Source organism: Streptomyces sp. CB02009 (genome assembly GCF_001905825.1).
Taxonomy (GTDB): domain Bacteria; phylum Actinomycetota; class Actinomycetes; order Streptomycetales; family Streptomycetaceae; genus Streptomyces.
In genome coordinates, this window is record NZ_LIVV01000012.1 from 1 (window position 1) to 57,671 (window position 57,671).

General features: G+C 67.0%; 41 protein-coding genes and 2 pseudogenes. 24 read left to right on the forward strand and 19 right to left on the reverse strand.

Going from position 1 to position 57,671, the window contains the following annotated elements:
* Positions 1–401: 401 nt before the first annotated feature.
* The 4 genes from AMK27_RS36380 to AMK27_RS36390 all read right to left on the reverse strand — a co-directional run bounded on the left by AMK27_RS36380 (position 402) and on the right by AMK27_RS36390 (position 4,122).
* Complete coding sequence (locus tag AMK27_RS36380; RefSeq protein WP_158076943.1) at positions 402–1,049, reverse strand: VOC family protein; 648 nt, start codon at positions 1,047–1,049, stop codon at positions 402–404.
* Positions 1,027–1,545, reverse strand: coding sequence for a hypothetical protein (locus AMK27_RS42785; RefSeq protein WP_158076944.1), 519 nt, complete (start codon positions 1,543–1,545; stop codon positions 1,027–1,029). Before AMK27_RS42785 ends, AMK27_RS36380 begins: the two co-directional genes overlap by 23 nt.
* Before the next feature lie 161 nt (positions 1,546–1,706).
* Complete coding sequence (locus AMK27_RS36385) at positions 1,707–1,958, reverse strand: hypothetical protein (protein ID WP_143204899.1); 252 nt, start codon at positions 1,956–1,958, stop codon at positions 1,707–1,709.
* Between the two features lie 388 nt (positions 1,959–2,346).
* Positions 2,347–4,122 carry a hypothetical protein gene (locus AMK27_RS36390; RefSeq protein WP_143204900.1) on the reverse strand — a complete coding sequence of 592 codons (1,776 nt, stop codon included), beginning with the start codon at positions 4,120–4,122 and terminating at the stop codon, positions 2,347–2,349.
* Positions 4,123–4,252: 130 nt separating this feature from the next.
* Here AMK27_RS36390 and AMK27_RS36395 point away from each other — a divergent pair, with 130 nt between their 5' ends.
* Positions 4,253–4,705 carry a M15 family metallopeptidase gene (locus tag AMK27_RS36395; protein ID WP_143204901.1) on the forward strand — a complete coding sequence of 151 codons (453 nt, stop codon included), beginning with the start codon at positions 4,253–4,255 and terminating at the stop codon, positions 4,703–4,705.
* 289 nt (positions 4,706–4,994) lie between these two features.
* On the opposite strand, the gene AMK27_RS36400 is transcribed toward AMK27_RS36395, so the two are convergent.
* A complete protein-coding gene (locus tag AMK27_RS36400; protein ID WP_073917980.1) occupies positions 4,995–10,961 on the reverse strand; it encodes an FG-GAP-like repeat-containing protein in 5,967 nt (1,988 codons plus the stop codon).
* Between the two features lie 7 nt (positions 10,962–10,968).
* Here AMK27_RS36400 and AMK27_RS42790 point away from each other — a divergent pair, with 7 nt between their 5' ends.
* Positions 10,969–11,199, forward strand: a complete 231-nt coding sequence (locus tag AMK27_RS42790) for a hypothetical protein (protein ID WP_158076945.1) — start codon at positions 10,969–10,971, stop codon at positions 11,197–11,199.
* 140 nt (positions 11,200–11,339) lie between these two features.
* Here AMK27_RS42790 and AMK27_RS36405 read toward each other — a convergent pair whose 3' ends face one another.
* A complete protein-coding gene (locus tag AMK27_RS36405) occupies positions 11,340–11,756 on the reverse strand; it encodes a hypothetical protein (RefSeq protein WP_073917982.1) in 417 nt (138 codons plus the stop codon).
* Positions 11,757–12,234: 478 nt separating this feature from the next.
* Between AMK27_RS36405 and AMK27_RS36410 the strand changes: the two genes are divergently transcribed.
* On the forward strand, positions 12,235–12,477 hold the full coding sequence (locus tag AMK27_RS36410; protein ID WP_241847713.1) for a hypothetical protein: 243 nt from the start codon (positions 12,235–12,237) through the stop codon (positions 12,475–12,477).
* On the opposite strand, the pseudogene AMK27_RS36415 reads toward AMK27_RS36410, so the two are convergent.
* Positions 12,472–13,313, reverse strand: a pseudogene (locus AMK27_RS36415) (IS5 family transposase). The gene AMK27_RS36410 and the pseudogene AMK27_RS36415 sit on opposite strands and share 6 nt — an antisense overlap.
* Before the next feature lie 460 nt (positions 13,314–13,773).
* Here AMK27_RS36415 and AMK27_RS36420 point away from each other — a divergent pair.
* Positions 13,774–14,637, forward strand: coding sequence for an IS5 family transposase (locus tag AMK27_RS36420; RefSeq protein WP_079188714.1), 864 nt, complete (start codon positions 13,774–13,776; stop codon positions 14,635–14,637).
* Positions 14,638–14,706: 69 nt separating this feature from the next.
* Here the strand turns inward: AMK27_RS36420 and AMK27_RS36425 are convergent, their stop codons facing one another.
* Positions 14,707–15,336: a TetR/AcrR family transcriptional regulator gene (locus AMK27_RS36425; protein WP_143204902.1), complete on the reverse strand. Its 630-nt coding sequence runs from the start codon at positions 15,334–15,336 to the stop codon at positions 14,707–14,709.
* Between the two features lie 418 nt (positions 15,337–15,754).
* Here AMK27_RS36425 and AMK27_RS36430 point away from each other — a divergent pair, with 418 nt between their 5' ends.
* From AMK27_RS36430 to AMK27_RS36440, 3 genes are all read left to right on the forward strand, one after another.
* Positions 15,755–17,119: a cytochrome P450 gene (locus tag AMK27_RS36430; RefSeq protein WP_198956002.1), complete on the forward strand. Its 1,365-nt coding sequence runs from the start codon at positions 15,755–15,757 to the stop codon at positions 17,117–17,119.
* 110 nt (positions 17,120–17,229) lie between these two features.
* Positions 17,230–17,619 carry a VOC family protein gene (locus AMK27_RS36435; protein WP_073917988.1) on the forward strand — a complete coding sequence of 130 codons (390 nt, stop codon included), beginning with the start codon at positions 17,230–17,232 and terminating at the stop codon, positions 17,617–17,619.
* 87 nt (positions 17,620–17,706) lie between these two features.
* Entirely contained in the window at positions 17,707–19,446 is a 1,740-nt protein-coding gene (locus AMK27_RS36440) for a serine/threonine-protein kinase (RefSeq protein ID WP_073917990.1), read from the forward strand.
* Between the two features lie 75 nt (positions 19,447–19,521).
* On the opposite strand, the gene AMK27_RS36445 is transcribed toward AMK27_RS36440, so the two are convergent.
* Complete coding sequence (locus AMK27_RS36445; protein ID WP_073917992.1) at positions 19,522–19,923, reverse strand: GntR family transcriptional regulator; 402 nt, start codon at positions 19,921–19,923, stop codon at positions 19,522–19,524.
* On the reverse strand, positions 19,920–20,708 hold the full coding sequence (locus tag AMK27_RS36450; RefSeq protein WP_143204903.1) for a hypothetical protein: 789 nt from the start codon (positions 20,706–20,708) through the stop codon (positions 19,920–19,922). The genes AMK27_RS36445 and AMK27_RS36450 overlap by 4 nt, the downstream gene beginning before the upstream one ends.
* A 511-nt stretch (positions 20,709–21,219) precedes the next feature.
* Here AMK27_RS36450 and AMK27_RS36455 point away from each other — a divergent pair.
* Complete coding sequence (locus AMK27_RS36455) at positions 21,220–21,612, forward strand: hypothetical protein (protein WP_073917996.1); 393 nt, start codon at positions 21,220–21,222, stop codon at positions 21,610–21,612.
* Between the two features lie 730 nt (positions 21,613–22,342).
* On the opposite strand, the gene AMK27_RS36460 is transcribed toward AMK27_RS36455, so the two are convergent.
* The 3 genes from AMK27_RS36460 to AMK27_RS36470 form a co-directional block, all read right to left on the reverse strand.
* Positions 22,343–23,974 carry a peptide ABC transporter substrate-binding protein gene (locus AMK27_RS36460; protein WP_073917998.1) on the reverse strand — a complete coding sequence of 544 codons (1,632 nt, stop codon included), beginning with the start codon at positions 23,972–23,974 and terminating at the stop codon, positions 22,343–22,345.
* 316 nt (positions 23,975–24,290) lie between these two features.
* Entirely contained in the window at positions 24,291–24,866 is a 576-nt protein-coding gene (locus AMK27_RS36465) for a hypothetical protein (protein WP_073918000.1), read from the reverse strand.
* Positions 24,867–25,087: 221 nt separating this feature from the next.
* On the reverse strand, positions 25,088–25,588 hold the full coding sequence (locus tag AMK27_RS36470) for a GNAT family N-acetyltransferase (protein WP_073918002.1): 501 nt from the start codon (positions 25,586–25,588) through the stop codon (positions 25,088–25,090).
* A gap of 192 nt (positions 25,589–25,780) precedes the next feature.
* Between AMK27_RS36470 and AMK27_RS36475 the strand changes: the two genes are divergently transcribed.
* The gene (locus tag AMK27_RS36475; RefSeq protein ID WP_073918004.1) at positions 25,781–26,350 is read left to right on the forward strand and encodes a TetR/AcrR family transcriptional regulator; all 570 of its coding nucleotides are present in this window, start codon (positions 25,781–25,783) and stop codon (positions 26,348–26,350) included.
* Between the two features lie 291 nt (positions 26,351–26,641).
* Here AMK27_RS36475 and AMK27_RS36480 read toward each other — a convergent pair whose 3' ends face one another.
* Positions 26,642–27,019, reverse strand: a complete 378-nt coding sequence (locus AMK27_RS36480) for a hypothetical protein (RefSeq protein ID WP_073918006.1) — start codon at positions 27,017–27,019, stop codon at positions 26,642–26,644.
* Between the two features lie 600 nt (positions 27,020–27,619).
* On the opposite strand from AMK27_RS36480, the gene AMK27_RS36485 reads away from it, so the two are divergent.
* The 8 genes from AMK27_RS36485 to AMK27_RS36520 all read left to right on the forward strand — a co-directional run bounded on the left by AMK27_RS36485 (position 27,620) and on the right by AMK27_RS36520 (position 36,187).
* Positions 27,620–28,252: a hypothetical protein gene (locus AMK27_RS36485; RefSeq protein ID WP_143204904.1), complete on the forward strand. Its 633-nt coding sequence runs from the start codon at positions 27,620–27,622 to the stop codon at positions 28,250–28,252.
* A 76-nt stretch (positions 28,253–28,328) separates the two neighbouring features.
* Complete coding sequence (locus AMK27_RS36490; protein ID WP_073918010.1) at positions 28,329–28,835, forward strand: SigE family RNA polymerase sigma factor; 507 nt, start codon at positions 28,329–28,331, stop codon at positions 28,833–28,835.
* Positions 28,832–29,518, forward strand: a complete 687-nt coding sequence (locus AMK27_RS42485; protein WP_073918012.1) for a hypothetical protein — start codon at positions 28,832–28,834, stop codon at positions 29,516–29,518. Before AMK27_RS36490 ends, AMK27_RS42485 begins: the two co-directional genes overlap by 4 nt.
* Positions 29,519–29,841: 323 nt before the next feature.
* Positions 29,842–30,471 carry an RNA polymerase sigma factor gene (locus tag AMK27_RS36500; protein ID WP_073918014.1) on the forward strand — a complete coding sequence of 210 codons (630 nt, stop codon included), beginning with the start codon at positions 29,842–29,844 and terminating at the stop codon, positions 30,469–30,471.
* An 8-nt stretch (positions 30,472–30,479) separates the two neighbouring features.
* Positions 30,480–31,487: a CU044_5270 family protein gene (locus tag AMK27_RS36505; RefSeq protein ID WP_073918269.1), complete on the forward strand. Its 1,008-nt coding sequence runs from the start codon at positions 30,480–30,482 to the stop codon at positions 31,485–31,487.
* Positions 31,488–32,330: 843 nt separating this feature from the next.
* A complete protein-coding gene (locus AMK27_RS36510; protein ID WP_073918016.1) occupies positions 32,331–33,479 on the forward strand; it encodes a ParA family protein in 1,149 nt (382 codons plus the stop codon).
* Positions 33,476–34,588 carry a ParB/RepB/Spo0J family partition protein gene (locus AMK27_RS36515; protein ID WP_073918018.1) on the forward strand — a complete coding sequence of 371 codons (1,113 nt, stop codon included), beginning with the start codon at positions 33,476–33,478 and terminating at the stop codon, positions 34,586–34,588. The genes AMK27_RS36510 and AMK27_RS36515 overlap by 4 nt, the downstream gene beginning before the upstream one ends.
* Positions 34,589–34,714: 126 nt before the next feature.
* Entirely contained in the window at positions 34,715–36,187 is a 1,473-nt protein-coding gene (locus AMK27_RS36520) for a DUF2637 domain-containing protein (RefSeq protein ID WP_073918020.1), read from the forward strand.
* Positions 36,188–37,193: 1,006 nt separating this feature from the next.
* On the opposite strand, the pseudogene AMK27_RS36525 reads toward AMK27_RS36520, so the two are convergent.
* Positions 37,194–37,538, reverse strand: a pseudogene (locus AMK27_RS36525) (transposase); the annotation flags it as partial.
* A 603-nt stretch (positions 37,539–38,141) separates the two neighbouring features.
* On the opposite strand from AMK27_RS36525, the gene AMK27_RS36530 reads away from it, so the two are divergent.
* The 3 genes from AMK27_RS36530 to AMK27_RS36540 are packed head-to-tail and all read left to right on the forward strand — an operon-like array spanning position 38,142 to position 41,169.
* Positions 38,142–39,248, forward strand: coding sequence for a bifunctional DNA primase/polymerase (locus tag AMK27_RS36530; RefSeq protein ID WP_079188717.1), 1,107 nt, complete (start codon positions 38,142–38,144; stop codon positions 39,246–39,248).
* Between the two features lie 26 nt (positions 39,249–39,274).
* Complete coding sequence (locus tag AMK27_RS36535) at positions 39,275–40,771, forward strand: DNA primase family protein (protein WP_073918024.1); 1,497 nt, start codon at positions 39,275–39,277, stop codon at positions 40,769–40,771.
* Positions 40,768–41,169 (forward strand): DUF6009 family protein, encoded by a 402-nt coding sequence (locus AMK27_RS36540; protein ID WP_073918026.1) that lies wholly within the window; start codon positions 40,768–40,770, stop codon positions 41,167–41,169. Before AMK27_RS36535 ends, AMK27_RS36540 begins: the two co-directional genes overlap by 4 nt.
* Before the next feature lie 158 nt (positions 41,170–41,327).
* Here AMK27_RS36540 and AMK27_RS36545 read toward each other — a convergent pair whose 3' ends face one another.
* Positions 41,328–42,776, reverse strand: coding sequence for a DNA primase family protein (locus AMK27_RS36545; protein ID WP_073918275.1), 1,449 nt, complete (start codon positions 42,774–42,776; stop codon positions 41,328–41,330).
* A 1,944-nt stretch (positions 42,777–44,720) separates the two neighbouring features.
* Here AMK27_RS36545 and AMK27_RS36550 point away from each other — a divergent pair.
* Both AMK27_RS36550 and AMK27_RS36555 read left to right on the forward strand, forming a co-directional pair.
* On the forward strand, positions 44,721–47,549 hold the full coding sequence (locus AMK27_RS36550) for a LuxR C-terminal-related transcriptional regulator (protein WP_143204905.1): 2,829 nt from the start codon (positions 44,721–44,723) through the stop codon (positions 47,547–47,549).
* A gap of 120 nt (positions 47,550–47,669) precedes the next feature.
* Positions 47,670–50,528, forward strand: a complete 2,859-nt coding sequence (locus AMK27_RS36555) for a helix-turn-helix transcriptional regulator (RefSeq protein WP_073918030.1) — start codon at positions 47,670–47,672, stop codon at positions 50,526–50,528.
* A 37-nt stretch (positions 50,529–50,565) separates the two neighbouring features.
* On the opposite strand, the gene AMK27_RS36560 is transcribed toward AMK27_RS36555, so the two are convergent.
* Positions 50,566–51,450, reverse strand: a complete 885-nt coding sequence (locus AMK27_RS36560; RefSeq protein WP_073918032.1) for a hypothetical protein — start codon at positions 51,448–51,450, stop codon at positions 50,566–50,568.
* Positions 51,451–51,949: 499 nt separating this feature from the next.
* Positions 51,950–52,561, reverse strand: a complete 612-nt coding sequence (locus tag AMK27_RS36565; RefSeq protein ID WP_143204906.1) for a TetR/AcrR family transcriptional regulator — start codon at positions 52,559–52,561, stop codon at positions 51,950–51,952.
* Between the two features lie 235 nt (positions 52,562–52,796).
* Here AMK27_RS36565 and AMK27_RS36570 point away from each other — a divergent pair, with 235 nt between their 5' ends.
* Together AMK27_RS36570 and AMK27_RS36575 are read left to right on the forward strand one after the other, a co-directional pair.
* The gene (locus AMK27_RS36570; protein WP_073918036.1) at positions 52,797–53,252 is read left to right on the forward strand and encodes an SRPBCC family protein; all 456 of its coding nucleotides are present in this window, start codon (positions 52,797–52,799) and stop codon (positions 53,250–53,252) included.
* Entirely contained in the window at positions 53,249–55,828 is a 2,580-nt protein-coding gene (locus tag AMK27_RS36575) for a sulfatase-like hydrolase/transferase (RefSeq protein ID WP_073918038.1), read from the forward strand. Before AMK27_RS36570 ends, AMK27_RS36575 begins: the two co-directional genes overlap by 4 nt.
* 281 nt (positions 55,829–56,109) lie before the next feature.
* Here AMK27_RS36575 and AMK27_RS36580 read toward each other — a convergent pair whose 3' ends face one another.
* Positions 56,110–57,345 (reverse strand): MFS transporter, encoded by a 1,236-nt coding sequence (locus tag AMK27_RS36580; protein WP_073918040.1) that lies wholly within the window; start codon positions 57,343–57,345, stop codon positions 56,110–56,112.
* Positions 57,346–57,671: the final 326 nt, after the last annotated feature.

The following is a 57,671-nucleotide window of genomic DNA, read 5'->3' on the forward strand; positions in this document are numbered from 1 at the left end:
GCGCGCCAGCGGCGCCATCGGTTTGATGAGTCATTCCGGACGATCGGTAGTCGCAGGCGAGGAGAGGACCCGCGGCTGTGCGGCACGGCATGAGTGAGGCCTGGTGACAGGTGTGCGGGGGTCCGCATCTGCACCGTTCAGAGCAATGCCCCAGCCCGCCGACATCAACTTCCGTGCCAGGTCTTCAACCTGGCCGGCGACGGTGGCCAGGAGTGCATCCACGTCATCGACTCGTACGATCCCCGACTCTTCGCGACCTGGCACGGATGGCCGACCCCACCGGCCCCGGCCGGAACACCAGCGCAGTCAGCAGCGTCGACGACTCAAGTCCGAGAAGGGACTCCGCTCAGCCTTGCCCGTAACGCCCGAGGCCACCAGGAGCAGCGTCAGCGGACGCTCGGTCATAGCAGGACCTCGTAGGGCCCGGCAAGATCGTCTGCGGTATTCCACGACGCGTGCCGAAACCCGGAGAAGACTGCCCCCTCCTTCTCGCATTCGTCCTGCAAAGACCGCGCATAGAACTTGACGTGTGTGTAATCCGGGAACATCACATACGCAGGTGTGCAGGTCCGGCTCTGGAACTGCATCCCCGTGAGCACGTCCATGTGCTGGTCAACGAAGGACTGCAGGTCCCCGACGACGAATCCCAGATGCTCGAGCCCCATCGCGTAGACCCTCTGGTGGAACGGTGGGATCAGCTCAATAAGATCCAGAGTTCTCTCCCCCAGCATGAGCGGCTCTGCCAGCACGATCTTCGAGATCGGCCGCCCGTTCCACACGTTCTCGAAGTTCGCCGTGGCCGCAGCCTCCAGGCCATGCCGGGTCTCAAGATAGTCGCGCCACGTCGGGGCCCTCACTGCCACGTGGCTGAGCGAGAAGCCGCCCGCATCAATGCCCAGCCCTGCCAGGCGGTCGACTTGCCTCCCATAGAACTCCTGCGCGGCAGCGGCCAACACGCCGCTATCGGACAGCTCCCGGTTCCAGGACACAACAATCCCTCCAGATCTCATAGCCGTCCCCGGCTCCCTAGTCGGCAGTGCGCTGCTCATCCAGATCGACCCAGCAGTCGTCGTCCCACCAGCAGAAACTGAGGGGTTGTTTGAATCCGTGCCCTGCGGAGCGTAGTGCCGCGTCCATCGCCACGAAAAGATCGCGCTGCTCTCGATAACAATGCTCGATATCATGCTGGGTTCCACAGGCCGCGAGCTTGTTACCAGTGGAAGGGAACAAGAAACCGGCGCCATAGTTCCAGCCGTACAAGCGGTAGACAGTCACTCCGTCGGCATCCACGCCGTTCGCAATCTCAAGATTGTTTTCTTCGTCCGCCATGAAATCTGCGAGCCCGCTTTTGCCAATGACGGATTGAAGCTGATCAAGCTCGACGGGACTGAGATCGCTTAGAGACCGGGGATGACGCTGCTGGGTTATCGACAGACTCAGATCCACCTCGGGCTTGTAGGAAGATTCTCGCGAACGACCACAAATGATCTCCGCAACGAGATCGCCGTAGATCTCACCCGCACCAGGCTCGACTTCCTTCTGCATCTGGACCAGAGGGCCGCATCGGTTTACAAAGCACCCCGGAGCCTCTGCACAGCGAGGCTGCCCTTCTTGGGCGGTCCACCAAACGACGTCACGTTGCCGGAGACAGGTCGCGAGAACAAGAGCATGATCTACTCATCTCGGGGCTGGAGGGCGACAGTGGACTACGGCCCTGTCTGCGTGACAGCCAGTCGCATCTCACCGAAGTACGCCAGGTCCCGAGCTGCGACGCGGGTAGTGCCGGGCCTGCATCTGAGTGATTCAGCGTCAGCGAGCGCTTCCCACAGCCATCGGTCGTCGACCGCACCGTTGATGTAGTATAGGGCGTAATCGGCTTCGGGGCCGAAGCCTTCCACCGGCCTGTCAAGAAGCACGGAGAACGCCGCCGTCAGGTCCTGCTCCCACGAATTCGTCACTTCGATCATCGTAGTCGAGCAGCTCGGGTACCTCAGGTGGCCGTCTGACACCGCCTCGCACCGTTCTCGGCCGAGGGACTCTTCGCCAGCCTTGTCACGTCGACCGGACCGGCGGCGTTCCGCGTGTGTACGTGCAGGGCCCCGACGGGGACTCCGTAGGCGCCTGATCGAGTCACGTTGTGCGCTGTCGGCCCATCAGGAGGTGCTGGAGCCGGCGAGGGTTCGTACGGTCGTCTTGGTCACCTCACTACAGGACGGGTGCCACCTGGCTGGTGCCGGTCCCGTCGCTTCCCCGAGCACGACAGGACCGGCACCTCCTTCGGCGTCTACATGGGCTCGCGGTAGGGGTAGCCCTCCCTTCGAAACCCGAGTGACCGTCTCATGAGGTTCAGGGGGTCAGCGTGTAAGCGCTGATGACGCTCTGGTTCATGGTGTTGCCGCGTGTGTCGCTCAGTGCGGTCCTGAGCGAGACGGTCTTGGCCCCCTTGGGATGGTGCAGGGTGACGGAGCGTCCGCTCTTGGCCATGTCGACGGGGGCAGTCGTCCAGGTGATGCCGTCATCGTAGGAGACCCAGACAGCCAGGGACTTCACGCCGAGATCGACAGCTGGACCGTCGATGGCCAGGGGGACGGTCAACGGCTTTCCGGCCTTTGCGGTGCTGGCGGCGCTGAGCAGTGGGTCGAAGCGCACGGTGGAGAGGGGCAGGCGGACCCGCCGTCCGTCACCGGGGTCGGCGGAGGTGAAACTCCAGCGTGTGGTCACTCGAGTGCTGACCGCGGCCACGCCCTGGTCCCGTGAGAAGTCCGTGGTCAGCGTGTATCGGGTGGGAGCAGCGGGCAGATCTGTGGCGGTCGCGTAGGGCGCCATGCTCAGATCGAACGGCGACTGGTCGGTTTCCATCAGTGTTGTGTCGTTGGCGGTCAGGGTGACACGGGTCTTGCTGGTGCGTGAGGTGCCGAGGTGTCCGGCCCCGTCGGAGAACGGCGCTACGGACATGCTCAGCACGTCACCGTGCCGCCATGCCCCCGATTCCCCGAAGACCCGGGGGGCGAATACGCCGGTACCGAAGGTGGTGTGGTACGTCGCACCGGCCTGATAGGTGCGCTCGGGGGCGCGCAGTACGGCTTCGGGGTTCTGCTCGCCGTCGGTCTGCCACAATTCCACGCGCCAGCTCAAGTCTCCGGTGGCCAGCAGATGCTGCTTGATCGTGGTCGGAAGCGTGTCGAGTTCGGTGCCCCGTCCTCCGAAGCCCTGCAGGGCGGGGGTGTTCCAGGTCGCGCTGAGCAGACCACGGCGGCCTGGTGCTGATGCGCCGGCCGAGATCTTCAGCGTGGCAAGCTCTCCGGCACGGACGTGGTGGGTGAAACCCGTGTAGTAGGAACCATGCCGCGTCCAGGCCGCGCTGAAGCGGTCGCTGGGAGTGGTCCAGGAACCACCGAGGAAGGCAGAGAATCGTCCCGGCGGTGCCGAGGGCCCGACCTGTCCCACGGACAGCGTCGAGTAGTCACTGAACTCCCAGACGCTGCTTGTTCCGTCGGTGGACTGGGGCAGCGACCAGCCGATGGAAGCGGTCTCGGCCGCCGCCCGATCGTCGGGCATGCTGATCTCGATCGTTTCGGCCGTGCGGGCGTCCACGGTCATGTCGGTGTCTTCGGTCAGCTGAAGGTGGGGTGCCACCATCAGGACACGTCGACGATCGTCCGGTCCAGAGGCTGAGAACAGGGTTTCCAGGACGTACTCGCCCTTGGGCAGTCGCGTGGTCGTGGTGCCGTCCCCGTCGTTGTCGTCCAGTGAAGTGCCCCAGCCGGGTCGGGCGACCACCGAGGAACTCGGCGTGGCTGGTACCCCCTGATGGTCCCGATAGCGGACGGTCAGGGTGTGGGACTCCTCTTCCCGCTGTACGGCCAGGGCGGTACGTATCTGCTGGCCGTCACCGGCGGCCACCAGGACGCCGGTCTTCGTTCCGTCCGTCGTTCCCAGGCGCGTATCCGCCGTGACGTCGGCCTCTGCCGTACCTCCGGCCGGCACCGTCAGACGGCGCGGTGACGCGGTGAACATGCCCGGCGGGACGGTACCGCCCTGACCGGTGGTCTCGACGGCGAGGTCGAGCGTGACCGGGGTCGTTCCCAGGTTGCGGTAGGTGACGTACCGGGTGACCGGCACGTCGTCCGTGTGGGGCCACTGCTGCATCCCGAAGTTGACTCCCGCCCGCTCACCGACCACCTGTTGTGTGATGACCCGCGCTACGTCTACGTGACCCACGCCCTGACGGTCGTTCGGCGAGGGCTGCCCGGTGGGACAAGCCGATCTCCGTTACGTGCAGGTCAACTACTGGGGCTTCAACGGGTACCGCTACCGCGGCGACAACGTCACGCACGAGTCAATCGCCCGAAGCACGGCAGACGTTTTCACGGACCTGTACCGGCTCCGCCATCCGATACGGCAGATGCGGCTGGTGGACGACTTCGGGAAGGACGCCGTCAAGGGGGCGAACGACTACGCGGCCATGGCGGCGGACAACACCAGTGCTTTCAACTGTCGCTACGTCGACGGCAAGGAAGCCCAGCGCGTGCTCTCGCCGCACTCCTGGGGGCTCGCGGTGGACATCAACACCTTGGAGAACCCGTTCCGGGCGAGGACGGGCGTCTTCCCGGGTCCGGCCTACCTGGACCGGGATCTTCATCACCCGGCCCTGTTCTCAGGGCCCGAGGACCCAGCGGTGAAGCGTTCGAGAGCCGAGGGCTGACGTGGAGAGGGTGGTGGGACGAGGAGAACTACCACCACTTCGAGGCGCCCCCGACGAAGCGGCCGGAGACGAATTGACATCGCTCGGTGCTCCGGGTTACGCCTGCCGGCCGGGTCGGCCCGATGCCGGTCTGCCCTGCGGACAGCGGCTGGACTGCCGCCTGAACGCCGACGTTTCCTGCTCGGTGCTCGATCAGTCAGGCGGACGGCCGCGTTACGGCCGTCCGCCTGTGCAGTGGTGACACGGCGCGGGGCTGCCGGCCTGCCGACAGCCCCGCCCCTGGGATCGATCAGTCGTCGTTCGGCCCGTTCTGAGGCACCGAGTAGCGTTCCATGACGTTCTCCTCCACAGACTGCTCAGGGAAGCTGTAGTCCGATGTGGGGTCCAGCGTCTCCGTGATCGTGTCGATCGCCGACTCAACGAGGTCGTCCGCCACCATGTCCGACCCTGGGATGGCGTCCAGAGCGTTTTCCACGGGACCAGGGAGGCCTATGACTTCGATGCCCGCCTTGACAGCGCCGGCCAGCACCTGGGCATCGGAGGGCGAGTTGAACGTCTGCGTCGTCGAGGACGTCGGGGCGTTCGCGGTGCCGCACTGGCCGAAGCACAGGATGCCTACCACGGTGTCCGCGAACTCCTGGACGAGCATGTCTGTCACCTCGTCGAGGATCTCGCCGATGGGATCGTTGATCTGGTCCGGCGGGGCGAGATCACTGCGGTTGGGGGTGTGGCAGCCACCCGGGCAGTCACCGTTTGGGGCCTTGTAGCCGTTGGATCCGGAGTAGCCGCCCGCTGCGGGCGATCCGTCGTTGCCGCCCCATCCTCCGCCGCTGCCGGACCCGTTGCCGGTACCGGTGCCGTACCCCATCGACGTGAGCCAGTGCTCCATACTGGTTCCAGGGTCATTGAGAGGATCCCCTTCCTCCGGATAGCAGGTGATATTACCGCCTTCCCCGTTAGTCGTGATCTTGACGCAGAACATGAATCCGCTGGGATCGGTGTTGTTGAGCGGACTGTTCTTGACGTAGCTGTACGGGTTCCAGGACTGGCTGGACCCGGGGCTCGACACGATCGGGTCCGGCGTCAGGAAGGTCTTGTCGGCGGAGTCGTAGATGCGCCCCTTCATGTTGATCGTGCCCAGGTCGTCGTCGTGCTCGTGTCCGGTGAAGCCCCGGGTGAGGTCACCGGTCGTTCCGGTGTAGGGGGCGCGGTCGGCGTTGATGCGAGCGCCGAACGGGTCGTAGAAGTACTGCTGCTGCCCCTGGCCGATGGCCGTGGTCTTCACACTGCCGATGGCGTCGGTGATGTGGTACTGCATCGTGGTGCTGGTTCCGTCGAACACAGCCTGTCCGATGAGACCGTCAGAGCCCTTCACGTGGAACACGTGCTTAGTGCTGGAGCCGGCCGTGCGCTTCTCGTACAGACCGGGGACGGTGAAGGTGGTGCCGTCCGGGCTGGACTCCTTCACACGCGATCCGAAAGCATCGTAGGAGTACGTGGTGGTCTTCCCAGCCTTGGTGACGGTCTTGGGCAGGTTGAACGGGGTGTAGGTGGTCTGGCGACCGGAGCCTTCGGTCTGGCGGCCCTTGGCGTCCACGGTCGCCTGTCGTGCGGACTGGCCGGCAGGAGTGACAGAAGTCAGCGTGTGCGGCTGGCTGCCGTCCGCCTTCCCGAACCCGTGGGTCTCGGTGACCGTCCCGTTCTTCTTGACCGTGGTCATGTTGCCGATGTTGTCATAGCCGTAGGAGATCGTGCCGGCGTCGCCCAGGGTCCAGTCGGTCAGGCGGTTGAGCTTGTCGTAGGTGTACATCTCGTTGCGGTTGGACACGGCGTCGTACTGACGCTTGACCATGCCGGTCGGGTAGTAGTCGTAGTGGAGGTCGGTGAGCTTGGTTCCGGGACCGTCGGCCCGCACGTTGTCGATGTCGGTCAGCTGGCCGGTGGTCGGGTCGTAAGTGTTGTCCAGCACGATGCCCGAGGTGCCGGTGCCCATGATGGCCGTGTCCAGAGCATCGTTGGCTGTGCGCGCGGTGGTCTGCCAGTACGGCTGGTTGGGCTGGTTCGGCGTGACGTCGGTGACCTTCGTCAGGTAGCCGATCGTGTTGTAGTCGTACCGCAGGGTGAATCGATCCCGTCCCGGGGCGGAGGGGTAGCTCGCAGTCGCGATCTTGCCCGTCGTCGGGTCGAAGGTACGATCGGACGCGTAGCTCGCGGTCCCGTCGATGTACTCCATCCCGGTCTGCCGGCCCTCGGCGTCGTAGGTGTACTGGGTACGGATGCCGTCGGCACTGGTGGTGGCAGCGATCTGTCCGACGCCGTGGGCACTGGTGTCCCAGACGAAGCTGTTCGCTCCGGTGTTGGTGGTACGAGTGATGCCCCGGCCGAGGTCGTCGTAGGTGATCTCAGAGAACTCGCCGGTGGCGGTGTGCGTTTCACGGCGGAGGTCGCCGGTTCCGTAGAACGTCGCCTCAGTCGTGCCGCTGTCGGGGTCGGCCAGGCTGGTGCGCCGTCCGAGCGTGTCGTAGCCCATCGTGGTGACGTTCGCGGCGTCGTCGGTGACCTTGAGGAGGGTGTCGAAGGGGCCCCACTTGTACTGCGTCGACACGTTCTTGCCGGCAGGGTCGTTCACCGAGGTGATGAGGCGACCGTTCTTGTCCCGGGTCTCCTCCACGACGTTCCCGGCTCGGTCCGTGGTCGTCGCGAACAGACCGGTGTGCGTGGTGGAAACCGTGCTGGCGTTGGGCAGTACCGTCTCCACCAGGCGGTCGAGACTGTCGTAGGTGTACCGCGTCACTCCCGCGGGAGTGCTGCCCCGGTAGGGATTGGTGACCGAGCTGGCTCGGTGCAGGGAGTCGTAGGCGACATCCACCGTGGAGACCTGACCGTTGAAACCCTGGCTGGTAGCGGAGACCCGGTAGCCATCGGAGTCCGTGACCTCCGTGGAGATCTGGCCACCCTGCGTGGTCGTAGCGACCAGGCCGTTCGTGCCGCCGGTGACCGGTCGGCCGGAGTAGGCGTGCGTGACGGTCCGCTGACCCGGCCGCGCCACCGCCAGGGGGCGGCCGAAGCCGTCGTAGGTGGTGGTGGTCTGCACGCCGTTGACGTCCATGATAGCCACAGGCTGTCCTGAGGCGGGGTGCACGGCCGTCCACGCACTGGGCCGGTACTGCTCAAGTGCGTGCTCGGACCAGATCTGGCTGGCGAAGATATGCTCGTCCGGGGCGCCGGGGTAGCCCGCCTCGTACTCCGTGTGAGCAGTGCGTGAGGGCACTCCGGGCGCGCTGGTGGTGGTGCTGCTGGGCAGACCGTAAGCGTTGTACCTGGTGGTGACGGTCGACTGGAGAGAGGTGTCGGTCGCGTTCTTCTCCACCTCGGTCTTCTCGGGCCGTCCGAGCGTGTCGTTGGTGTAGGTGACGTTCCTGGTGACCGCCGGTATCGCGGGGTCGGCCTCCTTGCGGGTCTCGGTCGTGCCGGTGCGCAGGCCGATCAGCCAGTCCGCGGTTCGGTTGTCCCAGGTGGTGGTGGTCTCCTGGGTGACGCCGTCCGTGGTCGCGTTCTTGGCGTAGGTCTGGTTGCCGTAGGTGTCGTAGTCGTATGTTCCGGTGACCACGCTGGGCGGGTTCGTGGGCGTGGCGATGCCGCTGATCTTCTGGAAGGGCCAGTTGCCCCAGTCGATGTTCACCGACTCTTCCCAGGTCTTCGTCGAGGACGAGGTGACCGGCGTGGTGTAGTTGTAGCCTCCCCGGACCTCACGCGTGTACGTGGTCTCCTGGACGCGTGCCGTGGCGGTGGCCGGCTTGGACGTGCCCACGGGCGAGTTCATGATCGGGGTGGCGACGGTGACTTTCGCGGGGGTGAAGGCGTAGGGGTATCGCTCTCCCAGCAGGGGGAAGGGCATCGTGACCCGTGTCTCGTTGTTGAAGGTGAGGATGGTCTCCGAGGGTCGCGCCGGGTCGAGGATGCGCATCTTCCCGAAGCCCAGGAATCCGCGTCCTCGCAGATCGCTGACCGGGTCCATGAAGGCGTAGTGCTGCGTCCCCTGAGGTGAGTCCACCTGCTTGGCAACGACCATGCCCGTACGGATGCACCGCAGCGGGTAGGCGCACGAGTGGTTGTCGCCGATCGGGTAGGAGTCGTCGCTGTTCCACTGGGAGGAGTAGTAGACCGAGTACTGGGGGTTGGGGGCTCCCTGGTCGGTGATCCGGGTGAGGCGGTCGGTGACGAGGGCCGCCTGCTCGAGTTCGACCATCTGGTTGCCCTCGGTGATGTACAGGAAGTCCTTGCGTCCGTCGCCGTTGAAGTCACCCACCCTGGTGGGTCCGCCGAGGAGGTCGTCGTAGGCGGAGGACTGCGGCGTCATGGGCAAGGGCTCGGCGAAGGTGCCGTCCCCGTTGGAGTAGGCCACCGACGGACCGACGGCGGAGTCACTGCCACGGGTGTAGCCACGGAGCAGGATGTCGTCCCGGCCGTCCTGGTTCATGTCTCCCGAGCCCACGATATAGGGATCGAGCACGCCGAGAACGGTGCTGGCGGTCTCGACGACGGAGCGCTTCGCGCCGAGACCGGTGTTCCAGAACAGCGAGGTGACGGTGGAAACGGGATCGGTGTAGACCCAGTCGACGAGACCGTCTCCGTTGAAGTCGCCGGTCGTCTTCGGGGTGGTGAAGAAGGCGTGGCCCGCGCCGTTGGGGCTGCTTGACCGGCCCATGACCTCCCCGTCGGCCGACTGACCGATCGCGTAACCGCCGTCCGGCGTCGCCCCGTCCTGGTGAACCATGATCTTGCTGCGCCCGTCACCAAAGACGTCGCCCGCGTAGGTGAGGGTGTCGGCCTGGCTGATCTGCTGGTTGGAGGTCTCGGGCGCGGCAAGTGTGCCGTTCTCGTTGCGCCGGACCTTCAGCCGGGCGTAGCTGCTGCTGGGGATCGGTTCGACGTAGACGAGGTCGAGCCGGCCGTCTCCGTCGAGATCGACCCAGGTGTCCTCACCGCAGTCGACGCTGTTCGCCTCGGCTCGGCATTCGACGCTGCCCGACATTCCAGTCCCGGCGAAGGCATGGGTTGTCTCGTTCCACTGGCGGAGCTGGGCGCGCCACTTGCCGGTGCCTGTGTCCTTGATCGGAATCCAGATCTCGTCCTTGCCGTCGCCGCTGAGGTCGACGGGACGGGCCTGGTTGCCGGCGGCCTCGGCGCCCCACGCATTGCTCCACTGCCGACTCAGCGGAACAGGGTTCCCGTCCTCGTCCCGCGCTCCCAGGAACGTCTTGCCCGGAACGGAGAAGGCGCCGTAGACGGCGTCGTCCAGGCCGTCACCGTTGACGTCCATCACGTGGAGGTACCGCTCGTTCCCGCTCACCGTCGAGGGAACCGTTCCCACGTTCCGCACCGTGAACGGCGACGAGGCGCTGTCGACGTTCCAGCCGAAGTTCTTGCTGTACTTGCAGCCGCCGGCCGCAGCGCACTGCTTGACCGACGTGAGCAGGCTCTTGCCTGTCCGCCCGCTCGGCGCGTAGGTCAGGTCGTACTGCCAGACCTTCGCCGTCGTGGACGGGTTCGGCGCGTACATCGCGATGGTCTTGATACGCCGCGTCTGCTTGAACGGCACGCCGGACTTCCAGGAAGATTGCTTGTCTGGCCTTGCTTCCAGCTGGAATTCGACATAACGGTGGGCCGCCTCGGATCCGTGTGACGTGTACCGGATGCGGTGGGGGGCTATCTCCAGGCCGTCCGCGTCGACCAGGTTCTGGTACTCGTACGTGATCCCGTTGCCGGACCTGTCCTTCTCGCTCGTCAGCACCCACAAGACGTTCGGCGAACCGGCCAGGACCTGGGAGTTGGTCCACGTTCCCCCATCCGACTTGGAGACCCGGTTCACGTACCGGCCAGCGGAGACGGCAGAGTATTCGAGGACCCTGCCAGCCTTGGTGTACGCCACGAACTTCCCGTTCGCGCCCGCGGCGTTCTGGGACACGACCTTGGTGAACGTATCCTTCTCGGTGCGGTACTCAGAACCGTCCGCGCCATACGTACCGCTGGTACCGACAAGGCGCTGGCCGTCCAGACAGAACTTGTCCGCGCTGCCGAACGTCACACCCCTGGCCTGACCATCGGTCGCCTTGGACGAACCACACCGTGTGATCTGCGACGTGCCGGACAGGGACCACCCATGGCCGACCAGACTCGACTTCGCGCTACTGGAGTAAGAGAGCGAGAGCGTCGGTTCCATGTCGGCCCGGCCATCGGGAACCTCGAGTGGCATCGAGGCCGTGAAGTCGCCCGACGGACTCACCTTCGATGTGATCGGGAGGTATCCGACCGAACTCGCCGCAGTCACCGGCGATGGGGGGACTGTCAGCGGAGTGGGTGGTGTCGGCGGCGTCGTTGCAGCTGACGCCTGCGGAATGAGGGTTGGCAGGGTCAAGGAGAGCATGACGGATCCCACCGTCGCTCTCGTCCAGAATCCAGGTCTCATGTGGATCTCTCTTGTGTTGACTTGATGTGCTCTCGGACGCAAGGACGCAGAGTAGAGAGAGTCCACGCGGTCGTTGAGCGGCGGTAGAGCAGTTGCTGCTCTTGCTCTTCCCCGACCATGGCCGGGGAAGAGGCTTCTCACGAGCCTCGTCCACGAGGCCCACGCCTACTTGGGGCAGTCCTGCGCTTCAGAGGCCATCAGCGCGGATCCAGCCGTGCGAAGGGAATCCGACTGCATGGTCTCGACCTGCGCCGTCGTGAGACGTGCGGTGTCGTAGTTCGCCTGCGCCAGGTTCCGCACTGCGGCCGTGACACCGTCTTTGTAGTCCTCGGCGGTGTCGGAGAGGCCGTTGGGCGCTTCGCTCGCCACCACGTCCGCGTGGCGCTGCAGCGATTCGTAGTACTCCCGCCCTGCGTCTGCGGGTGCGGGTTTCAGGAGCTCGTGCAGGTGCGTGCAGTACGCCTCGCTCGCAACGTTCTCGCTCTCCTCGCGCACGAGCTGGACCATGACGATGCCTCCGATCGCCATGACGATCAGCAGGACAGCCGCCGATATCTTCCCCCCGGGAACTGTTATGGCCACGGGCACTCCTTGGGCTCACCCTCGCACCTTGAAAGGCGTGTAGCTGGAACGACGCCTGATCAGAGCTTCCCGGCGCCGCAGTGGCGTCGGCAGAGCATCAGGTACTCAACACGCTCCCGGAGCGATGTGCAGTTCTGGCGGTCTGGTCGGACGGCTACGGCCAGATGTTCCAGGTGCACGTCGAAGCCCGGGCATCGGCCGGGTGAGTACACCGACGCGGGTGCCTGGGACTAAAAGGGCGTTTGTCCTGGTCAGGGCGTTTGATAACTGGCGCGATGTTGGCCGCTTGGGGTCGCCAGTGCTGGCGTGTGAGGGTCCGCCTGTGGAGTGTGATGTGTGCGGGCGGTCGATGTGGCGGTGGCCGGTGCCGCCGACGGTCTGGGAAGAAGAGATCTGGTCCTGCTTGTAGTGCCATGCGGCCACCCATGTGGGCGGCGAGTGGTTCGAGATTTCGCGACCGCCGTATCTGCCCCTGAGGATGCGTTGGGAGAAGGCCGCCGCGGACGGCCTTGCCCCTGGTGTCTCCCACGCGTTCGGCATCTTCGACAAGACGCTGTGCGGCATCCAGGAAGCCGGCATGTCACCGTCCGACTACTCGTGGCTGCCGGAACGGGAAGACGCCTGCGGCGCCTGTCGGGAAGCGGCGAGTCTCATCGATAGCCGCTGGCCGCGGTCGATGAGGAGTGAGGATGCGCGGGTCAGCGTGGCCCGGCGGCTATGAGTCCTTCCAGTTCGGAGTCGACTCTCGGGTGAGCCTGCGGCTCATCAGGTCGATCATCGCGAGGTGGATCATCGCTTCGGAGCGATGGGGGTGGGTTCGTAGTCGCGGGTGAGGCGGCGGTGGTGCATGAGCCATCCGAAGGTCCGCTCGACGACCCAGCGTCGCGGCATCACCTTGAAGCCCTTGTGAGCGGGGTCGCGGCGGGTGACTTCGACGTCGATGCCGAGGCGGGCGCCGTGGTCGACGACCTTGGTGCGGTAGCCCGTGTCGGCCCACGCCTTCGTGACACGCGGATGGTCTGCGGCGATGCTCGAGAGAACCTGAATGCCGCCGGCGTTGTCGGAAACGTTGGCGGCTGTGACCAGCACGGCCAGGAGGAGGCCGAGCGTATCGACGCCGATGTGCCGTTTGCGGCCCGCGATCTTCTTGCCCGCGTCGATGCCCTGGCCAGCCGCAGGCACATTGGCCGAGGTCTTGATGCTCTGGGCGTCCAGGACGCAGGCGCTGGGTTCGGCGTCGCGGCCTTCGGCCTCCCGGACCAGGCGTCGCAGGAGACCGTTGAGCTGGCCGAAGACCTCGCCCTTCTGCCAGGCGGCGAAGTTCCCGTAAACCGTCTCCCATGGAGGAGAGTCGTGCGGCAGGTACCGCCACGGGATCCCGGTCCGGTCGACATAGAGGATGGCGTCCATGATCCGGCGCAGATCGTGCTCGGGCGGTCGGCCGATGTCCAGGCCCTTTCCTCTTCGCTCGGCCCGCCAGGCCGTCAGAGTTGGTTCCAGCAGGTCCCAACGGGCATCGGACAGGTCACTCGGATACGGCCGCTGTCTGCGAGGCATGTTTCGGTAGTACCGATGGCCGCCGTCCCGCCACAGGGCGCAAACCGGCGTGACCGGGGGCGTGTTGGGATCAGACAGGAGTGAAGAGCCCAAAACGGGCCCTTGAAGGCCGTCATCCGCCTCACCTGTCACAAGACAGGTCTACTGCCCCAGCCGGCCCGAAGCGGTCCGCTACCTAAAGTGCGATGAAGCGCCCCTGTTGGGATAAAACGCTCACGCTCTTTAAGAGGTTGTTTTCACCCGCAATGCCTGCTTATCAGCCAGTTCTTGAGGTGTTGGACGGTGGTGCGGGTGAGGCCGTGGAAATCGTCGGTATCTGCGGGGCTGGTGGGGTTGCGGGTGGGGCGGAAGACGACGTAATCCTGTTTCATCCCAGGGTGCCCAGCCTTCGTAGTCGTGTGCTTCCACTGCCGCTGCCGTGCGCCTGGGCACATTCGGCTCGTGGCGGTACGCCGGAAGCATGCCGAAGCGATGTCCGTATCCGAGTGACCTGTCCGATGCCCGCTGGGAGTTGATCGAGCCGGTCCTCGCTGCCTGGCGGCTCGAGCGCCGCAGCAAGGCCCTGCACTTCGGCCGGCCACCCGAACATGACCTGCGCGACATCATGGACGCGATCTTGTACGTGGACCGCACCGGGGTCCAGTGGCGCTATCTCCCGCATGACTTCCCGCACTGGAACACGGTCTACGGCTACGTCGCCAAATGGGCCGACGAGGGCGTGTTTGCCCAGCTCAACGGCTTACTGCGGCAGCTGCTGAGGGAGAAAGAAGGCAGGGACGGTGAACCATCGGCGTGTGTGATCGACGCCCAGAGCGTCAAGACCTCCACCAGCGTTCCGGCCTCGAGCCAGGGCATCGATGCCGGCAAGAAGATCGTCGGCAGGAAGCGGAGCATCGTCACCGACACGCTCGGCCTCCTCCTCGCTGTTGTGGTGACTGCGGCCAGCGTGCAGGACTCCGTCGCCGGCACCCACCTCCTGGACCAGGTCGCTGCCGACCACCCGGGCATCCGCAAGGTCTGGGTCGACGGCGGTTACCGCCAGCACCTCGTCGAGCACGCCGCGACCCTCGGCATCGACATGGAGATCACCGCCCGCAAGTCCGGGACCAGGGGCTTCACCCCGATCCCGAAACGATGGGCGGTGGAACGGACCTACGGCTGGCTCATGCTGAACCGCCGCCTGGCCCGCGACTACGAAGCCCTGCCCACCCGCTCCGAAGCCCTGATCCACATCGCCATGACCAGCCTCATGACCCGCCGCCTCACCAGTGAGAACACCATCTCCTGGCGCGACCCGAAGAAAGTCACAGAGCATCCCATCTAGGGATGAAACATTGGACGAAAACGACCTCTAAGGTGACGGGCAACTGCAGGGCATGGGAGTCTCGGTCGTCTACAAGGTGCTCAGGATCGCTTGTCGGACGGCGCGGAGCAGTCGTGCGGGATCGGGTTGACGAGCGGCCAGGCCGAGGCCGGCACAGAGAATGCGTAGGGCCAGGTCGCGGGTCACGGTCTCGTGCTCTGTCTGCGCTGAGACGCACGCGGGGAAGCCTCGGACGACAGCCTGGAGCAGTGGGTCGGACTCGTTCTGTGCGGTCCCTGTGAGCACAGCCGGAACAGCGGGGTGGTTCCGGGTCAAGAGCATCACGTGCTCAATAAGACGGTCGAGCATGCCTTCGGGCGTCAGAGGGCCTGGCTCCGTCCTGATCCGAGACGCTAGACCCATCGTGTGCTGGAGCTGAGCGGCGAGACGCCGCGACACCTCCTCGACGACGGCCTCCTTTGAAGGAAAGTACTGGTAGAGACTTCCCGGGGAGATGCCAGCGCGACGCGCGATGGCGTTCATACTGAGGGGCTGCACCCCGAGCTCAGCCATGAGGTGCTCTGCCGCATCCAGGATCTGGCCGATCCGACGCTCGCCTCTGGCCTGGCGCTTGCGCTGTCCATGGGCGGGCTCGTCGGCTGCTGTTCCGTCAGACCGGGGCATGTCGATCCGCCGCCTGTTTCCGTAGAAGAAGATCAAGCGACCAGTGCGCCCGGAGAAAAGTACTGCGGGCAGCCACAGGATCGCTGAGCATTCCCTACTCCATCCAGATACTTCTCCCTGCACCTGAGGGCGCTGCCCCGGCTCCGGAACGCAACACGGCCCGGCGCGCCGACAACGGGGAGAGGGGGCGGTACGTATGTGTTGGCCAGGCCTAACGAACAGGCCACCCCAGGTAAGGTTTCAGTCATCTGGAGTACTTCTCGCGGCTTCGCGGTGAGCAATGACCACTCACCGGGGTGGCTCTCCTCACACCATGCCGGATCGACCTGTCATGATCCACGCACCCCTTGACGCCCCGTAGAGCAGCACACGCCCGGGGCGGGCGGCTCAGAATCTGGGCACTCCTGTCCTGGCCGGCCGAGCTGGCCCATCTTCTCCAAGAGGAACTCGTTCGGTGACGCGACTCGAGATGCTGCCCGTCCAACCGCTGCTCACCCGGGACTACGAGATTCGACGGACGCGCATCCATGAAGAACTGCGCAATCGCTATGGTCCGGTGGCACCGGTAGATCTGCTCGGCACGCCTGTTTGGCTGGTCCTCGGTTTCGAGGAGTCACTCACGGTTCTCCGTGACGACGGCCAGTGGAAGAAGAGCCTGAACTACTGGCTGTCCTACATGGAGGGCAGGATCCCTGCGGACTGGCCCCTCTTGCCCGCACTCGAGTGCGACATGATGATCTTCTTCGACGATACGCGGCACCGGAAGGCGCGGGCAGCGTTCGAGTCCGCGGTCAGACCGTTCCAAGACCTCTCTCTGCCTCACGCCCGGCAGCTCAGGAGCATGATCACGAAGTACGCGGATGAGCTCATCACGCTGTTGTCCGCGGATGGCGGCCGAAGCGGGACCGCCGACTTGTGCGGGCAGTACACCCGGCCTCTGCCGCTGATGGTCACCACGCGCCTCCTTGGATTCTCGGACTCCTTGGGAGACCAGGTGACCATGGACGTCTGGAGGGTCCTCGACGCGGGGCCGGACGCGCCTGCCTCGCTCGAGAGGCTGATGGCCGCATTGCACGGGTTGGTCCTGGCGAAGCAGGCTTCACCCGGCGACGACATCCCGTCGTACATGCTCGCCTCGGATCCGTCCGCAAGCACCGAGGAACTGGCCTGGGCGCTGTACCTGGTGCTGTGTACCTCGACGGACATGGTGGGGGCCCTGCTGAGCAACACCATCGTGGAGATCCTTGTGGGAAGCACCGGAGCGCGAGCCAGTCTGTCGGCCGGGATGGTCGGCGAGGCAGTGAACCGTGCAGCGCTCGCCAATCCGCCCCTGCACAACTTCACGTTCCGCTTTCCTGTCGCCCCCACCCGTCTCGGTCGATTCGTCATCGCCGCGGGGGATCCCGTCATGGTTTCGCCGGCAGCAGCCCACGCCGACCCGCTGTTCGGTCAAGCCGAAGCCGCCGAGGCGATCGTCAGCTCCCGTGCCCACCTGGCCTGGGGTGCAGGACCCCACCAGTGTCCCAGCCGGGACCTGGCCAGCAGTATCGTGGCGATCGGCGTACAGCGTCTGTTTAAGCGTTTCACCGACGTCCAGCTCATGCTGCCCAGCGATCAACTCCCCTGGCGCATCTCACCGCTGGTGAGCGGACTTCGGTCGCTTCCAGTGCGGTACATCCTGTCGGACGTACCGGCGCAGAACGTTCCGTCCGCGCCGATGGCACCGGAGACACCGGGCGCCGCATCCCGCACTCCTTCGGAACCGGCGCGCTCGGCGTTCCGGCGGATGCTGGCAAGCCTCCGCCGTCGACCTGACTGATGGTGGAGCTGTCCGGTTGCGTTGGGGATGTGCGGAGGCTGCGCCCTGCACCGATACACACCGGCGGGGTCCTATCATCTGCTCAGAATTCTCTTAGATCAGGGGTTGACATGTTCTTGGGCCTTCGGACGGTGATGTATCCCGCGCCCAACCTCGCTGCCGAGAAAGCATGGTGGGAGTCCGCCCTCGGAATCGAGCCTTACTTCGACGAGCCGTTCTACGTCGGCTTCAACGTCGGCGGTTACGAGTTGGCCCTCGACCCGCACGCCGATCCTGCCGAGGGACCCATGACCTACTGGGGCGTTCCAGATGTCGACAAGGCGGTGACGATGCTGATCCAAGCCGGTGCGACCGCGCGTGGGACAGTCCAGGAGGTGGGCGGGTCGATCCGCGTCGCATCCGTTGTCTCCCCTTCCGGATCGGTCATCGGATTGATCGAGAACCCGCACTTCGCGCTCCCTGACCCTCCACCGCACGTCGGCGAAGGGCCGGGCCGCTAGTGATCCGCAGTCTCCGGGCCTTCTGGCCGGTGGTGTTGCAGTCACCCGCCCAGGTCCGTGTCCTCGGGATCTCGTAGGCTCCCGGCCATGAACGAGACGGAGTCCAGCCGGCGGGTGATCGATGGGCGCTTCGAGTTGGAGGCGCGGCTCGGTGGCGGCGGCATGGGCATGGTGTGGCGCGCCCGGGACCTGGTCCTCGACCGGGCGGTCGCGCTGAAGGAGGTGCGGCCGCCGGATCCGGGGTTCGCCGAATACGATCCGCAGGGTGCTGCGGTGCTGCGGGCCCGGGTGCTGCGCGAGGCGCGGGCGCTCGCCCGTGCCGACCATCCCAATGTAGTGACCATCCATCATGTCGTGGACGGTGGGGAGGACGGCTACCCGTGGCTCGTCATGGAGTTGGTCACGGGCGGATCGCTGCAAGATCGCCTTGACAGGGGACCACTCGCGCCCGTCGAGGCGGCTCAGGTCGGTCGTGAAGTGTTGGCCGCTCTTCGTACCGCGCATGCCGTCGGCATTCAGCACCGCGATGTGAAGCCCGCGAACGTGCTGATGAGACCCGATGGACGTCCCGTCCTGACGGACTTCGGCATCGCGGCGATCAGGGAGTCGACCGCCTTGACCGTGACGGGCTCCGTGATCGGTACCCCCGACTACATGGCGCCCGAACGCATCTCCGGTGGCGAGGGCGGTCCCGGCTCCGACCTGTGGTCGCTGGCGATGATGCTGTACGTCGCGGTCGAGGGACACCATCCGCTGCGCAAGGGATCGACTCTCGCGACACTGGCCGCCCTCTTGAGCGAGGAGCTTCCGCCGCCCCTTCAGGCAGGCCCGCTCTCCGCCTTCCTGAACGCCGTGCTGGTCAAGGATCCGGCCGGCCGGGCGGACGTGGAGACCGCCGACCAACTGCTCGCGGCTGCGGCCGAGGGCCGGGGCGCGGCTCCGGGCACTCCCCTGGGGACGCCCGGGACCACGTCGTACCGGCTGGCCTCTCCCCCGCCGACACCCGTCCCCTCGGCACCTGCCGGGTCCGGACAATCTTCGGGTTTCGGCCCGCCCACCGGATTCGGACAGCCGTCCGTACACGACGCCGTACCGGGCCCTTTCCCTACGCCCGGGCCCTTCTCCGTGGGGCCTCCAAGGCAGACGCCGGCTCGCCCTGGCGGCCGTGCGAAGAGCCGGCTCATGATCGCCCTTTCCGTCCTGGGGACGGTGCTGGCAGGCGTCCTGATGTGGACCCTGCTGCCAGATGGCGGCGATCAGGGCCGCAAGTCGGCGGCCGATTCGCACCCTTCGTCGTCCACTCCGGCAAAGGACGCGAGTACCCCACTGCCGAGGGTCTCCCGGTCCGAGTCGGTGCAGGAAGCCGACGCGAGGAACGACCTGCTCACCCCGGAGGGCATACGCACGGCGGTGGAGGAGATCAAGGCGGCGACGGGCACGGACCGCGCGTGCGACTTCACGGTCTACGCGGACTACGTGTCCGCGGAGATCATGGTCAAGGGCAGCGACACCAAGTACGACAGCTACACCTACCGCCCGGGCCAGGGTGTCGAGAAGGGCATCATCAGCAGTACCCTCATCGGCGGCGAACGCCCCTTCGACCTGGACGCCTTCGACTGGGGCGTTCTTCCTCCGCTGCTGGAGCGAGCGGAGAGGGAACTGAACGTGAAGCAACCCACGATGCGCTATGTCATGGTCCGTCCTACCGACACCACGTTCGGCACTCCCATGGGGCTTGCCGTCTATCTCGCCGACGACTACGTCACCGGCTATCTGGACGCCGACCTGGAGGGCAAGGTCACCCGCGTCATGCCCGCCACGGACTGACCCGGCCCCCTCACAGCCTTGCTGCCGTCGGTCGTCCGCTCTCGCTCTGGCCAGTCCTGAACCAGCCGGCCATGGTCATGGCCTATCCTCCGAAACGGGTGAGGGGGGTGTGAGAGCAGTACGGAGGGCGCTTGTGAGCTGCTCGTCGTCCGCTCCGAGGCGACGCCCGGCAGCAACGTACGCCTGTGCCGCTTGGAGGAGCTGTGCTTCCGTGGTGGGAGTGGGGCCAGGAGGCCGTGTGACGCGCGTGCCTGCGCCGCGGCGGCTGTGCACGAGCCCTGCGTTCTCCAGCTCGCGGTAGGCGCGGGCCAAGGTTCCTGCGGCCAGGCCGAGGTCGGCGGCGAGTTGCCGCACTGACGGCAGTCGCTCGCCCAGGGGCAGCTGCCCGCTGAGGATGAGTGCGGCCAGCTGAGTGCGTACCTGTTCGTAGGGCGGTACGGGACTTCTGGTGTCCACCAGCAACGTCAAAGGGCTCATTGCGCTACTACCCGTGGGCTGCACGCGCGGGCCAGGGTGATCAGGAAGTAGATCAAGGCCGCAGTCGACATGTAGGAGAAGACCTGCATCACGTTGCCGAGTATCAGGGTGTGGGAACTCTGACAGGTGAAAGAAAAGGCGTTGCTCATGAAGTAGGCGCATGCCGCAGAGGAGGAAGTCAGCAAGACACCGCAAGCTTGGACCACGGCGCCGGCCGATGATTCACGCTGCCGTTCGTCGGCATCCTGCAGTGTGGGGTCGGAGTCGTAGGGAGGCCGAGTGGCGATGCGCCGCAAGGCGAATAGGGAGAGCCCCAGCCCGACCGCCGCTACGGAGAGTATCCACGGTATGTTCGTGATCCCCCAGAAGTCAGCGTCCTCGGGCAGGCCTGAGGGGCAGAGGAAGACGAACTCGGGGGGAGTCGGCCCCCAGTCGCCCCGCACTTCGTCTGACGGAATCCGGGGGGCGATGTTCAGGAAAGCTGCGGTGGTACCGACCATGAGCAAGAGGAAGCCTATGGTCAGAGCCGTCAGCAGAAGCGTCTGCGTCCGGGAGACGTAGTCGCGGATGCGTCGCTGCTTGAGCCGTGCACTTCGCAGACTCCCTGTCGGCGTGGCGATCAGCAACTCACTGATCAGGATCGCTGCCACTACACACGCGCCCAGCAGTGGGCCGATGAGAAGAAAGGCCGTCTTCCCAGCACCGGTCTGGAAGGCGTTTGTAAGGAAGAGCAGGGTGGCAACCGCGAAGCCAACTGCCATGCCACCGCGTCGCCACTTGTACACACGCCGCACTCTCCGCAGCTGCGCGGGAGTTGAGGCGAGCGACTCGGGCTGGCGGGCAGGGTTCAAGATCTCGGCAGCGGTGAAGACCACGGCGACAGCGAGACCGAAGAGCTGTCCGGTAACTCCGGCCCCCGAGTCAGCCACAACGCCCGCCAGGATCAGACCCCCTATCAGGGCAGCAAGCCTCCAAGTCGCGATGGCTCGAGCTCGTTCTCTTCTCTCTGGGGTCAGGAGGGCGTACTGGTCTGGCGTGGAGGAATGAGGAGGAGCAACAAGCCGACCGCCAGTGCAAACAGAAACAGCAGGCTGAACATGCCCGCGCCTCGCTTCCTGTAGGTGTCCCGAGGATGTCGGTAACGTACGGCCTCAAGACGCATTGTGTCAAACAGTCGATACATTGCGCTTTTGGAGAGCGGGGCGGCAAAGCAGGCTCCCGACCACAGGTGACAGTTCCCACAAACGAGGCGCAGGGGGTCATAGGCCGACATGACCCCATGGCAAAATCCGTCACATGAGCGAGTGGGAGATTGCCCTGATCGCCGCCGGGGCGGCCATCCTGGGCAGTATCACGACGGGCTTCTTCACATGGAGGGCCAGCCATCGACAGACGAGCGCTCTGATATCGACCGTCCAGGCAACCTTCCTCGAGCAGCGTCGGGTTCGTACAGAAGAGCGGCGGCGGGCCGTCTACGGCGACCTGCTGACTGCTGGGCAGGCGTGGGAGCTTGGCGCCACCGATGGAGAGGCCAGGACGTTGAGAGCATTTCACCTGGTCGAACTGGAAGGACCCGACTTCGTCGCGTCGGCCGCGCTTGACTATGCCAGCGCCGACCCCGGGGACGAGTCCGCCCCTGCTCGAGAGAAGTACCTCAAGGCCGTGCGCCGCGCCCTCAACGAGACCTGACGCGCGCTGTACGGGGTGGCCTTGCCTGTCCGACTTCAGACCGTCGCACCCGTCGACCTGTGTCCTCATTGGATTCCGGCGGCGCCGTGAGACTGGGGCAGCCCTGGCGAAGAGCCTGGCCGGCCTCCTGCCCGGGCAACCCGTGGCACAAGTCGAGAGTTGGGTGGTCCACGGCCCATCGGTGGCAGCTGTGTGATGCCCCAGGTGGTGCGTGTGGTGCGAGTTCTTGCCAGCCGGTTCACTGCGGGCCGTCTGAAGGCGACGGCCATCCCCTTCCCCGTCCGGAGCCGCTCTTGCCGGACCCGGCGGCGCGGCAGGACTCGGAGTTGGTCGCGAAGAGATGGACCGCCTCGGTCATTGCTGCGGGGTGAAACGGAGCGGGCTGGCGCTGGTCCGCGAGCGCGTCGGCCTCTGCGGGGATCGGCGACACCGGCTGAAGGGGTTGGGACGGCCCGACGGTACTGCCCCCGGGGTGTGCCCCTGGGCGCCGGGCCTCACCCGCGCACGCCATATCGGCACGGGCTACGCCGACCCTACAAGATCGGCACGGCTCCGACGTCAGCCGGAGCGCGACCGCCGGAACCGGGCAACACCCCTACCCGGCGCGAGGGTGCAGCAGTTCGTGTCACGGGACAGGGACCAACCTGCCGGATCTCGCTCATTCATCGCCGAAATGGCCTCCCCGGAAGCCTTCACAGGCCGTTCCGGGAAAGCCATTTCGTCCCACCAGCTACTTCTTGACCTCGACGCCGGTCAGGATCGGGTCGCCGTCCTGGCCGTACGCCACGCCCGAAACATTCTCGGAGTAGCCCGCGTTGACCTTGTAGTACCAGAGCGGGATCGACGGCATGTAGTTGACCAGGTCCTTCTCGATGGCCTGGTAGGCCTTGACCGACTCGTCGAGAGTCGCTGCACCGTCAGCGGCCTCGATCTTCGCGTCCAGTTCGTCGTTGCTGAAGCCGCCCTGGTTGCCGGCGGCGCCGGTGCGGAAGAGGTCGCTGATGAAGTTGGAGTTGAGCGGGTAGTCGAGCAACCAGCCGGAGCGGTAGAACGACTTGACCTGCTTGCTCTTGCGAGCGGTCAGGTCGGCCTGGAAGTCCGGCTTGCTGTCGCCGACGCACTGGACGTCGGTGGCCTGCTGGATGGAGTTGCAGACAGCGTCCACCCACTCCTTGTGGCCACCGTCGGCGTTGAGCTGGATGAAGATCTTGTTGTTCGGGACGCCGCCGCCGGCCTTGATGAGCTCTTTGGCCTTCGCCGGGTTGTACGTGGTCACGGCGCCGGCAGCGTTTGCCTGGTAGCCGAGGACGCCCTTGGCGACCCAGCCGGTCGCGGGCTCACGCGTACCCTGCAGCACCGTCTTGGTGATGGTCTCGCGGTCGATCGCCATCGACAGACCCTGGATGACCTTCGGGTTGACCTTCGGCTTCTTCCACTGGTCGGCGTAGAAGGCGACGGCGATGGACTGGATCGCGGAGTACGGCTGGTCCACGGCGCGGTCGCCGAGGTCCTGGCGGTAGACCGGGAGGTCCTTGGGCGCGATCTGACGGAGCACGTCGACGTTGCCGGACTTCAGGTCCTCGTACGCGGCCTCGAGGGTGGTGTAGTTCTTGAAGATCACACCGCCGTTCTTCGCCTTGTTCGGGCCCTTGTAGCCGTCGAATCGAGTGATCTCGATCTTCTTCTTGTGGTCCCAGCTCTTGAACTTGTAGGGACCGTTGCCGACCGGCTTCTGGCCACCGGCGGCGGGGTCCTTGTAGAAGGACTCAGCCATCGGGGCGAAGGCGATGTAGGCGAGCTTGTGGCCGAAGGCCGGTGTGGCCTTGGTCAGCTCGATGGTGAACGTCGAGTCGTCGACGATCTTCAAGCCGTCCATCTTGTCGGCGGGCGTGGCGCCCTCGGCCTCGGGGTGGACCTTGTCGTAGCCCTTGATGTCCGCGAACCAGGAGGACAGACCCTGGGCGTTCTTGACGTTGGCGTTCCAGTTCCACGCGTCCACGTAGGACTTGGAGGTCACCGGGGTGCCGTCGTGGAAGGTCCAGCCCGGCTTCAGCTTGACGGTCCACGTCTTCGAGTCCGTCGTGGTGACCGACTCGGCGTTGATCATCTCCAGGGAGCCGTCAGCCTTGTAGTCGACCAGGGTCGAGAACAGGCCGGCCATCACGGCGGAGCCGTTGGACTCCATCGTGTCACCGGTGAGCAGGGGCTTCTCAGGCTCGCCCAGCTCGATGGAGAAGATTCCGTTCGGGTCAACAGCGCCCTTGGCGTCGTCGCTGTCGCTCTTACCCCCGCCACAGGCGGTCGCAGCGAGGGCGACGATGATCGCGCCCGTTACCCACTTGGCGCTCTTGGCACCGCGCATGGGCTTCTCCTTCGAGGAATGGTTCGGCCTTGTGGATGGGCCGCATGGCGAATCTGAGGAAGCAGTGTGGGCCAGTACCTGAGACTTCTTTGAGGGCCTCGGATGTCAATCCGTCTGGCCTGCACCGCAATGAAATGATTCAAACCTTGCGAGGAATCGTCCTGGTGAGTAATCGGTACTCAAGATGGGATCGCGGCGGAACATCCCAGGTCAGGGCATGGGACCGTCGCGGCAAGCCGGGACTGGCACCGCATGCTCCAGGGGGTCACCGCTTGTCGCGGCTCGTCAACGGCACCACTCCCCTGGCCGGTCCGGTTCATGGCCGACGGAAGCGAACGAAGTCGCATTCGTCAGCGTCAGTGGCAAACTCCACCCTCCAGTTGCCGGCCCCCAGCGTGATGACGCCCACCCCGTCATCCGCTGCTATCTGAGCCGGGTCCACCGCCCCTGCGGCTGCCGAATCGAACATGTAGAGGCGGCCGTCGGTCAGCGAGATGACGTCGACTCCCACCGAACGCCAGCTGCCTGGGAAAACCTTCTCAGGGTCGCCATCCGCTTCGTCGATCGCGGAGCGCACCAGCGACCCGCCTTCGGCACCCGCCTCGAACCAGGTGAGGATCTCGCCGTCCAAGATCAGAACCGGTGTTTCCTGGACACCGACCCACCCGAAGCCGCCGTGCGGCGTCGGCTCGTAGACCCCTGGAGAGCACGCCCGGTCGTAGTCGCACTCAGGGCCGCTCGAACCACCCCACGTCCACCCTGCAGGAACCTCAACACCTACAGGAGGCAACGTGCCCCGCCAGTGCCCGGCAATCTCCGCCGGGATCACGATGACCGGTCCGCCGCCCGAAAGGGTCCACGGCCGCCCGCTCGCATCGACGTTGAGCTCCACTGGCACCTCCACTTGACCGACTCGGGGCGCAGCCGGCCCCGGCGCGATGTTCCCATGCAGACAACCAGCGCGAACGAGTCAGCATCACTCATGTCATGGAATCAGCGTGCCGGGTCCTGAACCGGGCCTGTCGACATCAGGACTGCCGGCACCCGAGACCAGCGACTAAAGCGACCGGACTTCCAGCACCCCCGCTCGGCCCGGTTGAGTGATTCGAGGGGTCAGGTCAACATCTTCTGCAGCACGATGACAGGCCTGCCGTGTTCGTTGGTCGCGCCACGACGGACTTCCTGCCATCCCAGTGTTGTCCAGAACGCCAGAGAGGACGGCATGCTCTCGAACACGCACAGCCTGAGGTTGTCCCGGCCCGCTGCACGAAAACGGTCCTCGGCCAAGTCGGCCAGTCGACGGCCCAGTCCGCGTCGCTGCATTGCGCCGTGCACGATCAGCATCGCGATCCATGGGTGACCGTCCCCCGGATGTTGATGCAGCAGGGAGATCAGCCCGATGACTGAGTTCTCCTGGTCTCTCGCAAGCAGTACTTCGCAGCCGTCGGTGGTGACTTCCGCCCGCAGATCTGATGCGACCTGCTCGTGCTGGACGTCGTCGGGGTCGTACTCGCCAGCGGCGCGACAGTACTCGGGGTTGCTCGCGTAGAGCTCAACGACCGCGGTGATCTCCTGCGCAGAGAAGCCAAGCGGAGACAGGTGGAGCCTGGACATGCGGGCCAGAGTAGTCAGCCTTGCATGCGGCCGCCACATACGAGAGGACTCGACGAGATCCCCTTCTCGTCCCACTGACAGATGGCATGTTCAGTCCACTTCCAGCAGTTGCGGTCGTTTCTTTATGAGAGGGGCGCACATGCAGAAATGATGACGCCCTGGAAACGATGGCTTCTCTTTACGATTGGGCGTATGAGCACTACCCGAAAGATCCACCCCAAGGAACGGTTGCTGAACACCGCGTCCCGCCTCTTCTACACAGAGGGCGTCCACACCGTGGGCGTCGAGCGTCTCGTCACCGAGGCGCAGGTGACGCGTGCCACCTTCTACCGCCACTTCCCCAGCAAGGACCACCTCGTCGCTTCCTACCTCACCGCCACGGCCGCCGGGATCCGGGAGTCCGTCGCGAAGGTCAGGGAAGGCAAGTCCCCGCGCGAGGCGATCCGCGCGGTCATGTCTCTCCTCGGTGACTCGACACTGGAGGACGGCTACCGCGGCTGCCACTTCCTCAACGCCGCTGCCGAGTTCTCTGATCGTGACCATCCCGTGCGCACGGTGATCGACCAGCAGCGGTCCTGGCTGTTCAGCGTCCTGCGCGAGCTCTCGGCCGACACGGGGCACCCCGACCCCGACCACGCCGCTCAAGTCCTCATCATCCTCCACGACGGCGCTTTCCAGGCCGCCGAACTCGACAACCCAAAGGCCGTCCGTGAAACGCTGCGGCGTGCCGTCGATGAGGTCTTCATCGTCAAGGATTCCTGACAACCCCGCCGGGGCGCCCGCGGCGGCACCACGCCGTCCACCCAAGTGGGAGGGCCGGCACGGTGTGCGGCGGACCCACTCCTCAGCCTCGCGTGTGCGGGGGCTGCGACGGAGCCGACGCGGCACTCAGCCGACGCCCGTGAGGTGGTCCTGGTCTGGGGCGAGCGCACCGCCCGACGGCCGCGGCCGAGGTTCTCCTCGCCGAGCCCCTCAAGCCTGCGGTAGGACAGCCTTGAGGACCAGCGGTACAGCCATTGACGCCAAGAGGTCGCGCGGATGGGCAGCGTCGTTTCAGTTCTCCCAGCGGAGATACCAAGTCGGCTTGGTCACTGTGTGTGCTGCGAACCCGCTGCGGGCGGTTTCCGGCTCGGTGGCACCGACGTGGTGCAGCCAGCCGATCTGCCAGCGGAGTTCCTCTTGGTCCGCCGCGTCCGGATCGTTGAGGCCACCATGGGCGTGGACCGCCCGGGCGACGTCGTCCCTCGCGAAGTCCGCGGCGGCCCCGGCGTCCCTGGGATCGCCCGAGAGCGCGACTATGAGCGCGTGCTTGGTGGCAGCGATCACACCGAAGGGAAGGGCAATGCTCTGCTTGGGAATGTCGCAGTAGTCCCCCGACTCCCGATCGAGGGTTTCTGCCAGACGAGCGACGGTCCCGTCGGGAACGGCCACGCCGGAGGCCCGGTCCCATGCGGTCGTGATCGCTTCCCAGACATCGCCTGGGTGGCACAGTCCATGTACAGGTCGAATACCCGCTCGGTAACACCTGCGGCAAAAGCTGCGCGCTGTTCATGGGACATCGCGAGGAGAACGGCGAATTCTGGCTCCGGCAGCATGCTTTCGCCTCTTTCGGCAGTCAGCTGGTTCAGCGAAACGGTAGTCGCCAAGATTCAGGGCAGGCACGTCGTCACGGGCGAAGGTGGGGGCGCGTGTCCAACTGCTCGCCGTCGTGGCGCCGGTCGATGACACTACCGACGGCAGATGCGCAGCAGCTCACCTTCCAGGAGTATCCGCGACGAGGACATCGCCGGCTGTCCCCGCTCAAGCACCGCAACCTCAGCGTCCTGGGCCGCGACAGCTTCACCGCCTCCACCCCGACGGCCGCGACCTCCGGTCTACGTCTCACCTGCCGTTGCTGTCAGCCGCCCCTGCACGCGTGTCCTAAGAAAATCTGGGCCGGGTGTCAACGTGATGGGCGATGAACGGCGTATGAGGGGGTGGAGAGGCGCCGCTCCGTCCTGTTGTTTCATCGTCGCAAGGAGTGTTCGACTCATGACACGTCTGAAGAAGTATGCGCTCGCCGCGTCCGTAGTGGCTGCTCTGGCGGGGGTACCGACCGCAGCCTTCGCGTTTCCTTCCTCATCTTCGCCTTCCCCCGTGACCGAGCGGCCGACCGAGGTCGACCAGCAGCCGACCGAGGTCGACCAGCAGCCCACTGACATGGCTGGAGTAAAGGCGAAGGGAGCTGTACGCATGGTGGACCCGGGTGAGCAGGTGTCGGCGGGGGCGGGGGTGGAGCTGTGGCTGACGAAGCAGGGCAAGCACTGGTCGACTCCGGAAGGCGGCACGCAGTTCCGCAGCGTGCGTGACGGCAATGCGGCCAACCCGGGCCTGGGTGTGCAGCAGGAAGGCGTGAACGGGCGAGTGTTCCTGTCCGGCACCTTCAGGGGCACGGGCATGCCCGGCCGAGTTGAAGTGCGTACCGCGGACAAGGTGATCCAGGGCACCGTGGTGACGCTCGCGGGCGAGCCCGGCTGGGGCGCATGGTACGCCGACGGCGGCACAGGCAAGACCGAGACCCTCACCCCGAGCCACCCCCAGCCCGACAGCTTCTACGAGAGCATCACCGTCTACGACACCACCGGCAAGATCATCGCCCAGTTCAACAACCGCACAGCGGGCTGAGTGAACGGTGCGGGGGCCGGGACACCGCGCCCCCGCACGTGCCGCAGTCTCTTCCTTTGATGAGTGAGTTAAGTTTGTGAAGCCCGAAAGTGACAGTGACTTCTCCGCGTTCGTTGCGGCACGCTGGCCCCGGCTGGTCCGTATCGCCTACATGCTGACCGGAGACTTCCATGAGGCGGAGGACTTGGTGCAGACCACATTGGTCAAGGTCGGCGCACAGTGGCGTCGCGTCCACCCGGGCGAAGTGGACGTCTATGTGCGTCGCGCCCTGGTCAACAACAACCGCAGCCGCCTGCGGAAGAAGCGCGTCACGCACATACTCGTTCCGTTTCTGCCGGAACCGGAACCCGTCGGCCACCTGGAGACCAACGACTATCGGGTCGCGATACTCCAAGCGCTCAGCGCTCTGTCCACCCGCCAACGGACAGTCCTGATCCTGCGGTACTGGGAAGACATGAGCGAGAACGAAGTCGCCAAGATCTTGAACTGCGCTCCTGGCACCGTCAAAACGCACGCACATCGCGGCCTGACCGCGCTGCGGGCCCACCCCGCCCTCACCTCCTTCACCGGAGCCGCTCAATGACATCTCTGCCTGCCAACGACGCGCTGCGCCATGCTCTGGACGACATCGCCTGCGCGATCACACCTTCCCCGGCTCCCTTCCAGGACATCCAGCACGCGACGCGCAAGCTCCGCCACCGCCGCCGCGCTGCCGCAGTAGCAGCGGGCTGTGGACTGCTCCTCGCCCCTCTCGCGGTGTACGCAAACCACTACCTCAAAGCGGACTCCACCGCTGCACCAACCGCAAGCCGGTCCTTCCAGCCCGGCACCGCCCGGGTCGTGATGCCCGGTGAGCGGGTATCGGCGGGGCCGGGGGTGGAGCTGTGGCTGACGAAGCAGGGCAAGCACTGGTCGACTCCGCAGGCCGGCACACAGTTCCGCAGCGTGCGCGACGGCAGCACGGCCAACCCGGGCCTGGGTGTGCAGCAGGAAGGCGTGAACGGGCGATTGTTGCTGTCCGGCACCTTCAGGGGCAAGGGCACGCCCGCCCGGGTCGAGGTACGCACCCGTGACAAGGTGATCCAGGGCACCGTGGTCACGCTTGCCGGTGAGCCAGGCTGGGGCGCATGGTACGCCGACGGCGGCACAGGCAAGACCGAGACCCTCACCCCGAGCCACCCCCAGCCCGACGGCTTCTACGAGAGCATCACCGTCTACGACACCACCGGCAAGATCATCGCCCAGCTCAAAGGCCCCGCCAGCTGACGTCACTGTGCACCGATGATTGTCGCGCATCGCACGGTCGATTCGATTTTCACACATGGTCATCTGTGAGAGTTCCGCTGCGTCCCTGCCTTCCGGTGCTGCAGCAGTGAATGCGTACGACTCCCCCGGCGTCTCACGCACCTGCGGCGACTTCGCCGGGAAGATGCCCCGGGCTCGATTTGAGTAGCGCTCTCTCTCGAAGCCGCCAGCGCGAGTGTGTCTCATGAACTCGCAGACCGACACCGGGTGAGCAAGCTCGTGCTTCCACCTGACGTGATCGGCCTCACAGGGAACTGCTGGGCCGGCAGGTGGCGGAGAAAGTCATGGATCCAGATTTTCGCGCCCGTATACGGGCCGGTGACGAAAGCGCCTTCGGGGTGCTGTTCCATGAGCACGGGAAAGCGGTGTACAACCATTGCTTTCGGCTTACGGGAGAGTGGGGCGCGGCAGAGGACTGCACGTCACTGGTGTTCTTGGAGGCGTGGCGGCTGCGGGCGAAGGCGGAGCCGCACGGGGGCAGTCTGCTGCCGTGGCTGCTGGCCCTTTCCACGTTCGTGGTGTACCGGCGCCGACGGGTGGCAAGACGGCACCACGCGCTGATGGAGCGGCTGCCTGCTCCCGGGCCGCTGCCGGACTTCGCCGACGAGCTGGTGGGACGGCTGGACGACCAGAAGCGGCTCGTCGCCGTTCGGCAGGTGATCCGCCGGCTCTCGCGTGCCGACCAGAACGTGCTGGCGCTGTGTGTGTGGGCCGGGTTGGACTACGCCGCCGCCGCTCAGGCCCTGGATGTGCCGGTGGGCACGGTCCGTTCACGTCTGTCCCGGGCTCGCCGTCGTCTGGAGAAGCTCGTGGAGAAGAACCTTGGCCTTGACGTGGAACCCCACTCCGCAGAGTGGCGGATATCAGGTGACTGCACCGATGCGGTCCGGCCGAAGGGGGAGACGGAGAAGTGAACCGCGACATGGACGACGACCTGCAGGCGCTGCGGCGGATGCTGCCGATGCCTGCCGAACGTGACATCCCTGCCGGTCGACGCCACCAGCGTGAGGACCACCTGATGACCAGTTGGCTGAGGATGAACAGGACGTCGACGGCAGGACGGACCCGCCGATCGCGGCGTCTGGCTCTGATCGCGATACCGACCGCGATGGGCGCCCTGGCGGCCTCATACGGCATGGGATTGCTGCCTGGGCTGGAGCAGGCCCCCGATCCCGTCGCGGCGCCTCCGGCCATCGCCCAGGCCGGAACGGGATCGACCGGTGGGGCGGTCCAGCTTCTGGATCGTATCGCCACGGTCGCTGCCACCAAGCCCGCACCGGCCGTGCGGGACGACCAGTACACCTACGCCGAATCGCTGGGCTCGTCATGGGTGACGCTGCAGGACAGCGCCACCCCTCGGAGTTACCTGGACAAGCCCCACAAGCGGCAGATCTGGCGGTCGGCGGACGGCTCGCGCCCCGGACGCCTGGACGCGAAGGGCGACTCGGACGAGCTGCTCCCTCATGGCACGGGTTCCCTTAACGGCCCGACCTACCGCTACCTGGAGTCTCTGCCCACTGACCCGGACGTCCTGTTGGAGAAGATCTATGCCGATACCCGTGGCGCGGGTCCCGGCCCGGACGAAGAGGCGTTTGTCACCATCGGCGATGCACTGCGTGAACAGGTCGCACCGCCACAGGTCAGCGCGGCTCTCTACAAGGCCGCCGCGAAGATTCCCGGTGTGAGCGTGGTACCGGACGCTGTCGATGCTGTCGGCAGGCACGGCATCGCGGTGGCCTTCCTCCGGGCCGACGGCGAGCGCACCGAGTGGATCTTCGACAAGAAGACTCTGGACTTTCTCGGCGAGCGGAGCGTCGTGGTCAAGGACACGGACTGGGCCAAGAAGGGCCAGGTCACCAGCACGGATGCCCTCCTCCGAAGGGGCATCGTCGACAAGCCCGGTCAGCTTCCCGGCACGCACGTCGGCTGAATCGTCTTCCGACTGGTCCAGGCCTCGTTCCGGCCTGGCCACGACGAGCACTTCGCTTGCAGTCCTCGCGTTCGGGTGGGACCTCGGCCGCACGTCATGCGAGGGACTCCGGACGGCCGGCTGGCCCCGCTGTGGCGAGAGCGGAGGTGCGCTGCTCTCCAAGTCGGCCTGACGCATCCGATTCGCTGCGAACGATGCAAAACGATGCATCTCAAGAGAAAAGCGACCCGCAGGAAAGGGGCTCAGACCGCCGTTGAGGCGAGTGTCGGTATGAAGAGGCCTACGGGTCACTGACAAGCCCTCAGCGGCCCGTACAGGGCGTTCGGGTCCTCATGGCCGGGCTCGTTCCACCCGAGCGGGCGACGAATCGCCTCTCCCCTGCCGGTACGGCGGCCCCTCGGCAACGCCGTTGAGGTCTCGGGCCTGTGAAATGCGCTGAGGCCATCGGGGTCGGGAAGCACATCGCCGGTGCGGCGTTCGACAGGTCGCGAGTTCGGCTTCCTCGCCCTGGGGCCGGCCCCTCCCGCTGGCCCGCTACTCCACGCGATGAAGAGGATCGGCTCATGTGCCGCGTGGTGCCGGGGACTTCCCGCGACGACGAGGGCAGGCCTCACGGTGCCATGGCCCTCCTCGACGCTCTTGGAGCTCGGTGGTGATAACGGCGTTATCACCACCGACCGACCACTCGCTCGCCCTGCCGGGACTTCGCCAGCACATGAGAGGCGCAGGGAGGCACATACGCCAGACACCATCGAGTGACTCGGTATGCCTGATTTGCCCGTCTGACACGCAGAATGACTGGCCGTCACACACTTTCGGAGATGAAGTTAGTAAGCTGACCTCATGGTCACTCCTAGCCCCAGTGGAGACAGAGAGAAGGTCGTCTCCAAACTGCCGTCCTGGCTTCGTCAGGACCTGAAGGTTCGCGCTGCCGAACTCGGTGTCGACATCCAGGACGCCACGTCCCAAGGCATCACCGCCTGGCGTGCGGCGGATGCCGACTACTCCCCCATCGACACCGCAGGCGCCGCGTCGTTCTCGACGTGGCTGCCGCCGGGACAGTGGGACGAGTTCAAGGACAGCTGCAACGAGCGCGGCATCCCGTTCGTCCAGGGTCTGGCCCAGTCCATCCAACTGTGGCTGAACACCCACCCTTCCCCCAGGCATCGCCCGGTCACCGGCGTCTCCCAGCGGAAGATCGTCATCAACCAGAAGGGCGGTGTCGGCAAGACCGCTGTCGCTGCGGGCCTCGCCCAAGCCCTCGCCGAGGACGGCATGTCCGTCCTTCTCGTCGACTACGACCCTCAGGGCCACCTCAGCGATCAGCTGGGAGTAGGGCAGATCTCGCCTGGAACGGACAGCCTCGTGCTGCACATGTGCGGCGAAGGCAAGGGAAACCTCCGAGACCTCGTGGTCACCATCGAGGAACCCCGTTTCGGCAAGCGGCTGCACGTGCTGCCGGCCTGCCCTGACGGCTTTCTCCTGGACGCCAGGATCGCTCTTTCGCGCATGCGCAACAAGGAGGCTGCGCTGGAACGGGCTCTGCAGCCGCTCGAGAAGGACTTCGACGCCATCGTCGTCGACTGCCCGCCCAGTCTCGGGATGGCCACCGATGCGGCCATCTACTACGGGCGCCGGCGCCAGGGTGAGGGCACGGGGATCTCCGGCATGGTCATTCCCGTCCTCGCCGAAGACTCATCGGCCACCGCGTACACGATGCTGGCAGACCAGATCGAGTCCCTGCGCGACGACCTCAAGCTGGACGTCGAGTATCTGGGGCTCGTGGTCAACCTCTACGACAGCCGGCGCGGATTCGTCGCCACGTCCTCGCTCCAGGAATGGCGCGAACTCGGCGACCCGAGAGTCCTCGCCGTCATCGGTGATCTGAAGGAACAGAGAGAAGCGGTGCGCATGCACCGTCCGCTGCTGGCCTACGCTCCGCACAGCGATCAGTCCGAGATTATGCGGCAGATCGCCAGGGAGATCTCATGAACAAACGTGATCAGCTCGGTTCCTCCTCCTCCTTCGCACGGGCAAGCCAGGCGCGCAGTGTGCGTCGACAGCTCACGGACGCCGCGTTCGGAGGAGTTCCCACCGTCCTCGACCTCCCGCTGATCAGTGGCAACCCCGACAACCCGCGGGAGACCCTGGGCGATGTGTCGGGCATGGCGGACAGTCTCCTGGAGATCGGTCAGATCCAGGCGATCACGGTGGCTTCCGTCGAGGCGTATCTCCAGGACAGGCCCGAGCGAGCCCCGGAACTGGAGCCAGGCGCGGAGTACGTGGTCATCGACGGCCACCGTCGTCTCGCGGGCGCCAAGGCAGCCGGCCTCACGTCGATAAAGGTCACCGTCGACGATGCTCGCGTCTCCACCGACGAGGTCCTGCTGGAGTCGGCCTTCGTGGCGAACGCACAGCGGGAGAACCTGTCCGACCTGGAAGAGGCTCAGGCCCTCCAGACTCTCGTGAAGTTCTACGGCTCCCAGCACAAGGCCGCCAAGCGGCTCGGAGTGACCCAGCCGTACATCTCGCAGCGCCTGTCCCTGCTCCAGCTCGAGCCCCAGCTGCAGGCCGACCTCGAGGCAGGCCTGCGAAAGGTCGAGCATGTCCGCGGGCTGGCCAAGCTCAGCCCCTCCGAGCAGCTCGCCACGGCAGATGCCAGAGCCCAGCAGTCGAAGGAGAAGCGGCAGAAGCGCGCTGCTCCGGACTCCCCCGTCCCTCCGAGTGATAACGCCGTTATCACTCGCGCACAGCTCACGGCGTCCGAAACGAAGCAGCTGGACAGTGATAACGGCGTTATCACCAACCCGAGCCCGGGCACTTCCAGCACGCCCTGGCTCTCCGCTGATAACGGCGTTATCAGCGACCCCAGCAGGGAAGCTTCCAGCACGGCACGGTTTCCCGCTGATAACGCCGTTATCAGCGACAGGCGAGAGGCGCCAACGGGACAGCCCGATGCTCCGAAGCCGCAGGGCGGCGGGGGAGTCCCGTCCGCCTCCGGTCTTCCGTGGCACAGCCCTCAGGCTCTCAACCGCCTTGTACGCCAGTACATGTCCTTTGAAGACCGCTACACACTGGCCAAGCTCCTCACTGAGGACTGACCCACGAAGCGGGCGGCCCTGTCCCTCTCGACTCCTTGGGGCTCGGCCGCCCCCGTGCGTATGGATCTTTACGACCGTCGGCCCGCTATCGGGCGCCGGTCGCAACTGAACGGGAGGGGATCGCGGGTGGCCGCGGTGCAGCTGACACGGACACACAGAACTCTGATCGGTGTGGTGATCGCCGGTGCGCTGATCATCGCGGGGATCGGATTCGCAGGCTCGTACGCGGCCGTGCGCGAGCTTGCTCAACAGAAGGGTTTCGGCACCTTCTCGTACTTCTTTCCGATCGGCATCGACGCCGGCATCTGCGTACTCCTCACCTTGGACCTGCTGCTGACCTGGCTACGGATCCCGTTCCCGCTGCTGCGTCAGACGGCTTGGGTACTCACGACCGCCACGATCACCTTCAACGGCGCGGCTGCCTGGCCAGACCCGCTCGGCGTCGGCATGCACGCCGTCATCCCGGTCCTGTTCGTCGTCGCTGTCGAGGCCGCACGGCATGCCGTGGGCCGGATCGCCGAGATCACCGCCGACAAGCACATGGAAGGTGTCCGCCTCACCCGCTGGCTGCTCGCCCCTGCGCCGACCTTCCTGATGTGGCGGCGCATGAAGCTGTGGGAGATCCGTTCTTACGAACAGGCTGTGCTGCTGGAGCAGCACCGGCTCGTGTACGAGGCCCAGCTGCAGGCCCAGTACGGTCGTGGATGGCGACGCAAAGCTCCGGTGGAAGTGCTCATACCGCTGCGTCTCGCTCGCTACGGCGTACCGCTTGCCACAAGTGCCCCGCATGTTCTGGAGGCTGCCGGCCTCGAAGTGCACAGCCCGGTGACGGTCGGGCCGCCCGTCGATCAGCTGACGGTCGACGAGCACCAGCACGCCCTGGAGCCCGACCGGAGTGAGTCGGCCAGGGACAAGGAGTACGAGACGGAAGAGGGGCTGGATACCCAGCGGAGAACCGTCTTTCCCGACAGCGTGGAAGGCGATGAGTCCACGAACGAGGCTGTGGCCGAACCCCCGTCGGTCACAGCGGAGCTGACCGATGACCGCTCGCCTGTGACTGAAGGCGCGGGTGCCCTGCCCGGCGGGGGAGAGGCTCTCGGCCGCCATGGCGCGGCCGATCCGCATCCGTTCTTCGAACCGGCGCCCCCTCAGTCCTCCTCCGCGTCGGCGGCTCCGCTGGCCGATGAGACGCCGCCAGGCGAGCCCGCTCTGGCGTCGACTGCTGAGGCCGTGGTCGGGTACCAGGCCGATGGGGGAGTGGTCGAACAGAAGCCGAGCGTTCCCTCTCCCCGGTCGGCGGAGGCTTCGGTCGAGCCGGCGCTGTGGGAGGCCACGGTCGCCGAACTGGGACAGGCGACGGCCAGAGTTCCCGAGCAACAAACCGACGACCAGGAGCTGGATCCCGTACAGCAGCAGATCGTGACCGTAGCCGAGTGGCTCCGCGAGTCTGAGGAGACTGGGCAGAGACTCTCCGGGGCCGAAGTCGCCCGGCGTCTTGGACTGTCCCCCCGGACGGGCCAGCGACGTCTGGACAAGGCCGCCGAGCATCTGGCCGACCAGCAGCGGCAGCATGGCCGAGCACGTCTTCGGTCCGTCTGACGCTCACCGTTCCTCCCACGTCGGTGGCCGATGACCGAAGCCGGTCATCGGCCATTGTCATCACTCAAGGGTCGCCACCGAGCGGGAGCGTGACCTTTGTTCGGTGCTTGAAGACCGGGCGGAGCGCCCCACCTGCCCCCACCCTCGGCCAAGGACCCCGACTGCGGGCTGCCACCGGTCGTGGCCGATCGGGCCGGTGACCGATCTCGTGACAAAGAAGCAAGCACCCTCGTGGCTGATGCGGAGCTCGGTGGCCGATGGCCGATGGCCGATGGCCGATGGCCGATGGCCGATCCCAGGTCAATCGGCCATCGGCCATGACCGGCCCTCGTCTCTTACCGTCCGCATCGGCAAGGGAGTTTACTGACGCGGGCCGGGCTCACCCAGCCCAGAGCCGAGCGCCCCTGTCGAAGAGTCCTATGCTCTTCGACGAGTCGTTCGAGGCGGATGCTGAGCAGGCCCTTCTGCCATGAACCCCCGCCTTTCAGCAGACCCTGGCCGATGGCAGAAGTCTCCTGTGGCCGATGGCCGATGGCCGATTGGCTGATCCGGACTTCCGTCGGCCGATCGGCCATGAGCGGCTGTGCCGCTCCGTAGGGCCGGCAGCAGCTCCTGGTCGGACGAGGTCGGCCTTGACAGATCGCCTGCTGTGGCCGACCGAGTCGTCGTCCGAACCATGCTCGCAAAGCGAATCTGGTGGCCCGTTGGTGGGTCGAGCGGATGCGAAGACCGGCGCGGCCGGACCTGCCGCCCCAGTGCCGTTGTCGGTGTAGTGGGTGGTCTCCAAAGTGCTGACCCAAACAGCCGCATTCAGCACCTGCGCTGTCCATCACCACGGCTACCAGTCGGGCGGCCCCCCGTTCTCCAGGTGCCAGCTTGGGAAGTGCAGCAGCGGTGGCGGCCTACGCCACCACCGACTCATAACGTCCGCAGCCCATGCCGGTTTGGATCAGTCATCAGACAGCTGCTTGGGCACGTGCGGTAGAACACGAAGGTTTGGTGTGAGCCCCGCTGCGAAGGCCTTCTCGTGGCCGTCTCCTGCCGATGCGTCCAACTCCAACAGGCCGCTTGCGGTCAGCTCTTCCAGGAGTACCTCGTACAAGCGGGGCCAGACACCTGCCTCCGTCCAGTCGCGAAGACGCCTCCAGCAGGTCACACCGCTGCAGCCGATACGCTCCGTGGGCACCTGCCGCCAGCTCACGCCTTCGGACAGCGCATAGACGATGCCGCGCAGAGCCACGCGGTCATCCACTCTCAGCCGTCCTGGGTGCTGGCGGCGGCGCGGTGGCCGCGGCGGGAGCAGGGGAGAGACTCGCCTCCACAAGGCATCAGGCACAAGATCATCCGACACCTGTCAGATCCTGCCAGCAAGTGCCCCCGCTTCCCGAGAGTGATTGCCACTCATTCTGAATCGAGTTCCAGCCGGGCGCGCCGTCGCTCGGCACCCTCATCCTGCTCCAGGATCCGGGGGCTCCCGTACGTCTGTCCTACTGTCGACACGACGCACAGGACCAGCAGTCACAGTCGCTTGCGTCGCTCCACGAACTGCGGCCTCGATCAGCGACTGAAGCAGCAGCTACTGAAGCCCAGTGACTGAGCGACTCTTGGTCGCTGACGTAAAACACCAGGTCAGAGCACATCCCGTGCTCACCCGAGCGACTGAAGCGACTCAACTTCTATATATCAGCGATGTAGCTTGTGCGTGTGTGCGTGATATATAGAGTCACTCAGTCGCTTGAGTCGCTGTTCTGGGGCTAACAAGGCCTCTGACCTGGTGTTTTACCTGAGTGACTGAAGGCAGCGACTGAGCCCTTCGATCGCTGGGCTCGGTCGCTGAGTAGCTGGCGACCGAGAAGAGCGGCGCGCCCGTGCTTCAGGTGGTACGCGCCTCGCTGCTCCGTTCGCTAGGCTGTCCTTGTTCTTGAGTCGCTACGGTCGCTGAGGGGAGTACCAGATGGCCCCTGACCTGCAAGTTTCCGTCAGCGACTCAACAGATCTCGTGACTGCGGCCCCCAGCCCCGACTCTCTGCTGGTCGCTCGTTGGTGTGCGAGTCTCGGATGGCCGGTCCACCCGCTCGCGCCTGGACGCAAGACGCCGGCGGCGAACTGCCCCGAGTGCCGGGACCAGAAGCACGACCCTCGGCAGTGCCCCTGCCGTGAGGCAGGCAGGTGGTGTCACGGCTTCCACGCTGCCACGCTCGACATGCAGCGCATCCACAACTGGTGGGGCCCACGGCCGCAGATGGGCGTGGGGGTCTCCTGTGGTCCTGCCCAGCTCGTGGTGATCGACATCGACGCTCATTCCTCCCTGGTGCCGTCACGGGACCGGCTGCTGCCGGGTATCGACATCGCGAACGACATCGACGTGTCCGCGATGACCACTGGCTTTCACACGCTCGCAGTGCTTGCGGCTCTGAGAGGACAACGCAGCCCCGCAGACGACGAGTCCACGCTGCGCGTCAGGACTCCCTCAGGTGGACTGCACGTCTGGTACCGGAGTACGGACTCCAGGCGGTGGCAGTGTTCGTCGGGTTCGAGCACCACCAGAGCGCTCGCCTGGCAAGTCGACGTGAGGGCGGAGAAGGGCTACATCATCGCCCCGGGAACCTCCACAGAGGCAGGAACCTATCTGCCTTTCGGACCCGTTCGTACCCCCGCTCCGCTGCCGGCGTGGCTCGCGCTGGAACTTCAGAGGACGCATCACCTTCCCGCTGCCCATGTCCCGGCCCCCAGGCCGGTTCCTGGGCGTGCCAGGCAGGCAGTCATGGAGGTGCAAGGGACCAGCCCTGCGGAGTCGGTACTTGCCACGGTGCTGCAAGAGGTCGCCGCCTGCGGAGCGACTGAAGAAGGAGCCGGTTTCTCCGAGAAGCTCAACAAGGCCGCGTACACGGTGGGAGGTCTGGTCGCAGGTGGTCATCTGCGGGCGGACGACGCACATCGTGCTCTCATCGAGGCGGCCCGCGTGGCCCGCCCGGGTCAGGAGCGGCGAGCGGAAGCCATCATCCGCAGCGGCATGACTGCCGGCTCTCGGCGGCCTCTCCAGCCCGGGAGCCGCTCGTGACGAGCTCTCCTGGTGGCGAGCCGAACATGCTCTTCGACTTCGATCCGCAAGCCCTCGCCGCGGAGATCATCGCCAAGTCCGTGACCACGCTGCCCCCGCAGGCGGACGGGAAGCTGTCGGGAACCTCCGCGCATGGAGCCACCGTTCACGGCCTCATTCCCGACTCGCTGACCGACCGGGGGAACGCCAAGCTCTTCGTCAAGCTCTACCAAGCGGATTTCCGGCATGTCCCCGGCCTGGGTTGGTACCGGTGGGACACGACGCGCTGGCAGGTCGACGAGGACGACTCCGTGCTCTGGGCCGCCGGAGAGATCGGCGAGCACATCGCCCTGCAGGACCCCAGCGGGGAGCACCCTGTCGAAGCCCTGCGCAAGCACCGTCGGCGGGCTCTGAGCACGTCCGGCATCAATGCGCTGCTCCTGCAGGCCAAGTCGGCTCCGGGAATGGTCCTCAAGGCAGAACACCTGGACGCCGACCCCTACGCCCTGTGCACTCCCGCGGGGGTCGTGGATCTGCACACGGGGCTCGTGCGGACGCCCGACCCGAACAAGGACTTCCACTCGCGATCGACGAGTACCGGACCGGCCGCGATGCCGATTCCCCGGTTTCTGCGCTTCCTCGGTGACACCTTCGGGGAGGATCCCGAGGGTGTCGAGATGATCTCCTTCTTGCAGCTGCTCCTGGGCTACTCGGTCACCGGAGACGTGGGCGGCCAGGTGATGCCGTTTCTGTTCGGCGCGGGCAAGAACGGCAAGTCCGTCCTTCTCGACGTCCTGATGAAGCTCCTGGGCGACTACGCCGATGCCGCGCCGCCCGGCTTCCTGATGGCGCGGCCGTACGAAGGGCACCCCACAGATCTAGCAGAGCTGCACGGTCGCCGTGTCGTCGTCTGTTCCGAGGTCAAGCCGGGAGACAAGTTCGACGAAGCCCGGTTCAAGCTCCTCACCGGCGGAGACCGGATCAAGGCCCGTCGTATGCGCCAGGACTTCTTCTCCTTCACCCCGACGCACAAGCTGTGGTTGCTGGGCAACCACAGGCCCGAGGTCGGGACGGGAGGATTCGCCTTCTGGCGGCGCATGCGCCTCATCCCCTTCGAACGGACAGTTTCGGACGACCGCAAGATCGACAACTTGGCCGACATCCTCGTTGCCGAGGAAGGTCCCGGCATCCTCAACTGGCTCATCGACGGGGCCCGCCGCTACCTGAACGGGGAGAGGGACCTCACCGGGCCCGGCAAGGTGAGCATCGCCACGACGGCCTATGCCGAGACGGAAGATCACACCGGTCGTTTCTTCGACGAGGCCTGCCTGATGAATCCCGACTGCAGAACCGAGCAGAAGACTCTCTACGACGCCTATCGGCGCTGGTGCCTGGGGGAGGGATGCCTGCCCATGAACAACAGGACCTTCGCAGCCAGGGCCCGTGAGCTGCTGGGGTTGGCCTCTCCGAAAGAGATGATCTTGTCGAATTCGCGGAAGTACTACCCTGGTATCGGACTGCTGGCTGACGAGGAGATGGCATGAGTTCCCTGATCAGCGAAGACGATCTTAAGCACGAGGCCGAGCTCGTCTGGCTTGAGGACATCTCATGTCTCGACTACGTGCGGCAGAGCCTCGATCGTCTGCCGACGCGGGGCGGCAGGCCTGCTTACCATCGGGACGGGCGCATGGTCGGCTATGCCACGCTCGGTTCCGAAGCGAAGTCGTCCAGGGCTTCGGGGACGTTCCGCCGCCGAGTGTTCTGGCTTCTGCCTCACGACCGGGACACCGAACCGGACGGCCTGTACGCCGGTTCCGCTCCGGCTGAGGCCGTGGATCCCGGGTCCCTCAAGCCGAGGGCGAAGGGACGCAAGACAGAGCGTTCAGAAGGGGGACCGCCTTCCAACGCGATGCAGCAGCTGGGCATAACTCTTCCGTTGTGATCCGCGGCCGAGCGACCGGAGCGACTCAAGCGACCGGACTTCGGGACTGCTTCGCGAAGCGCCGGCACAGGGCGCTGCCACTCGGCATCCCTGGGATCCGCGTCGAGGCGGGCTCCCGCTCCCGCCGGTGACACGACGTCCTCTCGGATCAAGAGAATTCATGCGTCGGGTACGTCGGGGTTCCGGCCTTCCTCGGAGAGCAGCCCGATGCCCGGGTAGTGCTTCCGCTGGTTGGAGTGGATCATTTCGTTGGGTGATTTCAGCCCGACGAGTTCTCGGGTGCGCGTGGCGAAGGCACGGGAGGACATCGCGGATGCACCTTCGTGGTGACACCACGTCGTGTACGCGGAGTAGAGCGCCGTCTGCTCGGCGCGCAGCCCCTGGTCGAGTCGACAGCATTCCCCGTAGAAGCGTCCTGTGTGGTCCTCGGTCTCCGCGTAGGCCGTCGTGGCGATGCGGACCCTTTCTGGGCCCGTGAGGTCCCGCTGGCCAGCGAGATAGCGCCGGGCGCCGTCGATGAGCCAGTTGAGGATGCCAGGACCCTCTTCTGTCACGAGTACGTCGGCGAGGTTGTCGACCTTGCGCTGATCGGGGACGACGCGTTCGAAGGGGATGAGGCGCATGCGCCGCCAGAAGGCGAAGCCTCCCGTCCCGACTTCGGGCCTGTGGTTGCCCTGGAGCCACAGTTTGTGTGTGGGCTGGAAGCTGAAGAAGTCCTGACGCATGCGGCGCGCCTTGATGCGCTCGCCCCCTGTGAGCAGCTTGACCCGTGCCTCGTCGAACCGGTCACCGGGTTTCACTTCGGAGCAGACGATGACCCGTCGGCCGTGGAGTTCCGCCAGGTCCGTCGGATGACCCTCGTACGGCCGCGCCATCAGGAAACCGGGCGGGGCGGCGTCCGCGTAGTCGCCCAGCACCTTCATCAGCACGTCCATCAGCACGGACTTGCCGTTCTTGCCGGACCCGAAGAGAAAGGGCAGAACCTGCCCGCCGACGTCGCCGGTGATGGAGTAGCCGAGCATCAGGTGCAGGTAGGCGATCACCTCGCGGGCCGGTTCGTCGTCGCCGAAGGTGTCCACGAGGAAGCGGTCCCAGCGCGGCGTCGGCATCGGCAGGGGGCAGACCGTGGTCGACCTGGAGTGGAAGTCGGTGCTGGGATCTGGCGATTTCAGGAGGCCGGTGCGCAGGTCCGCGATTCCGCTGGGAGTGCACAAGGCGTACGGGTCGGCGTCCAGACGGCCGGCGTGCAGCACCATGCCAGGTGCCGACCTCGCCTGGACGAGCATGGCGTTGATTCCCGCGGTGGACAGAGAGCGTCGGCTGTGGTGCAGCAGGGCGGTACTGCTGAACCGGCCGTGCGGGTCTTCCGCGGACATGTTCTCGGCAAGGTCGCCGGCAGTCCAGAAGACGGTGTCGTCCTCGTCGATCTGCCAGCGGGTGGTGGCCCACCGGAACCAGCCGATCCCCGGCACGTGCCGGTAGTCGTTGGCGTGGAGCCGGACGAACAGCTTGGCGTTGCCCCGGTCGGTGAGGGTGTCCGGCAGCAGAGCGTCTGCAGGCTCCGAGTCCGTCGGTTCCGCCGCCAGGGAGGGCGGCGGAACCGACAGCCGGGAACGGATGCGGGCTGCGCCGCCCTCCCTGGCGGAACCCAGCGGAGATTCGGAGCGGGGGGAGGTCACCGGCGCCCCGCGCGCGCAGTGTGGGACCACACGTGCGGACAGTCCGAGGAAGTACGGACCCGCAGCTGGTCGGCGCCCCCCACGGGGCCGCTCTGTCCGCGCGGCGGCCCAGCGTGCTGGGTGGGGCCAGGAGGCAAGCTGTGGTCTCGGCCGCCCCGAGGAGCCCGGAAGCGGCGCAGCGGGGTGTCAGGGCCGCCTGAGAACGACTGAGAGTTTGCGATCGGGATTCCAGGGCCGACGGCGGGGGCATGTGAGGGGCGGCCACCGTGGCGTGCGCCGGGCGGCGCCACAGCCGCTGACGGGACCCGGTCGAGCTCGACGCCGGAGAAATTCGGGGAGTCGGCCCGGTCGAACAAGGATTCAGCAGTCATCGATACCCCCTGTCAGCTACTGAAGCGACTCAATAATGCACACACCATGGCGGTGCCCATCAGGTGTGATCACTGATGGTCGCCGCTTTCGCACGGACCCTTTGGGTGATGGCACAAAGGTGGGCGGGAGAGTGCCTGTCTGTGCGCCCAACGCCAGCCGGAATGCCCGGACTCTCTGCGAGGAAGCAAAAGAAACCGCAGGTCAGTACCGGTTTCGGTGCCCAGTAAAAGGCTCAGGCGACGGAACGAAGTGTTCCGGCGCGCAGGCGCTCTCGCCTCGGCTTGCGGGAGAGGCGCAGGGCGGTCCGCATCAGCTGTCTTGTTCCGAAGAGAACCCCTTTGACCTGCAGCTTCTTCGAGTGCGTGGGGGGCGGCCCACCGGCCTGGTTCCTCGAGCCGGGGTGCTGGTGGGGAGTTGCCCACCCGGCGGCGGTCCTGCCCCTGCCCAGTGGACGGGGGGACACGGGTTCTGCCTCACTTTTCGGGCGCCGGTTTCCGGACCGTCTGTTCTCTGTTTCCGTTTTGCGGCCGTGACGGTAGCACCGATCGCGCCAGTCGTTGCTGAGTAATGACTGGGGTAGAATTGAGTAATCGCGCGGAACATCGACCCCCGGTCGCTTCTGTAAGGAGCCTGCAAGGCTCCGCGTCGAGGCATATGTGAGGGATTCCAGAAAAGCGGATGGGGACGCTCCCCGGACGCTGTCACTGTCGTAAGGTCGGCCTCCTCATGGACCGCGACATACGACTCGACGAGGCGGCGACGGGCTGCGCCTGCCCATCCGCGACACCGGCGCGCCGATCGCGGCATGACGTGCGCCGGGAAACATGCCCTCGGCGATGCCGTCGGGCGGGACCTGCCGGAAGAGTGGGGCGTCCGCCGCCGGAAAGCGGCGGACGCCCGGGCAGGCTTTCGACGCAGACACTCCCCGCTCTGCTGTCACCTGCCGGCTGGACCGTGCTACGTCTCGTCCAGCCTCGCCCGGGGGGTCGACGTCCCCTTCGACCCGAACCCCGGACCATCTGTGGCCGCCTGGACAGTCGGTCCGGCGCGATGCGCCGGACCTCGGCGGACCGTTCTTCGGTAGCCCCCGCAGGCGTGGGACGACTGCCTGGTGGCCGAGCCGCCCTCCTTGATCCTGCTGGGCCCGGGCCCAGGAGATCAGCTACGAGCGAGAGGAGCCCGGTGGCTGATGGAGCACGGACGCCGCTTGGAGTGCGTTGGGCGGCTCGTGTTCATTTCTACAGGTCCGGATCGGCGCAACCGCTGGGGGGCGCCCCCCAATGACCACCCCCAAGTTTCACGGCGGGAAGGCGCCGCCATCGTGCCCTTGGGGTGAGTGGGATGACGCGGCCGGGGCCGGGGAGAGCGGGGAGGGCCGACCGGGTGGTCATACACATCCGTAGGAAGCGGGACGACGTCTCCTGACGCCGCGGCAGCCCCCGGGTGAGCTGCCGATGGCTAGAATCGATTTCTGGTGTGAGGTGAATTGGGGTAGTGAGGGTGGATATCTTTCCTGTCTTCGAGAGGGCGGCCGACCTCGGTCACATGAAGGACTTCCTGGCGGATCTGCCGGAATCCGGTGGCCGGGCCGTGATCGTCGAGGGCGAGGCGGGGATCGGCAAGACACGGCTCATCGAGAAGACCCAGGAGCTTGCCATGGAACTCGGCGTGGTCGTGCTCTCCGCCTCCGGTTCGGACCTGGAGCGGAAGTTCCCCTTCGGCATCGTCAGGCAGCTCTTCGAGCTGCCGCTCCTGCGGGCTTCGGACGAAGACGGCCTGCTGATCGGCGCGGCCTCCGCCGCCTCACACGTCTTCACCGGAGAGAACGGGCCGACCGGCAACAGTGAGGCGGCGACCCTCCACGGCCTGTTCTGGCTCACCGCCAACTTCTGTAGTGGGCCGACCCTGATGGTGATCGACGACCTGCACTGCTGCGACGTGGCCTCGCTGCGGTACCTCGCCTACCTCCTTCCGCGCCTGAAAGAGCTCCCCCTGCTTGTCGTGGCAGGATTCCGCACCGGTGAGCAACCTGAGGACGGCCCGCTCTTCAGCCGCATCCTCACGGATCCCGGTGTCGTCGAGATCAGCCCGGCCCCGCTCAGCGAGCAGGCCTCCCACGACCTGCTCCGGTCCGCCATCGGTTCGGACGTCGACCCTGAGTTCGCGACGGCGTGCCGAGCCGCTACGGCGGGCAATCCCTTGCTGTTGCACGCGCTCGCACGGACCGTGCTGCTTCAGGACATGACCCCCGAGGCGGCCAACAGCTCGCGGGTGGCCTCGCTCGGACCACGCGCGCTCTCCCACTGGGTCGCGCCGCGCCTCGCACGTGTGGAGGACACCACCCGACGAGTTGCCGAAGCGGCCTCCGTGCTCGGCCCCGGAGCGCAACTGGACGCCCTCGCGGAGCTGGCGGAGACGGACGTCCTGGCGGCGACCGAGGCCACGTCCGACCTGGCGCGACTCGGCCTGCTCAAGATCGAGACTGCCGGGGAGTTCACCAGCCGGTCGGTCACGTTCAGCCACGCTCTCGTCCAGAGCGCGGTCTACGGCACGCTGACAGACCGTCAGCGTGCTACTGCCCACGCACGCGCGGCGCGTGTCCTGAGTCGACTCGGCGCCGACGGCGACCGGGTGGCCGCTCATGTCCTCCAGACCCCCGCGGGCGACGACGGCCCGGAGATCGTCGCCCTGATGCGGAGCGCGGCGGCGGCCGCGCTGCTGCGCGGCTCTCCGGAAACGGGATACGCGTACCTGCGCCGGGCGCTCAAAGAGAAGATGCACGACGAGGAGCGACTGTCACTGCTGCGGGAGACGGCGGCCGTCGCCGTCCAGGTCGACCTCATGGAAGCCGCTCCACTGCTGGAGGAAGCCCTCACCTATACCACCGACCCCGCAGAACTCGCCGACATCAACGCTCGCCTGGGCGCCGCGTACGGCTTTCTCCGCGCCCCGGACCGCGCCTGCGACGCATTGCAGGAAGCCCTGCGCCATCTGCCTCCAGAACAGGAGGACGAGCGCCGCCGACTCGAAGCGACGCTGCTCGTCGCCGTCTTCGTCGCCCCTGGACGGGTCTCTCTCAGGGACCGTCTGCCGGAACTGAGGAGCTTGCCGGCCTACGACAGCATGGGTGGCCGCATGCTCGACTGCATGATCGCCAGCCAGGCCATGGCCGTCGGCGACACTTCGGAACTGCACCGGGTGCGTGAAGCACTGGTGGATGGCCGACTGGTGCGGGAGGCGAACGGCGAAGGCCCCCTGGTCTGCGGCTGGATCGCCCTGCTGGCCTCCGACGATCCGCTCGGCATGACCAGCCTGGAACAGGCCGTCAAACACGCGCAACGGCAAGGCTCGCCGCGCGCCATCGCCCCCGCCTACAGCTTCCGCTCGCTCGCCCTGCTCTGGGCCGGGCAGCTTTCGGAGGCGGAGACGGACGCCAGGACGGCGCTGGGTCTCGCCGAGACAGGCCGGGTGGACATGGACCCGTGCTTCGCCGGGGCCTATCTCGCGCAGACGCTGGTCGAACAGGGCCGGCTCGCCGAGGCCGAGGCGGTCCTCGAAGAGCTGAGCGTCCTCCCGCCTCACGATTCTCCCGGCCCCGTCTACTACCTCTTCGACGCCCATGCCCGGCTCCTCAGGGAGCAGGGCCGATTCCAGGCCGCCGCCAGAACGGCGCGCGACGCGTCCAAGGTCTGGCAGTTCTACGGATTCGACAATCCCTCCTTGGCCGGGTGGCGGACGGAGCTGACGCTCGCACTGCACGCGCTGGGAAGGAGCGAGCGTGCCGGGGCGCTCGCCCGCGAGGAGGTGGAGGCGACCCGGAAGTGGGGCGCGCCCCGCGCGTACGGTCGGGCGCTGCGCGTCCTGGGCGTCGTCACCGGCGGTCAGGAAGGGATCGCCTCGCTGCGCGAGTCCGCTGCCGTGCTGGCACGCGGAACGGCGAGGCTCGAATCCGCGAGGACCGCCTTCGCACTGGGTACCGCTCTCGTGCCCGACCGACGGGACGAGGCTCAGCAGCATCTCCTCCAGGCGTTGGACCACGCCGACGTCTGCGGAGCCGCGCCGTTGATGGCGGAGTGCACCACCGCGCTGCGCGCCGCGGGCTTCCGCCCTCGCAGGACCAGGGCCACCGGACCGGATTCCCTCACGCCCAGTGAGCGCCGTGTGGCGCTGCTGGCCATCACGGGAGCGACGAACAGAGAAGTCGCCCAGGAACTCTTCGTCACGCCGAAGACCGTGGAAGTCCATCTCTCCAGCATCTACCGGAAACTCAGGATCTCCTCACGGGAGCAACTTGCCGACTTCGCCGGGCGGCTCGCTGACGGCACATGACTGCCTCCGGCGGGGGCGCGGCGAAGTCCATGGCAGTAAAAACTTCTGACGGGGCATAACTGAACGGATTCCGCTCCGGAACGGGCGGGGTGCGGTACTCCGGGATGCGAGGTAGGTCGTATGGCGATCCACGATGGTGAACGCACCCTGCTCGAACGCGGTGATGAATGCGCTTTCATCCGGTCGGCGGTCGAGGCATCCCTTTCCGGGGACGGCGGTCTCATCCTGTTCGAAGGCCCCGCCGGCATCGGCAAGAGCAGGCTGCTCCTAGAGGCACAGGACCTCGCCGGCGCTGGGGGAGCGGTCGTGGTCTCCGCCAAGGCATCGGAACTGGAGCAGGATTTCGCCTACGGCGTCGTGCGACAGCTCTTCGAACCCTTGCTGGCGACTGCGGGTCCCGAGAAGAGAGAGAGCCTCTGGGCCGCCCCTGCCGATCAGGCGAAGGACATCCTGGTCAACGGGCCCGCGCAGACCCCCGTGGGTGACTTCGCGCTCCTGCACGGGCTCTACTGGCTGACAGTGAACGCGAGCCAGCACGCTCCTCTCGTCATCCTGCTCGACGACATCCAGTGGGCCGATGTCCCGTCGCTGCGCTACATCGCGCACCTGCTGCCGCGCCTGGCCGACATGAACGTCCTCGTGGTCGCGGCGCTGCGCACCGGGGAACCGGCCGCGGACGCCTCCCTCCTCGATCAGATCGTCGCCTCGTCCGCCACGCGTGTCGTCCGGCTGAATCCCCTGAGTCCCGACGCCACGGGAGTTCTCCTCCGAGAGATCCTCCGCTCCCTGACGGACAGGGAATTCTCCGACGCCTGTTACAACGCCAGCGGAGGGAATCCGCTTCTCCTGCGCGAACTCGCCCGCACCGTTACCTCTGAGAATCTCGCTCCCGCGCGGAAGAATGCCGATCAGGTGGCGGGACTCGGCTCACCCACGGTGTCCCGGATGGTTGAGGTACGCATGTCCCGGCTGCCTCCGGAGGCGGCCGCACTCGCCCTGTCGGTTGCCATCCTCGGCGGACCGGTCGAGATGCTCCACGCAGCGGCGCTCGCCGACCTGCCCGACGACGTTGCCGCTCGCAGCGTCGAGGCGCTGGAGCAGCTGGAGATCCTGCGGGTGGAACGGCCCGCGGAGACCGTCTCCTTCGTGCACCCGCTCCTGCAGCGCGCCGTCTACGAATCCGCCAGTGCCGCCCGGCGCGCCCTGCTGCACCAGCGGGCTGCCGATCTCCTCCTCGGCAGCGGTGCCGACGTCGAACGCGTCGCCGCGCACCTGCTGCGCGTCCCCCCGCACCGGGGGGACGCGACCGTGGCCGTACTGCGCCGAGCGGCCGACCAGGCGTCCTTCCACGGCTCGCCCCAGACAGCACTGACCTATCTGGAGCGAGCCCTGCTCGAACCGACGAGGCTTCCCGCCGAGCGAACGGAACTCGTCCGCCAGGCCGGCCTGGTGGCCCAGCAACACGACTGGCGCAAGGCGGCCGACTACCTCATGGAGGCGTACGAGCGGACATCCGGTGTCGAGGAGCGGGCACTGCTGGCAGAGCACCTCGGCCGTGCCCTGTTCATGGTGGACCGGAACCACGAGGCCGTTCCCCTGTACGAACGGGCGATCGCCGGTTTGGACGACTCCCTTCGGGACCTGCGTCAGCGTCTGCAGGCGGGGCTCATCAATGCGGCCGTGTCCGACACGGAACTCCACCCGACCGGGGACGCACTGGTCGCCCGGCTGTGGGACGATCCGACGACGAACGGCCTCGGGGGCAGATCACTGGACTCCCTGCTGGGATGGCACGCCTCGCTGGCCGTCTCGGTGGAGCCGGTGACCGCGCTGGCCCGTATCCGTCGTGCCGTTGCCGACGATGTCCTGCTCGAACGCGCCAACGGGACCGAGGCGTTCGCCGACGCGTGGTGGGTGCTGATCGCCGCGGACGAGGAGCAGGCACTCAGCCTGCTTGACAAGGCACTTGCCGAGTCGCACCGGCGCGGCACGGTGGCGGCCACGGCCGGGGCGTACTGCCTGCGGTCGCTCGCCTGGCTCCGTCGCGGGTCGCTCGAAGAGGCGGAGGGCGACGGAACTCTGGCCATGCACCTGTGCGACACGGCCCACTTGCGCGTGGCGCGGCCGCTCACGGCCAGCTTCCTCGCCGACACCCTGATCGAACGGGGCCGGCTGGACGAGGCGGGGCGGGCCCTGGACTGGTGGGACCGGTCCACCAGGTCGGCCACCGCCGCGCAAGCCTTCTGGCCCGAGGCGAGCAGGGGAAAGCTGCTGATCGCGAAGGGCGAGGTGGAGGCAGGGCTTGAGCTGCTGCTCGCTTGCGGGCGGAGACTGGAGGCCCAGGGCTGGCACAACCCGGGGTTCCTCAGCTGGCGGGCGGAGGCGGCGATGGCGCTGCGCGCCGTGGACCGGATGGAGGAGGCGCGGTCCTACGCGGTGGAGGACCTGCGCCGCGCCCGCCAGTGGAAGGCCCCGTGGGCACTCGGCCGGGCGCTGCGGATCGGCGGCACTCTGGCGAAGGAGCGGGGGGACCTCGCTCTGCTGAAGGAGTCGGTACGAGTGTTGGAGCCGTCGCCGGCACGGCTCGAATTCGCGAAGTCCTTGCTTGAGCACGGTGCGGCGCTGAGGCGCTCAGGGCGGCGGCAGGCCGCCCGCGGACAGCTCGAACGAGCCGTCGAGGTGGCCCTGCGGTGCGGGGCGCCGGCCGTCGTCGAGCGCGCGCGCGGTGAACTCGCCATCGCGGGAGGCAAAACGCAGGGGAGCGCCTCTGACGGGCCGGCGTCTCTCACTCCGGCCGAGCGCAGGGTCGCCGAACTGGTCGCCACCGGAGTGACCAACCGCCAGGTGGCTCAGGAACTGTTCATCACCCCCAAGACGGTCGAGGTGCACCTGTCGATGGTGTACCGGAAGCTCGGCATCACGGCGAGGGCTCAACTGGGCGGGGCGCTCGACGCGGAAGGGGGCCGGGCCGCAGACTGACGGCGACGGGTCGCCTCGGGAGGTTTCAGCAGGATGCTCAGGCGGTGGACCACTGGGAGACGACGTCGTCGTGGACCGTGATCCACATGCCGTCTCCCGCCGACGCCACGGTGTGCATCGGCAGGGGCTCCGGATACACCACGGAGTCGGCTAGTTCGAGGGACGGCATGTCCAACAGCCAGCTGCGCGGCGGGGTGACGCCGTCGTCGAACGTCGCGAGGACGGACGACGCGTCGCGGTGGACAAAGGTGTACAGGCCCGGATGGCCTTCGGGGAGTATGTCGGCCATGAGCCGCTCGGCAAGGAGCACGTTCGACGGATGGGCGTGACTGCGGAGAGTGCTGAGGCTCCGGGTGAGGCAGTGATTTCCGTCGGGTGCCACGGCCTCCAGGGACTGGTGGTCGTCATGGGAACTCTGGCCGAGCGGCTCCATGACAAGACGCCGCCCTGTCGCACCCACCCAGTATCCGGATACCCAATCGTGCTCCTGGCCTACGACCAGGCCGACCTGTCGGCCGCCGGGATGGGGATGGAGTCGCGCGTAGGAGAGGTCCACCCCCAGCGAGGCACGTGCGAGCAGCTCTCCCGTCGCGGCGTCGTAGGCATGGCACTCGTCGCCGTCGAACGGGCCGTCCGGGCCCTCGCCGTCCGCTTCCTCGGGCCGCACCACGACCCACAGCACGGAACCGTCGGGAGAGAAGGCGCAGGCTCCGCGTCCGGAGGGATAGTCGCTCCAGTATCCGTGCTGACGACGCCACTGGATCCCGCTCAGTGGGCCGGAGCCCGCGACCTCGATGCCGTCGTCACGGGATACGGCCAGGAGGCAGCCGCCCCGGCCGACGGCGAAGTCATCGGCATCGCCGGAGTCATGGCGCAGGGGAAGGGGAAACCGGTGGCGCTCCTCCAGGTCGGCGTCGAGCACGATAGCCTCCCCGGGTCCGCCGCCGTATGCCATCCACCAGCCGCCGCCCCAGACCGGAACCACCCCCGTGGGTCGGCCCGGCAACGTCTTCCGCTTGAGCAAACGTGCACGCATGGGTGGGGACGCTACCGGTCGCGTGTGTCCGCCTGTCGGAGTAATCATTGCTCAACATGCAGGTCAGCGTGGTGCGTAGGAAGTGGTGAGCGCAGCGGTCTGTCATGGATCCGGAGCACGGTCGTTGCGGGAGTATCGCGTCCACGACGGGGGAGACGTGGACGCGATACCCGCAGGAGCACCCGTCCAGATCGGGTGACGCCCGGTCGGGACCGATCCCGTGGGGAGGAGGGTGGACCTCTCCTCCCCACACACGCGTGGGGAGTCCCGGCCGTTCCATGGAACCGCCGCGTCGTCGCGCACGGGAGAGTAGGGCGTACTCAATTCTCGGAACGACGTCCTTCCGTCGTGAGCGGTACCGCTGGTCCCCGCGCCCGCGATCCGGTCACGACGGGCTGTCGCACAATGCCGTCAGCGCGCGTCGCCAGACGGTTCGGATGTCGTCGGACGCACAGCTGAAGTCGTGCGTCAGCTGATCCCAGGACTCGAAGGAGGTGAGTGTGCAGACCGCTGCGACGAACCCTTCCCGCCGGCGGGGGGCGAGCGCGGCGAGTTCGCTGCCGAAGTGGTCGCGCACCTGCTCCGCCATACGGCCACGAGCGCGGTGCAGCGTCGCGGCGAAGTGCGGATGGTCGAACGCGCGGGCTCGGCCGTAGCGGGCGAACGGTGCGATCTCCTCGTACAGGGCGATGCGGCTGTCCGCATAGCGCCGCACGCGTTCGTCCGGTGTTCCCGTGCCGATGCCGGGGATCTCGAAGAGTCCGCCGAAGCGGTCGAAGTACGCGGCCGTCGCCTCGTGTAGGAGATCGTCGAGGGTGTCGAAGTATCGGAACAGGGTCGCCGAGGAGACTCCCGCCCGTTCCGTCATCTGCTGGGGTGTGGGTGGTGCGGAGCCCTCCTGGAACAGGGCGATCACGGCCTCGATGACGGCCAGGCGGCCCCGGTCGCGCCGTGCGCGCCGTCCGTCCGTCATCTTCGGCTTCGGTTCTGAGTTCACGGATCCATCCTAGGTATCCGGCAATCTTATGAAAGTTTCACTCTCAAAATCTATTGAGAGTGAGACTCTCATTGGGTACGTTCGAAACGCGGCCGGCGAAGGCGGCTTTCCGCCCGACAGCGGTCCGCGTCACAGGCGGTCGGCCGGGGCAGCCGGTCGCGAGAACCCGTCGCCCGTGGCCAGGGGTGCGACCCGCCGTCAGACCCCGTAGGTGCGGCGACCCTTCGAAAGGGCCATGATCGTGACGGCTGTCTACCGCCGTACCGAACTGCTACCCGTCCCGGTCGCCGACGTGTGGCGGACGCTCGCGGCATTCGGCGACATCAGTTCCTGGGCACCCAACGTCAGCCATTCCCGGCTGATCGACGACGCGACGCCGGGCCGGGGAACCACGCGGCGCGTCCAGGTGGGCCGGATCTCCGTCCTCGAGACGGTGATCGAGTGGGAGCCGCCGTACCGGCTTGCCTACCGCATCGAGGGACTGCCACCGTGGCTCGGGCGGATCACCAACGAGTGGCGGCTCGACGCCGAAGCGGAGCGCACGAGAGTCACCATCATCACCACCGTCCGAGCTAGGGGGCCCCTGCCCACGCCGCTGCAGTCGATCGTCGGCCGGCGCCTCGCGGCCGCGTCCGAGCACCTGCTGGCCGGCCTGGGCACCCATCACCCACACACGGGAGTGAAGCCGTGAGCACCGAGCAGCGTCCCGACGTCGTCATCGTCCTCACGGACGAGGAGCGGGCGGCACCACCGTACGAGAGCGAGGAGCTCGGCGCCTGGAGGCGCAAGGCGCTCCCCGGCCGGAACTGGTTCGACGACCACGGCGTGAGTTTCGAGCGCCACTACACCGGATCCCTCGCCTGTGCCCCGAGCCGGCCGACGCTCTTCACGGGGCACTTTCCCGATGTGCACGGTGTCACGCAGACGGACGGCCTGGGCAAGCGAGCCGACGACTCCCGGATGCGCTGGCTCCGGGAAGGCGAGGTGCCGACCCTCGGGCACTGGTTCCGTGCCGCCGGGTACGACACCCACTACGACGGCAAGTGGCACATCTCCCACGCGGACCTGGAGGACGCGGACGGCCGACCGCTTGCCACCAACGACGAGCAGGGCCGGATCGACCCGGCCGCGGTGCAGACGTACCTGGACGCGGACCGCCTCGACCCCTTCGGCTTCTCGGGCTGGGTCGGGCCCGAGCCGCACGGCGCCGCGCTCGCCGATTCCGGGCTCCGCCGGGACCCCCTGATCGCCGACCGGGTCGTGGCCTGGCTACAGGACCGGTACGAGCGCCGGCGCGCGGGCGACGAGGCGGCGCTCAGGCCTTTCCTCCTGGTCGCCAGCTTCGTGAACCCGCACGACGTGGTGCTCTTCCCCGCATGGGCCCGGAGCGGTGACCCCCTGCCCCCTTCTCCTCTCGACCCGCCCGCGGTGGCCCCCTCGCCCACGGACGACGAGGACCTCCGTACCAAGCCCTCCGCGCAGGTCGCGTTCCGGGAGTCCTATCCGACAGGCTACGGACCCGCCCCGCTCATCAGCCGCACCTACACCCGCAAGGCGCAGCAGTACCGTGACCTCTACTACCGGCTGCACGCCGAAGTGGACGGCCCGCTCGACCGCGTCCGGCGGGCGGTGACTGAGAACGGCTCGGCGCACGCGGTCCTGGTCCGTACCGCGGACCACGGGGAACTCCTCGGAGCCCACGGCGGACTGCACCAGAAGTGGTTCAACCTCTACGACGAGGCCACCCGCGTGCCGTTCGTGGTCGCGCGCGTGGGCAAGGACGCGACGACCGCCTCCACCGTGACCGACATGCCCACCTCGCACGTCGACATGGTCCCCACCCTGCTGGCCGCCGCCGGAATCGACCAGGACGCGGTGTCGGCCCGGCTCCGAGAGTCGTTCACCGAGGTGCATCCGCTGCCGGGCCGCAACCTCCTGCCGGTCGTGACCGATCCGCGACTGGCCGACCCGGCGCGCCCCGTCTACCTGCAGACCCGTGACAACATCCTCGAAGGGGACACCGGCGCCTCGGGCCTTGCGCGCAAGCTCGGCCGTCAGAACCGCCCGCCCCTGCCCCTGCGCATTCAGGTGCCTCCCCACGTGGGCACCAGTTTCGAGGGCGTGGTGACCCGTGTCGACGCGGCGGACGGCGGGCAGGGCCACCTGTGGAAGCTCGTCCGCACCTTCGACGACCCGGCCACCTGGACCGAGCCGGGCGTACGGCACCGTGCGGCGGACGGCCCGGGCGGCATCGTCCACCGTGACAAGGCGCTGCCCGACGAGTGGGAGATGTACGACCTCACCACCGACCCGATCGAAGCCGACAACCTGGCCCACGGCTCCTGCCCTCCGGAGCCCTTCGCCCACCTGTGCCAGGTACTCAAGGACCAGCGGAAGGAAGCCGTGCCCGAACGCAACGCCCCCTGGCCGCACGAAGCCCGCAGGGCGCCCTCGGACGCGCCGAAGGTGCCGGGCGTACTCAAACTGGTACGCGGGGCCGCCCGGCGCGCGGGCTTCCACCCGCACGATCCGCATCCGCTCCGGGTGGACGCGCGCGGGAAGCGGGCGCTGGTCGTCGCGACGAACCACGGGGCGCTCGACGTCGGCAAGCCGACGGGAGTCTTCGCCAGCGAGATGACCGTGCCGTACTACGCCTTCCTCGACGCGGGCATGGAAGTCGACCTGGCCAGCCCGGCCGGCGGACTGATCCCCGTCGACCCGCTGTCGATGAAGCCCCCCGTCCGGACCGAGGCGGACGACAGGCTCCTGGCGGACGCGGCGCTGAGGGCCAAGGTCGCCGACTCCCTGCCCGTCGGCGGACGGACCGCAGCCGACTACGACCTGGTCTATCTGGCCGGGGGCTGGGGCGCCGCCTTCGACTTCGGCACCTCCGCCGAACTGGCCGCCCTGGTCACCGAAGCCCACGCCGCGGGGCTGGTCATCGGCGGCATCTGCCACGGCCCCCTCGCGTTCCGCATGGCCGTCACCGAGGACGGCAGGCCCCTCGTCGAGGGACGGCGCGTCACCGCCGTCACGGACAAGCAGGTGCGCGAACTCGGCATCCAGTCCACGCCGTTCCATCCCGAGACCGAGCTGCGGAGCAAGGGGGCGATCTTCGAATCGGCCACCCGCTTCCGTGATCCGCTGGCCAATCACTGGGTGGTCGACGGGCGACTGGTCACCGGGCAGAACCAGAACGCGGGTCCCATGGTGGCCCGCGAGATGCTCCGGCTGGTCTGCTCGGGAGGAGCTCCCGCGGACGCCTGACCGCCCGTCCTCCGGCGGCGCTCCGTCGTCCGGCGGAAACCGTCGAGCGTGGCCCTCCGCGCAAGGGCCACGCTCCGCGCCCGGAAGCGCTCGTGTTCGAGGCCCGGTGTCGACCGACACCGGGCCTCTCCCTTGCCGGTGTGGGACGTTGCCACGGAACCGCGCTGCCGGACGTCGCAACCTTCAGAGGTCCTGTCTCACGTCCCGCATCCGTGCCCACTCGGCACGACGCGCCCCGCCGCCGGAGCGACGGGGCGCGTCCTACGATCTCGCCGGGACCCTCAGTGCATCAGACTCACATGGGGAGTGGTCGACTCCGGCACGCCCAGCTGTTCGGCGTCCCGCTCAGGTCGCAGGAAGACGGTGGCCAGCAGCCCTGCGACGCCCAGGAGCGCCGCGGTGAAGATCCAGCCGTTCCTGTACCCGTCCCCGACCGTCGCCCCCGCGTCCACGATCGTTCCGAGAACCAGCGGTGCGAGGATGCCCCCCAGGGCCATGACGCACACGGACGCTCCCAGTACCACGCCACGCTGCGCCGGAGGGGCGATGCGGGCGCAGCTCGTCTGGCTGACCGTCAGCATGACGAGCGCCAGGGCGACGGGGCCGAACAGCATGGCGACGCGGACGGCGTCGTTGCCGGTGAGGGCCAGTGTCACGACGGCGGCAGCCGACAGCAGGAGGAGGAGACCGGAGCCGGAGCCTCGGGGCAGGCGGCCGGGACGGCCGCTCCGGGCGGCCCGCTGCGCCACCAGACCGTGGACGAGAAGCACGGCGCCGTTCGCCACAGCCCCCGCCCCGACGATGAGACCGGCCTCGCGGGCACTCCAGCCGTGCACGGTCTCGAGGTAGTCGGGCAGCCACGTCAGCAGCGAGCTCATCAGCCAGTACGCGGCGAACGAGCCGACGCACGCGCTGAGGAACGTGCGGCTCGACAGAATGCGGCGCAGCGGCACAGAGGGCTCCTGACGTCCCTCCCGCGCCGTCGCGGGCGGCGGGGCAAGGGGCCCCTCCGCGCCGTACCGCCACCAGATCACCGCCCACAGGAGCCCGATCAACCCGACGGCGCCGAACGCCCAGCGCCAGCCCCAGGTGGCGATGACGAAGCTGAGCACCGGGGCGGCGACCGCGGTTCCGCCGGCCGCGCCGACCATCAGCACGGCCGTGGGCAGCGCCCGCTCACGGTTGTCGAACCAGCCGTGCAGATGGTGGACGGCCACGGGGGTCGCCGGCCCTTCGGCCGCGCCCAGCAGCACCCGCGTGACGACGAGGGTTGCGAAACCGGCCGCGGTCCACACCATCGGCAGCTGGGCGCACGACCACACAAGAGCCATGGCCAGCAGCAGCACGGGGGTGCGGACCCGGCGGGTCATCGCGGAGACGGCCAGCGCGGACACCGAGAACAATGCGAAGAAGGCGGCCTGGGCGGCGCCGAACTCCTGACGGCTGATGCCGAAGTCACTCATGATGGCTGGGCCCGCGAGGCCGAGTACGGCCTTATCCGCGAAGTTGACCAGCATGAATCCGAGCAGGAGGGAGGTCGTCAGCCTCCGGCCGCCTCGCCGTTCGCCTCCTGGGGGCAGGAGGGCCCGCCCGGCTTTTCGGCCGGCTGGGGGTGCTGGCGCCGGGCCGGCCTGTTCGAGCGACCGGGCGGACGGGTCATGAGCGGGCATACCGCAGCTCCCTGGTCAGTGCACGCGAGATGGCGGCCTCTTGCGCTCTCCGCTCAGGAGCCCCACGGCACGAGCCGAGTGGTGCACCGGTAGCGGAAGAACGGAAGGAGCCGGGACAGATGCGCTGTTCCCCGGCCTGCCACGGGCGAATGGAGGACACGCCTCCGGCCGCC

Bases quoted from the DNA above. Each gene is read 5' to 3' on its own strand.
- AMK27_RS36420 (WP_079188714.1), top strand. From the start codon at position 13,774: ATGCCGAAGCGATGTCCGTATCCGAGTGACCTGTCCGATGCCCGCTGG.
- AMK27_RS36470 (WP_073918002.1), bottom strand. From the start codon at position 25,588: ATGTCCAGGCTCCACCTGTCTCCGCTTGGCTTCTCTGCGCAGGAGATC.
- AMK27_RS36515 (WP_073918018.1), top strand. From the start codon at position 33,476: ATGAACAAACGTGATCAGCTCGGTTCCTCCTCCTCCTTCGCACGGGCA.
- AMK27_RS36485 (WP_143204904.1), top strand. From the start codon at position 27,620: ATGACACGTCTGAAGAAGTATGCGCTCGCCGCGTCCGTAGTGGCTGCT.
- AMK27_RS36410 (WP_241847713.1), top strand. From the start codon at position 12,235: ATGCGTTGGGAGAAGGCCGCCGCGGACGGCCTTGCCCCTGGTGTCTCC.
- AMK27_RS36570 (WP_073918036.1), top strand. From the start codon at position 52,797: ATGATCGTGACGGCTGTCTACCGCCGTACCGAACTGCTACCCGTCCCG.
- AMK27_RS42785 (WP_158076944.1), bottom strand. From the start codon at position 1,545: ATGCAGAAGGAAGTCGAGCCTGGTGCGGGTGAGATCTACGGCGATCTC.
- AMK27_RS36380 (WP_158076943.1), bottom strand. From the start codon at position 1,049: ATGAGCAGCGCACTGCCGACTAGGGAGCCGGGGACGGCTATGAGATCT.
- AMK27_RS36475 (WP_073918004.1), top strand. From the start codon at position 25,781: ATGAGCACTACCCGAAAGATCCACCCCAAGGAACGGTTGCTGAACACC.
- AMK27_RS36400 (WP_073917980.1), bottom strand. From the start codon at position 10,961: ATGCCACTCGAGGTTCCCGATGGCCGGGCCGACATGGAACCGACGCTC.
- AMK27_RS36530 (WP_079188717.1), top strand. From the start codon at position 38,142: ATGGCCCCTGACCTGCAAGTTTCCGTCAGCGACTCAACAGATCTCGTG.
- AMK27_RS36460 (WP_073917998.1), bottom strand. From the start codon at position 23,974: ATGCGCGGTGCCAAGAGCGCCAAGTGGGTAACGGGCGCGATCATCGTC.
- AMK27_RS36455 (WP_073917996.1), top strand. From the start codon at position 21,220: ATGAGCGAGTGGGAGATTGCCCTGATCGCCGCCGGGGCGGCCATCCTG.
- AMK27_RS36435 (WP_073917988.1), top strand. From the start codon at position 17,230: ATGTTCTTGGGCCTTCGGACGGTGATGTATCCCGCGCCCAACCTCGCT.
- AMK27_RS36580 (WP_073918040.1), bottom strand. From the start codon at position 57,345: ATGCTGGTCAACTTCGCGGATAAGGCCGTACTCGGCCTCGCGGGCCCA.
- AMK27_RS36505 (WP_073918269.1), top strand. From the start codon at position 30,480: ATGGACGACGACCTGCAGGCGCTGCGGCGGATGCTGCCGATGCCTGCC.
- AMK27_RS36555 (WP_073918030.1), top strand. From the start codon at position 47,670: ATGGCGATCCACGATGGTGAACGCACCCTGCTCGAACGCGGTGATGAA.
- AMK27_RS36500 (WP_073918014.1), top strand. From the start codon at position 29,842: ATGGATCCAGATTTTCGCGCCCGTATACGGGCCGGTGACGAAAGCGCC.
- AMK27_RS36540 (WP_073918026.1), top strand. From the start codon at position 40,768: ATGAGTTCCCTGATCAGCGAAGACGATCTTAAGCACGAGGCCGAGCTC.
- AMK27_RS36445 (WP_073917992.1), bottom strand. From the start codon at position 19,923: ATGAGCCCTTTGACGTTGCTGGTGGACACCAGAAGTCCCGTACCGCCC.
- AMK27_RS42485 (WP_073918012.1), top strand. From the start codon at position 28,832: ATGACATCTCTGCCTGCCAACGACGCGCTGCGCCATGCTCTGGACGAC.
- AMK27_RS36510 (WP_073918016.1), top strand. From the start codon at position 32,331: ATGGTCACTCCTAGCCCCAGTGGAGACAGAGAGAAGGTCGTCTCCAAA.
- AMK27_RS36440 (WP_073917990.1), top strand. From the start codon at position 17,707: ATGAACGAGACGGAGTCCAGCCGGCGGGTGATCGATGGGCGCTTCGAG.
- AMK27_RS36535 (WP_073918024.1), top strand. From the start codon at position 39,275: ATGCTCTTCGACTTCGATCCGCAAGCCCTCGCCGCGGAGATCATCGCC.